The 54,920-nt window shown below is 62.8% G+C and carries 56 protein-coding genes and 1 pseudogene (1 of these 57 cut by a window edge); 26 read left to right on the forward strand and 31 right to left on the reverse strand.

What is annotated here, in order from left to right:
* Window positions 1-273 precede the first annotated feature (273 nt).
* Window positions 274-726, forward strand: coding sequence for a GNAT family N-acetyltransferase (locus LPJGGPFB_RS13940; RefSeq protein WP_173420443.1), 453 nt, complete (start codon window positions 274-276; stop codon window positions 724-726).
* A 313-nt stretch (window positions 727-1,039) separates the two neighbouring features.
* Complete coding sequence (locus LPJGGPFB_RS13945) at window positions 1,040-1,684, forward strand: outer membrane protein (protein ID WP_173420444.1); 645 nt, start codon at window positions 1,040-1,042, stop codon at window positions 1,682-1,684.
* Window positions 1,685-1,814: 130 nt separating this feature from the next.
* Here LPJGGPFB_RS13945 and gcvA (LPJGGPFB_RS13950) read toward each other — a convergent pair whose 3' ends face one another.
* Window positions 1,815-2,765, reverse strand: coding sequence for a transcriptional regulator GcvA (gene gcvA / locus LPJGGPFB_RS13950; RefSeq protein WP_173420445.1), 951 nt, complete (start codon window positions 2,763-2,765; stop codon window positions 1,815-1,817).
* A 128-nt stretch (window positions 2,766-2,893) separates the two neighbouring features.
* Here gcvA (LPJGGPFB_RS13950) and LPJGGPFB_RS13955 point away from each other — a divergent pair, with 128 nt between their 5' ends.
* Window positions 2,894-3,706 (forward strand): aminotransferase class IV family protein, encoded by an 813-nt coding sequence (locus LPJGGPFB_RS13955; protein ID WP_210264392.1) that lies wholly within the window; start codon window positions 2,894-2,896, stop codon window positions 3,704-3,706.
* 421 nt (window positions 3,707-4,127) lie between these two features.
* On the opposite strand, the gene LPJGGPFB_RS13960 is transcribed toward LPJGGPFB_RS13955, so the two are convergent.
* Together LPJGGPFB_RS13960 and LPJGGPFB_RS13965 are read right to left on the reverse strand one after the other, a co-directional pair.
* On the reverse strand, window positions 4,128-4,898 hold the full coding sequence (locus LPJGGPFB_RS13960; protein WP_173420447.1) for a siderophore-interacting protein: 771 nt from the start codon (window positions 4,896-4,898) through the stop codon (window positions 4,128-4,130).
* A gap of 277 nt (window positions 4,899-5,175) precedes the next feature.
* Window positions 5,176-6,405 carry an aminotransferase-like domain-containing protein gene (locus tag LPJGGPFB_RS13965; RefSeq protein ID WP_173420448.1) on the reverse strand — a complete coding sequence of 410 codons (1,230 nt, stop codon included), beginning with the start codon at window positions 6,403-6,405 and terminating at the stop codon, window positions 5,176-5,178.
* A 346-nt stretch (window positions 6,406-6,751) separates the two neighbouring features.
* Between LPJGGPFB_RS13965 and LPJGGPFB_RS13970 the strand changes: the two are divergent.
* Window positions 6,752-8,380, forward strand: a pseudogene (locus LPJGGPFB_RS13970) (arylsulfatase).
* A 60-nt stretch (window positions 8,381-8,440) separates the two neighbouring features.
* Here the strand turns inward: LPJGGPFB_RS13970 and LPJGGPFB_RS13975 are convergent.
* Complete coding sequence (locus LPJGGPFB_RS13975; protein WP_173420449.1) at window positions 8,441-9,073, reverse strand: glutathione S-transferase family protein; 633 nt, start codon at window positions 9,071-9,073, stop codon at window positions 8,441-8,443.
* A 460-nt stretch (window positions 9,074-9,533) separates the two neighbouring features.
* On the opposite strand from LPJGGPFB_RS13975, the gene LPJGGPFB_RS13980 reads away from it, so the two are divergent.
* Window positions 9,534-10,145 carry a class I SAM-dependent DNA methyltransferase gene (locus tag LPJGGPFB_RS13980; protein ID WP_345791027.1) on the forward strand — a complete coding sequence of 204 codons (612 nt, stop codon included), beginning with the start codon at window positions 9,534-9,536 and terminating at the stop codon, window positions 10,143-10,145.
* A gap of 807 nt (window positions 10,146-10,952) precedes the next feature.
* Here the strand turns inward: LPJGGPFB_RS13980 and LPJGGPFB_RS13985 are convergent.
* The 5 genes from LPJGGPFB_RS13985 to LPJGGPFB_RS14005 all read right to left on the reverse strand — a co-directional run bounded on the left by LPJGGPFB_RS13985 (window position 10,953) and on the right by LPJGGPFB_RS14005 (window position 14,416).
* Complete coding sequence (locus tag LPJGGPFB_RS13985) at window positions 10,953-11,351, reverse strand: hypothetical protein (RefSeq protein ID WP_173420450.1); 399 nt, start codon at window positions 11,349-11,351, stop codon at window positions 10,953-10,955.
* A 109-nt stretch (window positions 11,352-11,460) separates the two neighbouring features.
* Window positions 11,461-11,772 carry a hypothetical protein gene (locus LPJGGPFB_RS13990; protein WP_173420451.1) on the reverse strand — a complete coding sequence of 104 codons (312 nt, stop codon included), beginning with the start codon at window positions 11,770-11,772 and terminating at the stop codon, window positions 11,461-11,463.
* Between the two features lie 186 nt (window positions 11,773-11,958).
* Window positions 11,959-12,618 (reverse strand): L,D-transpeptidase, encoded by a 660-nt coding sequence (locus LPJGGPFB_RS13995; protein WP_427858242.1) that lies wholly within the window; start codon window positions 12,616-12,618, stop codon window positions 11,959-11,961.
* A 32-nt stretch (window positions 12,619-12,650) separates the two neighbouring features.
* Complete coding sequence (locus LPJGGPFB_RS14000; RefSeq protein ID WP_210264488.1) at window positions 12,651-13,580, reverse strand: ABC transporter substrate-binding protein; 930 nt, start codon at window positions 13,578-13,580, stop codon at window positions 12,651-12,653.
* Between the two features lie 311 nt (window positions 13,581-13,891).
* Entirely contained in the window at window positions 13,892-14,416 is a 525-nt protein-coding gene (locus LPJGGPFB_RS14005) for a metal-dependent hydrolase (protein ID WP_173420454.1), read from the reverse strand.
* Window positions 14,417-14,658: 242 nt separating this feature from the next.
* Between LPJGGPFB_RS14005 and LPJGGPFB_RS14010 the strand changes: the two genes are divergently transcribed.
* The 6 genes from LPJGGPFB_RS14010 (at window position 14,659) to LPJGGPFB_RS14035 (ending at window position 16,679) form a co-directional block, all read left to right on the forward strand.
* On the forward strand, window positions 14,659-14,862 hold the full coding sequence (locus tag LPJGGPFB_RS14010) for a cold-shock protein (protein ID WP_210264394.1): 204 nt from the start codon (window positions 14,659-14,661) through the stop codon (window positions 14,860-14,862).
* Window positions 14,863-14,932: 70 nt separating this feature from the next.
* Window positions 14,933-15,220, forward strand: a complete 288-nt coding sequence (locus LPJGGPFB_RS14015) for a hypothetical protein (RefSeq protein WP_077504932.1) — start codon at window positions 14,933-14,935, stop codon at window positions 15,218-15,220.
* Window positions 15,221-15,233: 13 nt separating this feature from the next.
* Entirely contained in the window at window positions 15,234-15,449 is a 216-nt protein-coding gene (locus tag LPJGGPFB_RS14020) for a hypothetical protein (RefSeq protein ID WP_173420456.1), read from the forward strand.
* A 92-nt stretch (window positions 15,450-15,541) separates the two neighbouring features.
* On the forward strand, window positions 15,542-15,766 hold the full coding sequence (locus tag LPJGGPFB_RS14025) for a hypothetical protein (RefSeq protein WP_173420457.1): 225 nt from the start codon (window positions 15,542-15,544) through the stop codon (window positions 15,764-15,766).
* Between the two features lie 21 nt (window positions 15,767-15,787).
* Complete coding sequence (locus tag LPJGGPFB_RS14030; RefSeq protein ID WP_173420458.1) at window positions 15,788-16,021, forward strand: hypothetical protein; 234 nt, start codon at window positions 15,788-15,790, stop codon at window positions 16,019-16,021.
* Window positions 16,022-16,280: 259 nt separating this feature from the next.
* Window positions 16,281-16,679 carry a hypothetical protein gene (locus LPJGGPFB_RS14035; RefSeq protein ID WP_173420459.1) on the forward strand — a complete coding sequence of 133 codons (399 nt, stop codon included), beginning with the start codon at window positions 16,281-16,283 and terminating at the stop codon, window positions 16,677-16,679.
* 250 nt (window positions 16,680-16,929) lie between these two features.
* Here the strand turns inward: LPJGGPFB_RS14035 and LPJGGPFB_RS14040 are convergent, their stop codons facing one another.
* Window positions 16,930-17,139 (reverse strand): cold-shock protein, encoded by a 210-nt coding sequence (locus LPJGGPFB_RS14040; protein WP_025427573.1) that lies wholly within the window; start codon window positions 17,137-17,139, stop codon window positions 16,930-16,932.
* Between the two features lie 435 nt (window positions 17,140-17,574).
* Here LPJGGPFB_RS14040 and blaOXA point away from each other — a divergent pair, with 435 nt between their 5' ends.
* Window positions 17,575-18,381 carry a class D beta-lactamase gene (gene blaOXA, locus LPJGGPFB_RS14045; protein ID WP_173420460.1) on the forward strand — a complete coding sequence of 269 codons (807 nt, stop codon included), beginning with the start codon at window positions 17,575-17,577 and terminating at the stop codon, window positions 18,379-18,381.
* A 2-nt stretch (window positions 18,382-18,383) separates the two neighbouring features.
* Here blaOXA and LPJGGPFB_RS14050 read toward each other — a convergent pair whose 3' ends face one another.
* Both LPJGGPFB_RS14050 and LPJGGPFB_RS14055 read right to left on the reverse strand, forming a co-directional pair.
* The gene (locus LPJGGPFB_RS14050; RefSeq protein WP_209790815.1) at window positions 18,384-18,680 is read right to left on the reverse strand and encodes a hypothetical protein; all 297 of its coding nucleotides are present in this window, start codon (window positions 18,678-18,680) and stop codon (window positions 18,384-18,386) included.
* 409 nt (window positions 18,681-19,089) lie between these two features.
* Window positions 19,090-19,446 carry a winged helix-turn-helix transcriptional regulator gene (locus LPJGGPFB_RS14055; protein ID WP_173420461.1) on the reverse strand — a complete coding sequence of 119 codons (357 nt, stop codon included), beginning with the start codon at window positions 19,444-19,446 and terminating at the stop codon, window positions 19,090-19,092.
* 204 nt (window positions 19,447-19,650) lie between these two features.
* Between LPJGGPFB_RS14055 and LPJGGPFB_RS14060 the strand changes: the two genes are divergently transcribed.
* Window positions 19,651-20,532: an NAD(P)-dependent oxidoreductase gene (locus LPJGGPFB_RS14060; protein WP_173420462.1), complete on the forward strand. Its 882-nt coding sequence runs from the start codon at window positions 19,651-19,653 to the stop codon at window positions 20,530-20,532.
* Between the two features lie 162 nt (window positions 20,533-20,694).
* Here LPJGGPFB_RS14060 and LPJGGPFB_RS14065 read toward each other — a convergent pair whose 3' ends face one another.
* From LPJGGPFB_RS14065 to LPJGGPFB_RS14075, 3 genes are all read right to left on the reverse strand, one after another.
* Entirely contained in the window at window positions 20,695-21,021 is a 327-nt protein-coding gene (locus LPJGGPFB_RS14065) for a hypothetical protein (protein WP_173420463.1), read from the reverse strand.
* Window positions 21,022-21,286: 265 nt separating this feature from the next.
* Window positions 21,287-22,324 (reverse strand): MBL fold metallo-hydrolase, encoded by a 1,038-nt coding sequence (locus LPJGGPFB_RS14070; RefSeq protein ID WP_173420464.1) that lies wholly within the window; start codon window positions 22,322-22,324, stop codon window positions 21,287-21,289.
* Between the two features lie 251 nt (window positions 22,325-22,575).
* Window positions 22,576-23,235 carry a peroxiredoxin gene (locus LPJGGPFB_RS14075; RefSeq protein ID WP_173420465.1) on the reverse strand — a complete coding sequence of 220 codons (660 nt, stop codon included), beginning with the start codon at window positions 23,233-23,235 and terminating at the stop codon, window positions 22,576-22,578.
* Between the two features lie 425 nt (window positions 23,236-23,660).
* Here LPJGGPFB_RS14075 and LPJGGPFB_RS14080 point away from each other — a divergent pair, with 425 nt between their 5' ends.
* Window positions 23,661-25,463: an adenylate/guanylate cyclase domain-containing protein gene (locus LPJGGPFB_RS14080; RefSeq protein ID WP_173420466.1), complete on the forward strand. Its 1,803-nt coding sequence runs from the start codon at window positions 23,661-23,663 to the stop codon at window positions 25,461-25,463.
* A 730-nt stretch (window positions 25,464-26,193) separates the two neighbouring features.
* Window positions 26,194-30,408 (forward strand): putative Ig domain-containing protein, encoded by a 4,215-nt coding sequence (locus tag LPJGGPFB_RS14085; protein ID WP_173420467.1) that lies wholly within the window; start codon window positions 26,194-26,196, stop codon window positions 30,406-30,408.
* A 526-nt stretch (window positions 30,409-30,934) separates the two neighbouring features.
* On the opposite strand, the gene gcvA (LPJGGPFB_RS14090) is transcribed toward LPJGGPFB_RS14085, so the two are convergent.
* Window positions 30,935-31,825, reverse strand: coding sequence for a transcriptional regulator GcvA (gene gcvA, locus LPJGGPFB_RS14090; RefSeq protein WP_173420468.1), 891 nt, complete (start codon window positions 31,823-31,825; stop codon window positions 30,935-30,937).
* A 121-nt stretch (window positions 31,826-31,946) separates the two neighbouring features.
* Between gcvA (LPJGGPFB_RS14090) and LPJGGPFB_RS14095 the strand changes: the two genes are divergently transcribed.
* Complete coding sequence (locus LPJGGPFB_RS14095; protein WP_173420469.1) at window positions 31,947-32,651, forward strand: SDR family oxidoreductase; 705 nt, start codon at window positions 31,947-31,949, stop codon at window positions 32,649-32,651.
* Between the two features lie 68 nt (window positions 32,652-32,719).
* Here LPJGGPFB_RS14095 and LPJGGPFB_RS14100 read toward each other — a convergent pair whose 3' ends face one another.
* The 4 genes from LPJGGPFB_RS14100 to LPJGGPFB_RS14115 form a co-directional block, all read right to left on the reverse strand.
* Window positions 32,720-33,652: an MYG1 family protein gene (locus LPJGGPFB_RS14100; protein WP_173420470.1), complete on the reverse strand. Its 933-nt coding sequence runs from the start codon at window positions 33,650-33,652 to the stop codon at window positions 32,720-32,722.
* Window positions 33,653-33,864: 212 nt separating this feature from the next.
* Window positions 33,865-34,221, reverse strand: a complete 357-nt coding sequence (locus LPJGGPFB_RS14105; protein WP_173420471.1) for a hypothetical protein — start codon at window positions 34,219-34,221, stop codon at window positions 33,865-33,867.
* 126 nt (window positions 34,222-34,347) lie between these two features.
* Window positions 34,348-35,316: a bifunctional helix-turn-helix transcriptional regulator/GNAT family N-acetyltransferase gene (locus tag LPJGGPFB_RS14110; protein ID WP_173420472.1), complete on the reverse strand. Its 969-nt coding sequence runs from the start codon at window positions 35,314-35,316 to the stop codon at window positions 34,348-34,350.
* Between the two features lie 126 nt (window positions 35,317-35,442).
* Window positions 35,443-36,075 carry a LysE family translocator gene (locus LPJGGPFB_RS14115; protein WP_173420473.1) on the reverse strand — a complete coding sequence of 211 codons (633 nt, stop codon included), beginning with the start codon at window positions 36,073-36,075 and terminating at the stop codon, window positions 35,443-35,445.
* Between the two features lie 401 nt (window positions 36,076-36,476).
* On the opposite strand from LPJGGPFB_RS14115, the gene LPJGGPFB_RS14120 reads away from it, so the two are divergent.
* On the forward strand, window positions 36,477-36,860 hold the full coding sequence (locus LPJGGPFB_RS14120) for a hypothetical protein (RefSeq protein ID WP_173420474.1): 384 nt from the start codon (window positions 36,477-36,479) through the stop codon (window positions 36,858-36,860).
* Between the two features lie 66 nt (window positions 36,861-36,926).
* Here the strand turns inward: LPJGGPFB_RS14120 and LPJGGPFB_RS14125 are convergent, their stop codons facing one another.
* The 3 genes from LPJGGPFB_RS14125 to LPJGGPFB_RS14135 form a co-directional block, all read right to left on the reverse strand.
* Window positions 36,927-38,090, reverse strand: coding sequence for a Gfo/Idh/MocA family protein (locus tag LPJGGPFB_RS14125; protein ID WP_173420475.1), 1,164 nt, complete (start codon window positions 38,088-38,090; stop codon window positions 36,927-36,929).
* Between the two features lie 95 nt (window positions 38,091-38,185).
* Window positions 38,186-39,106 (reverse strand): TIM barrel protein, encoded by a 921-nt coding sequence (locus LPJGGPFB_RS14130; RefSeq protein WP_173420476.1) that lies wholly within the window; start codon window positions 39,104-39,106, stop codon window positions 38,186-38,188.
* Window positions 39,107-39,147: 41 nt separating this feature from the next.
* Window positions 39,148-40,056, reverse strand: a complete 909-nt coding sequence (locus tag LPJGGPFB_RS14135; RefSeq protein WP_173420477.1) for a sugar phosphate isomerase/epimerase family protein — start codon at window positions 40,054-40,056, stop codon at window positions 39,148-39,150.
* Between the two features lie 201 nt (window positions 40,057-40,257).
* Here LPJGGPFB_RS14135 and LPJGGPFB_RS14140 point away from each other — a divergent pair, with 201 nt between their 5' ends.
* On the forward strand, window positions 40,258-41,262 hold the full coding sequence (locus tag LPJGGPFB_RS14140; RefSeq protein ID WP_173420478.1) for a substrate-binding domain-containing protein: 1,005 nt from the start codon (window positions 40,258-40,260) through the stop codon (window positions 41,260-41,262).
* A gap of 335 nt (window positions 41,263-41,597) precedes the next feature.
* Window positions 41,598-41,843 (forward strand): helix-turn-helix domain-containing protein, encoded by a 246-nt coding sequence (locus LPJGGPFB_RS14145; protein WP_077505834.1) that lies wholly within the window; start codon window positions 41,598-41,600, stop codon window positions 41,841-41,843.
* A 296-nt stretch (window positions 41,844-42,139) separates the two neighbouring features.
* Here the strand turns inward: LPJGGPFB_RS14145 and LPJGGPFB_RS14150 are convergent, their stop codons facing one another.
* The 4 genes from LPJGGPFB_RS14150 to LPJGGPFB_RS14165 all read right to left on the reverse strand — a co-directional run bounded on the left by LPJGGPFB_RS14150 (window position 42,140) and on the right by LPJGGPFB_RS14165 (window position 45,790).
* Window positions 42,140-42,577 carry an NUDIX domain-containing protein gene (locus tag LPJGGPFB_RS14150; protein ID WP_173420479.1) on the reverse strand — a complete coding sequence of 146 codons (438 nt, stop codon included), beginning with the start codon at window positions 42,575-42,577 and terminating at the stop codon, window positions 42,140-42,142.
* Window positions 42,578-42,766: 189 nt separating this feature from the next.
* Window positions 42,767-43,786 (reverse strand): ketol-acid reductoisomerase, encoded by a 1,020-nt coding sequence (gene ilvC / locus LPJGGPFB_RS14155; protein ID WP_077505830.1) that lies wholly within the window; start codon window positions 43,784-43,786, stop codon window positions 42,767-42,769.
* 196 nt (window positions 43,787-43,982) lie between these two features.
* Window positions 43,983-44,630 carry a TetR/AcrR family transcriptional regulator C-terminal domain-containing protein gene (locus tag LPJGGPFB_RS14160; protein ID WP_173420480.1) on the reverse strand — a complete coding sequence of 216 codons (648 nt, stop codon included), beginning with the start codon at window positions 44,628-44,630 and terminating at the stop codon, window positions 43,983-43,985.
* Between the two features lie 272 nt (window positions 44,631-44,902).
* The gene (locus tag LPJGGPFB_RS14165; protein ID WP_173420481.1) at window positions 44,903-45,790 is read right to left on the reverse strand and encodes a LysR family transcriptional regulator; all 888 of its coding nucleotides are present in this window, start codon (window positions 45,788-45,790) and stop codon (window positions 44,903-44,905) included.
* 160 nt (window positions 45,791-45,950) lie between these two features.
* Between LPJGGPFB_RS14165 and LPJGGPFB_RS14170 the strand changes: the two genes are divergently transcribed.
* Window positions 45,951-46,847 carry a DMT family transporter gene (locus LPJGGPFB_RS14170; RefSeq protein WP_173420482.1) on the forward strand — a complete coding sequence of 299 codons (897 nt, stop codon included), beginning with the start codon at window positions 45,951-45,953 and terminating at the stop codon, window positions 46,845-46,847.
* Window positions 46,848-47,129: 282 nt separating this feature from the next.
* Here the strand turns inward: LPJGGPFB_RS14170 and LPJGGPFB_RS14175 are convergent, their stop codons facing one another.
* Window positions 47,130-47,744 carry a TetR/AcrR family transcriptional regulator gene (locus LPJGGPFB_RS14175; RefSeq protein WP_173420483.1) on the reverse strand — a complete coding sequence of 205 codons (615 nt, stop codon included), beginning with the start codon at window positions 47,742-47,744 and terminating at the stop codon, window positions 47,130-47,132.
* 96 nt (window positions 47,745-47,840) lie between these two features.
* Here LPJGGPFB_RS14175 and LPJGGPFB_RS14180 point away from each other — a divergent pair, with 96 nt between their 5' ends.
* The 4 genes from LPJGGPFB_RS14180 (at window position 47,841) to LPJGGPFB_RS14195 (ending at window position 52,564) form a co-directional block, all read left to right on the forward strand.
* Window positions 47,841-48,593, forward strand: a complete 753-nt coding sequence (locus LPJGGPFB_RS14180; protein ID WP_173420484.1) for a CPBP family intramembrane glutamic endopeptidase — start codon at window positions 47,841-47,843, stop codon at window positions 48,591-48,593.
* Between the two features lie 160 nt (window positions 48,594-48,753).
* Entirely contained in the window at window positions 48,754-50,109 is a 1,356-nt protein-coding gene (locus LPJGGPFB_RS14185) for an efflux RND transporter periplasmic adaptor subunit (protein WP_173420485.1), read from the forward strand.
* A 21-nt stretch (window positions 50,110-50,130) separates the two neighbouring features.
* Window positions 50,131-52,074 carry a MacB family efflux pump subunit gene (locus LPJGGPFB_RS14190; protein WP_173420486.1) on the forward strand — a complete coding sequence of 648 codons (1,944 nt, stop codon included), beginning with the start codon at window positions 50,131-50,133 and terminating at the stop codon, window positions 52,072-52,074.
* 82 nt (window positions 52,075-52,156) lie between these two features.
* Window positions 52,157-52,564: a hypothetical protein gene (locus LPJGGPFB_RS14195; RefSeq protein WP_173420487.1), complete on the forward strand. Its 408-nt coding sequence runs from the start codon at window positions 52,157-52,159 to the stop codon at window positions 52,562-52,564.
* A gap of 15 nt (window positions 52,565-52,579) precedes the next feature.
* Here LPJGGPFB_RS14195 and LPJGGPFB_RS33065 read toward each other — a convergent pair whose 3' ends face one another.
* Both LPJGGPFB_RS33065 and LPJGGPFB_RS33070 read right to left on the reverse strand, forming a co-directional pair.
* Window positions 52,580-52,792 (reverse strand): hypothetical protein, encoded by a 213-nt coding sequence (locus tag LPJGGPFB_RS33065; protein WP_234902813.1) that lies wholly within the window; start codon window positions 52,790-52,792, stop codon window positions 52,580-52,582.
* A gap of 137 nt (window positions 52,793-52,929) precedes the next feature.
* Window positions 52,930-53,238, reverse strand: coding sequence for a hypothetical protein (locus tag LPJGGPFB_RS33070; RefSeq protein ID WP_234902814.1), 309 nt, complete (start codon window positions 53,236-53,238; stop codon window positions 52,930-52,932).
* 311 nt (window positions 53,239-53,549) lie between these two features.
* On the opposite strand from LPJGGPFB_RS33070, the gene LPJGGPFB_RS14205 reads away from it, so the two are divergent.
* Complete coding sequence (locus LPJGGPFB_RS14205; protein WP_234902815.1) at window positions 53,550-54,251, forward strand: Type 1 glutamine amidotransferase-like domain-containing protein; 702 nt, start codon at window positions 53,550-53,552, stop codon at window positions 54,249-54,251.
* A gap of 57 nt (window positions 54,252-54,308) precedes the next feature.
* Here LPJGGPFB_RS14205 and LPJGGPFB_RS14210 read toward each other — a convergent pair whose 3' ends face one another.
* Window positions 54,309-54,557 (reverse strand): YjiS-like domain-containing protein, encoded by a 249-nt coding sequence (locus tag LPJGGPFB_RS14210; RefSeq protein WP_173420489.1) that lies wholly within the window; start codon window positions 54,555-54,557, stop codon window positions 54,309-54,311.
* Between the two features lie 74 nt (window positions 54,558-54,631).
* Between LPJGGPFB_RS14210 and LPJGGPFB_RS14215 the strand changes: the two genes are divergently transcribed.
* Window positions 54,632-54,920 carry the beginning of a LysR family transcriptional regulator gene (locus tag LPJGGPFB_RS14215; RefSeq protein WP_173420490.1) on the forward strand. Its footprint extends 611 nt past the window's final position, so 289 of the gene's 900 nt are visible here — the first part of the coding sequence; it begins with the start codon at window positions 54,632-54,634; its stop codon lies off the right edge, out of view.

A 54,920-nucleotide genomic window follows, 5' to 3' on the forward strand; every position in this document is an offset into this window, starting at 1 on the left:
TTACGCCCGGAAAACTACCATGCATGAGGCCGTGGGTAGGAGTTACGTAACAGTTACGTGGCACCCGATCGACCGACAGAAGCACCAACGCCGCGCATCGCCGCGCCCCCATGACCGAGGTGCCGACAAGACCGCAAGCCAATTCGTACGCGGTCGAAATTCGCTCTCTCCCACCTGCCCCGCAATGTTGCGGCAATCCGGATGCGCAATCTCTCAACCGTCAATTTCCAGCCGCCCTGACGCATGACCGGGGATGCAAACTTGAGGATGTGAATGCCGATATCCCTGCTGCCGGCCGAGGCCGTGGAAGCCGATGCCATCCGCAATCTGAGGGTCGATGAGAGCCAGACGGATTTCATCGCCAGCAACGACGAATCGCTGGAAGAACTGGCCGAACGCCCGGAATGCGTCGGCTTTGCCGTCATGGCCGAGGGAGAGCCCGTCGGTTTTGCCATGTACGCGCTCGACCCTGACGACGGCAACCACTGGATCTACCGGTTGATGATCGACATCAGCCATCAGGGCAAGGGGTTTGGCGGCAAGGCGCTCGCCGCGTTGGTCGAGACGATGGCGACCATCCCCGGATGCGACGCGATCTATCTCGGGGTCTACCCGGACAACACCCGCGCCGACGCGCTCTACCAGCGCTTCGGCTTTCGCGAAACGGGCCAGAGCATCGGCGGCGAAACCGTGCTCAGGCTCGATCTTGCCGGCATGAAAACCTAATCCAGCGGGCAGTCGCGCCACCTCGACTAGCCCGGGAAATCCGCGATTCCACGGGGGCGCCGGCCACAACCACCAGTAAACTCAGGCGAGCAATGTGAGATTTTGCCGCACGCCGGAAATCGACAAATATGAAGCAATTATAATAGATTAAAACACATGTAGATACAAAGCCTTATCGGCGTGGACCGTTAACGGAGAAAATTCACATAACTTCAAGTTGCATGCTGTGGCATATTTGTGACAGCAACTCTGATCACTGCTTGCTAGAAGCCGGCACCCCATTAAGTGGTGCCAAATTCTACGGAGCATTGAAATGTCGCATAAGCTTATCCTTTCCGCCGCCATCCTGGCCGCGCTCGCAGCACCGGCCGTAGCAGCCGACGCCGTTGCGGACATCGCTCCCGCTCCGGAAGCGCAGGCAGCCGAGGCGTTCACCTGGACCGGCGGCTACCTCGGCGTTCAGGGCGGCGGCGGCTGGCTGGACGGCAAGTTCAGCGTTCCCGGCGCAAGCGTCAGCGAAGATTTCAACGGCGGCCTGATCTCTGGCTTCGTCGGCTACAACTACCAGTTCGGCGATTGGGTCATCGGCGCTGAAGGCGATCTGACCTACAACTGGAACGACAACAAGTACGACATCTTCGGCACCGACGTGAAGGTCGGCACCGACCTCGCAGGCTCGGTTCGCGCCCGCGCCGGTTACGCCTTCGACAACGCGCTCATCTACACGACCGCCGGCTGGACCGCGACGAGCGGCTACGTCGAAGTCCCGGGTATCGGTGACGTCGACCGTACCTTCAGCGGCTACACCGTTGGCGCCGGCGTTGACTACGCCTTCACCAACAACATCTTCGCCCGCGCCGAATACCGCTTCAACGACTTCGGCAGCAAGACGATCGAAGACGTCAAGGTCGACCTCGACCAGCACCAGGTTACCTTCGGTATCGGCGTGAAGTTCTAATCCTGCCCCACCAAAAGCCTTTTTTGGCCTTTGGTTCGCGCCGCGCCTCTCTCCGAGACGCGGCGCTTTTCATTTGCAGCTCGCACAACGAGCAGAACCTTTCGCCGAAATGCCCTGCCTCGACAACAGGTCAGCCCGAGGCCACGGACGTCGTCGCCACAGGCTGTTCTCCCGGCATCAGCTCGGCCATCATCCAATCGCAAAAGGCCAGAACACGGGGGTCCTGGGCAGAGCTTTCGGGATAGACGAGGTGATAGGCATAGTCCCCGGCGACGCTGACGCCGACGTCGAACAATTGCACCAGCCGCCCCTCGGACAGCTCGTTGCGGATCATCGCGAGATCGACGAGACCAACCGTGCCACCGGCGATGACAGCCTCGACCACATGGCTGGTGTCGGTGAAGGCAACGCATCGGCTGTCGTCGAAATCGTCGATGCCGGCAGCCGCCATCCACATCCGCCAGTTGGGCCAGAGCATGCCTTCGGTGGTGCACTCGACATGACACAGCGTCTGGCCGAAGAGATCGCGCGGCGTCTTCGGTTTTGCGCCGGCCGCAATCAGGTTCGGGCTGCAGACCGGTGCGATCACCGCTTCGAACAGGCGCTCGGACCGTGTCCGTCGATATCGTCCGGAGCCGAAGCGTATGGCGATGTCGACATCGTCGGCGTCGAAATCCCTGATCTCGTCGGTGATGTCGAAGGTAAGCTCGATGGTCGGGTTGGCGGCGCGGAACTGCGATAGCCGCGGCAACAGCCAGTTGGTGGCAAAACGCGGGCTGAGCGACACGCGCAGCTGCCGGGCGCCCCGCTCCATCCGGCGCGCCCGGCCGACGGCCCGCTGCAGCGTCTCCAGCGCCTGGACGGCCGCCTCGAACACCACGGCACCCGCCGGTGTCAGCTGGATGCTGCGGCTGGTGCGGGTGAAGAGCACGAGACCGAGCTGGTCCTCGATTTCCTTGATCTGGTAGCTGACCGCCGCCGGCGTCAGCCCCACCTCGTCGGCGGCGCGGGTGAAATTCAAATGTCGACCGGCGGCCTCGAAGGTTCTGAGTGCGCGGGTTCCTGGCAGCATTCGGCTCATGGATCTTCAAACCAGCCTTGATGATCCCTCGAGAACTACTTGTTTTTCATCGGCCAATCAATGTCCGATGATCATCGTGAGAGATGCGGCAGCAGCCCCATCGCAAACCGGCCCCCTGGAGCAATATCATGCCTGCCGACCCAACCTCTTCCACCGCACAACGCAACGGTCACGCGGCAAGCACCGCCGATCTTTCGCCGCTCGCCTTTGCCGGCTACGCCCACTTCACCGCCATGCAGGTTCGCGGCGGACAGGTGCGCGGCCTCGATCTGCATCTCGCTCGCCTGCGCAACGCATCGCTTGAAATGTTCGGCAAGGCCCTGCCCGACGAACAGCTGCGCTCCCATCTGCGCGCAGCACTCGCCGCGTCGCCGGCCGACCACTCACTGATGGCGACCGTCTATTCGCCGGCGGGCGAATTCACCGTTGCCGGGCCGGATGTCGGTCTCGACGTGCTCGTTAGCACCGGCCCGGCCTCGTCAGGTCCGAAAGGTCCGCTGGCGCTCCGGACTGTCGGCCACGAGCGCACGCTGCCGACCGTCAAGCATGTCGGCGAGGTCGCCAAGACCTACTATCTGCGCCAGGCCGTGGCGGAGGGGTTTGACGACGCCGCCTTCGTCGACCGAAAGGGCCGCCTCACCGAAGCCTCGATCTGGAACCTCGCCTTCTGGGACGGTGACGCTATCGTCTGGCCTGAGGCCGAGATGCTGACAGGCACCACCATGAGCATCCTGCGGCGGCAACTGGCCCGGCTTGGCATCGCCCAGCGCACGCAGGAGATCAGGCCGGCCAACCTCGCGGGCCTTGCCGGTGTGGTGATGAATTCGTGGACACCAGGCATCGCCGTCAGCCAGATCGACCAGACACCTCTGCTTGACCCCTCGGCTTTCCTGGGGCTGCTGCATCGGGCCTACGAGGCCGAGCCCCTCGTCTCGCCATGACAGCACGGCTCCAGGCTGGCGAGCGCTAGAGCATTTCCAGGAAAAGTGCGAAGCGGCTTTCCGTCAGGAAATGCGTAAAAACAAGGTGCTGGAGCGTTTCTGCGACTCTGTCTAAGCCGGAAACGCTCTAGGTGCCACCGCCGGCGTCAGCGCCGCCTCATCGGCCGCACCGGCGGAATTTCGCCATCGACCGTTTACCTCGTAGGCGCGTGATACGCGGGCACGGGACAGTATCCGGCGCCTGGAACTTCAAGCGCTGTTTAACGATCTACAGGGACCACCTGTCCTTCAATGATCGATCCTGACGATCGCCGGTCGAACGGACGAATTTCCGCCCCGCAACCCGGGATCTGCAGGCCTGGCCGCCGGCAATGGCGGTGGCGCGCCCTGCGGAGCGCCGGCCACCATGCCGCAACACTGGCTATTCGAACTTCTCGGTGCTGTCCGCCTTACCCTTCACCCAATATCCCGATGCCTTGATCCAGGAGAGCGGGTAACCGCGCTCCTCGGTCAGATGCGCGCGGATCGCCCGCGTCACCGAGGCTTCGGCCGCGACCCAGACGAAGGTGTTGGGCTCGATGACGACGGAGCGCAGGACGGCGAGGAGCGCTGAAGCGTCGGTTGCCTGATGCAGCGGGCGATAGGCCCAATGGCATCTGAGCTCGGCCTTCGTCTCGAAAGCCTGTTGTTCGGCAGGATCGGCGATCGCGGCAATGCTGGTGATGCGAGCGCCTGCGCCAATCTCCTCGATCCGTCGACCGATCGCCGGCAGTGCCGTTTCATCGCCGATCAGGAGCCAGCGCTCGACATTGGAAACGACGGCCGAACCGCGGGGCCCGCCAATGTTCAAGGCGTCGCCCGGGCGTGCATTCATCGCCCACTGCGTGATCGGCCCGGCCTCGTGCAAGGCGAAATCGATCACCAGAGTGCGGGCGGCCGTATCATAACGACGTGGCGTATAGTCCCGCCGTTCCTCGGTGCCATCGGCTGAAGGCACGATGATCTTGACGTGATCATCGGCCCCAAGGCTGACGAAATCGGCAAGGTCCTCGCCCGAAAGCGTGATGCGCAGCATGCCGGGCGTGATGCGCTCGGCCTCGGTGACCACAAGCGAACGTCGCTTGAGATCGTGGCGCACGCGCTCGATCTTCGGCGCTGTTGCATTGTGGGAAGGAGTCTGGGTCGTGTCCATCGGTATCCTTTTGAGGCTCGTCGATGTCGATCCGCAGGACACAGTCGCGCAGACCGAAGCCGCTTGAGCCGTTCGATCATACGCGTTGAGTGACGTTAACGCTTACGTGACCGGACAGCGCCCGGCCATTTCGACCGTTGTAGCGGAGATGGCGCGCCGGTGCAACGCGCCGCGAGAGCGCATCGTGGCTGCGACGACCGAGCCGCAACATTGCGAAACGAAAAAGGCGCGCCCGCTTGAGCGGACGCGCCTTTGACGAAAAGCAGGATGGTCGCGATCAGGCCGCCAGCGCCAACGCTTCCCCGCGGACGAGATCGCCGAGACGGCGAATGCCCTCTTCGATCATCTTGTCGTTGGCGCAGGAGAACGAGAGGCGCAGCGTGTTCTCACCGGAACTATCGGCAAAGAAGGCACGGCCGGGCACGAAGGCGACCTTGGCGGTCTCCAGCGATTTGGCCAGAAGTGCCGTGCCGTCCATGCCCTTCGGCAGCGTCACCCAGACGAACATGCCGCCTTCGGGCTTGGTCCAGGTCACGCCATCGGGCATGTACTTCTCAAGGGCCGCCAGCATGGCGCTGCGGCGATGCTTGTAGACCCGGTGGATCTTGGCGACCTGGGCATCGAAGCCACGCTCGGCAACCGTGCAGATCGCCATCTGGTTGATGGTCGAGGAATGCAGATCGGCCGCCTGCTTGAGGAGCACGAGCTTTTTGATCACCGTTTCCGAGGCGCAGACCCAGCCTACGCGCAGGCCCGGAGCCAGCGTCTTGGAGAACGAGCCGCAATAGACGGTGCGGGTGTTGTTGATGTCACCCTTACGGGCGATTTCCAGCGCCAGGATCGGCGGGATCGCCTCGCCGTCGTAGCGCAGCGACTGGTAGGCCGCGTCTTCGATGACGGCGATATCAAGCTCTTCGGCAAGATCGAGCACGCGCTCGCGCCCTGCCAGGTCCACCGTCTCGCCGGTCGGGTTCGAGAAATCGGCCGAGAGATAGGCGAACTTGACGCGGCCGCCGGCGGCTTTCGCGGCTTCCGCATAGGTCGCAGGCGTGCGGTTTCCGCCCGGGTTCAGCTGGTCGTAGTGCGGTTCATAGGCGTTGAACGCCTGCAGCGCGCCGAGATAGGTCGGCCAGGTCACCAGCGCCGTGTCGTTGGGCGACAGGAACAGCTTGCCGATATAGTCGAGGCCCTGCTGCGAGCCGGAGGTGATGAAGATGTTGTCGACACCGGCCGGAATGCCGATCTTTTCCATCTGCTTGGCAAGCCATTCGCGCAGCGGCTTGTAGCCTTCGCTGACGGAGTACTGCAAGGCAGCGCTTACGGCCGGGCCGGAGAAGATCTCCGCATAGGCGTCCTTGAACTCCACGTCGGGAAACAGCTCGGGATCGGGAATACCGCCGGCAAACGAGATGATGTCGGGGCGGTCGAGCAGTTTCAACAGTTCGCGGATCTCCGAGGCGCGCATCCGGCTGGAGCGCGTCGCGAATATGTGGTCCCAGTCGAGCATTGGGTCGTTTCCTCAAGGATTTTTGCAGCGGGCAGCGCCATAGGGCTCGCGTTCCGCATTCATTGTCTTTGTCCTTCGACAGGATCACGACGGCTAATTTATGTCAATGTTGTTGACCTAAATCACGCGATTTTCTAGCTGCGCCGCCCCTCACCCAGCGTCATGCAATCAACGTTGCGTCAACCCCGTGCGACCTCCGGTATCCCGGCGCTTACGCGTCGTCGGGCGACGTCCGCGTAACCGTTACAAACTTGTCCATCGCCAAAACAGGGCGCAGGCTCCCCCGTCAATCGTCTGCATATGACCGGACGCATTCTCGATCACTCAACGATAGGAGGATTACGCCATGAGTACGCATCAGGGAGACGACGACCAATCCGCGAACGGGCATCCGTCGGGGGTCAGCCGGCGAGACCTTCTGCTTGCCGGCAGCGCGCTTGCGGCAGCAGCGCTGACCACGTCGGGTGGAGCGACGCCGGCAAGCGCGCAGCAATCCACGTCGGCCGCGGCCAGTGGCGCCAAGCCGAACATCCTCATGATCATGGGCGACGATATCGGCTGGTTCAACCCGAGCATCTACCACCGCGGCATGATGGGCTATCGCACGCCCAACATCGACCGCATCGGCAACGAGGGCGCGATGTTCACCGACTGATACGGGGAGCAGAGCTGCACCGCCGGCCGCGCCGCCTTCATCACCGGCCAGTCGCCGATCCGCACCGGCCTCACCAAGGTCGGCCTGCCCGGCGCCGATGTCGGCCTGCAACCGGAGGACCCGACGGTCGCCGAACTGCTGAAAGCGCAAGGCTACGCCACCGGCCAGTTCGGCAAGAACCATCTCGGCGACAAGGACGAGTTCCTGCCCACCAATCACGGCTTCGACGAGTTCTTCGGCAATCTCTACCATCTCAACGCGGAGGAAGAGCCCGAGAACCCGGATTATCCCAAGAGCCCGGAATTTCGCAAACGCTTCGGCCCGCGCGGCGTCATCCACTCCTATGCCGACGGCCGGATCGAAGACACGGGAGCGCTGACCAGGAAGCGCATGGAAACGATCGACGAGGAATTCCTGGCCGCTGCGCTCGATTTCATCGATCGCCAGCACAATGCCCAGAAGCCCTGGTTCTGCTACTTCAATTCCACCCGCATGCACGTCAACACCCACCTCAAGCCGGAATCGGAGGGGAAGACCGGCAAGGGCGTCTATTCCGATGGCATGGTCGAGCATGACGGCATGGTCGGCCAACTGCTGAAGAAGCTCGACGATCTCGGTCTCGTCGAAAACACCATCGTCGTCTACACCACCGACAACGGTGCCGAGGTGATGACCTGGCCGGATGGCGGCAACACCCCGTTCCGCGGCGAGAAAGCCACCAACTGGGAAGGCGGCTACCGCGTGCCAACCTGCATCCGCTGGCCTGGCGTCATCAAGCCGAACACCATCTACAACGACATCGCCTCGCACTACGACTTCATCCCGACCTTCTGCGCGGCTGCCGGCGAGCCGGATATCGTCGAGAAATGCAAGGCCGGCTATCAGGCCGGCGCCAAGACCTTCAAGGTGCATCTCGATGGCTACAACCTCGTCCCCTATTTCAAGGGCGAGGTGAACGACGCTCCACGTCGCGAGTTCCTCTACTGGAACGACGACGGCGAGCTGGTCTCCGTCCGCTTCCAGGATTGGAAGGTGGTGTTCAAGGCACAGGAAAGCACCGGCATCGGCGTCTGGCGCGACGCCTTCACCACCCTGCGCGCGCCCAAGCTCTTCAACCTGCGCGCCGACCCCTTCGAGCGTGGCGATGAATCGATCGAGTACGAGAAGTGGTTCTTCGACAGGGCCTTCGTGGTCGTGCCATCGCAGGCGATCGTTGCGAAATGGCTGACAAGCTTCCAGGACTTCCCGATCCGCCAGAAGCCTGCGAGCTTCAACCTCGACGACGTCATGGCCAAACTGTCCGGGTCCGGCAGCAAATAGGTGTTGAACACAAGGTCCGGGCCTCAGGCCTGGGCCTTATGCCCTTCCGAGCACCACTGATCAGTCGGTGGCCTCGAGGCTTGCAAGAGCGTCGGCGATCCGCGGCGGCGCCTTGGGCCGCGCATACATTCGCTCAAGATAGGCCTTGAGATTGGGGCAGCTGTCGATCAGCCCGACCTCGTTGCCCCAGTCGATGACATAGACGGTGACGCAATCGGCGATGCTGATCCGATCGCCGACGACAAAAGTACGTCCATCCATGTGGCGCTCGAGCACCTGTGCCATCGCCGCAAACTCCTCCCGGGCAAGCGCGATGTCCTCGGGCAGCCGCTTGTCTTCGGGATACAAAAAGCTGTGCTTGGAGATCCGCCATAGCGGCTGCTCCAGTTCGGTGACGGCAAACAGCGACCAGCGATAGGCCTGCGCCCGCTCAGTCAGGTCGGCGGGCATCAGCCCCTTGGCGGCGTATTTCTCCGCCAGATACATCACGATCGCCGCGGATTCCGTCAGCACCATATCTCCATCGACGAGGACCGGAACCTTTCCGGCGGGGTTGAGGCGCAGGAAATCCGGGTGGCGGTTCTCGCCACCCAGCAAGTTGACGGGTATGAACTCGAAGTCCGCATCAAGTTCCTGAAGCGCCCAAAGTGCGCGAAGCGAGCGTGTCGGGCCCAATCCATAGAGTTTCATCATCTTGGCCTTCCTTCGTTTCGGTGGGTTTGCAGCGTCGCCAGGCGATCGAACGGCGGCCCTGAATGGCTGATGTGATCCTTGCGAACATGTCCGGCATCGAACTTTACATCCGTCCTGGGTGTTTCGATATCTTTCGCCAAGCCATGAGGGCGGATTCGGATTCCCAGAGTTCCTGAAGAACGTGCGGAAAAGGCTGGCCCGCCAGTTCGTCGCAAAAATCTGCGGACCGCTTGCGCGTTCCGCCGTCTATTCGCGCTGCACGGCGAGACGCGTTGCCGATCGCGGCACCGCAGAAATGCGCCGTTCGGCTGAAGCCGGAACGGGCGCAACATTGGCGCAATCGCACGGCCGCATATCAGCCGCTCGGGTGGAGCATTTCCAGGAAACGTGCGAAGCGGTTTTCCCTAGGCAAATGCGCAAACACGCTTGAATGATGCAGCCACGCCAGAGGGAATACCAGGTGACGACAGCCAGCAACGACACCATAACCTTTTACCGCGACAATGCCGAGAGCTACGCAGCGCGCGACCGCAAGCCTCCGGCCGATCGCCTCGGTGCCTTCATCGCCCGGCTGGCGCCCGGCGGCGCCGTGCTCGACCTCGGTTGCGGCGGCGGTCACGACAGCCAGCATCTGATCGAGGCCGGCCTTGACGTCACGCCCTGCGACGGCTCCGCGGAACTGGCGCACGCCGCGGAACAAAGGATCGGGCGCAAGGTCGAGGTCGTCACCTTCCAGGAGATCGTGTGGGACCAGAGGTTCGACGGCATCTGGGCCGAAGCCTCGCTGCTGCATGTGCCGCGAACCGAACTGCCCGACGTGCTGGTGCGCGTTCTCAGGGCCCTGCGCCCGGGCGGCCTGATCCAGGCGAGCTTCAAGGCGGGCGAACGGGAAGGCCACGACCGCTTCGGCCGTTACTTCAACTATCCCTCGGCCGCCTGGCTGCAGACCTGCTTCGAATGGGCGGGATGGTCTGACATCACGATCGAAGAGGCAGATGGCGGCGGCTACGACAACGAGCCGACCCGCTGGCTGCATGTCAGCGCGACCCGGAGCCATGCACCCGCACGGTAGCGGCCAGTTGCAAGCAGCGGCGCGGCTCGCGTTCCGCCCGCTCTTCAGGCAGCGAAAACCGGACTGGCGCCTAATCGCCGTTCCGAAGACGGTATAGGCAAAGCTTCGCTCCCCGGCCGCCAGATCTGCGTACCGTGTCAGGCTTCGCGGCTGAAATAACTCAGGATCAGAAGCGTGCAAATCGCGGCAACGATCAACGCGTCGAAAAGTGCAAAGTGCTCAAAGAATGAGAGCATGGCATTTCCTCCTCTCAACTAAACCTATGAGAGCACATAATTCTCCAAGTTGAAAGTTCAATTCACAGATATACTAAATTCTGACAAAAACACGCCCACAATACTATTGCATCGCAGCATCAATATTTCCGCACCGCACAACATGAATTGCACTCGCGTCTGCCGGCCGTACCTGCGAGACCGCTCTTCGAGCCGGCGCTCTGCAGGTGGCGTCAACTCCCCCGCACCATTGCCGCGCCACACAGTCGGTTTTGTCTCCTTCTTGAGGCATTCGGCCATCGGCAAAGGGAAATACGCCGTTTCCGGACCAAGCCTTGATCGGCGATTGGCGCCGCTACCGGAAGATGCAGATATTAGACTTTTCGTATAAACAAATGCCCATCGGGTGGGCCCGATTTCCGGGGGAGTTCAGTCTCGGTGACTGACTAGGCCCGGCCGCATCCAACGATAGCGCCCCTTCCTGCCAGCAAAACCTGTGAGAGCATGTTTTGGCGCCCATAATCAGGCATCGGAGAAAGGCTATACTCCGCCGAACGTCAAAAATGTCGCGTTCAAACTGCAGATTGCCGGACTATTCATGCCACTGATCGCCCTGTCTCTGGAACCCGCCCGCGAATGCGTAGCCGCTCCGTATTCGGGCGCTCAACGTGGAAGCGTCAATCCACGCGTGGATTTCGCCTGTCATGGGGCCAAGGAAGACTATTTCCGAAAGGGCGGCGACCTTGTGCAACGCGGACATTTCGGGCCAACCCATGGCGATATCGTGATGACCGATCCAGGCGGCGGGGTTGCTGTAGTCGATGACCCCACGTGCCGTACCCTCCGACGCGTTCACGAAAAACCTGTAGGAAAGGACGCCGGGATCGCCTTCGGCTTTCACCCTCCTCGCCAGCGCGTCGATCGCTCGCGCAAAGTGATCGGGCGGAGCTTTCAACTCATACAAGTTCAGGATGGTGAGGCGTTCCTTCATCGTGAGTGCCTCTCGAGTCCGAGATCAAAATACCCGCTTCACAGGGAATGCGGCATCGGCCCCGCGGCAATGCCTGCCCGTTGGCGAAGGTCTTTCAGTGACGTGCTAGTCAGGCGGCCGGCTGGACCGATTTGACGCTGCCGTTGCTGTCGACGATGCAGTTGAACTTGCGTCCGCCGGCGTCGAGATCGACGCTGTAGGAGGCTGCATCCAGCTGGCGCGAGCTAGTCGGCAGAACCTTGCTGCTGTCGACCTGGGCGGTGCCCGCGGCCGCATTGGCGCAGATCAACTGCAGATCGGCCGGTGCCGTCTGCAGGCTCGTGCGCGCCATCTCCTCAGGCTTTGGTGGTGACGACGACTGGCAGCCACCGAGAAAGGCAAGGCCGATGCCCGCCGCCAAAATCCAGCTTTTTGAACGCATTATCCCCTCGCTCACCAAGAATTATCCCCTTGTGGATCCAGTCGCTCCCGGACTGGCCGTCCCCTGCCCCGATCGGTCGGCGATGCCTCCTCAACCATGCGCACCTGATACGCCCCGCAGAATGCACCGGACGGGATATGCCTCCCGGACGCGCGCCCTGCCCGTTCGCCTGTCCGGATCCCTTCTTCAAACACCCTTGTAGAGTGCGGCCCCCTGCATCAGCACGATCACCTTTGCACCCACCTCGACCCGCGAATGCAGGTCGGTGACGTCGTCATTGTTCAGGCGGATGCAGCCGGACGACACGTCGAGCCCGATCGTCCACGGCTCCACCGTTCCGTGGATGCGGTAGATCGTGTCCTGGTCGCCCTCGTAGAGGTAGAGCGCGCGGGCGCCGAGCGGGTTGTCCGGGCCGCCGGGCATGCCTGCTGCCCATTTCGCCGCGTTCGCATCGCGGGCCACCATTTCGGGCGGCGGCGTCCAGGTCGGCCACTCGGCCGTGCGCCCGACGCGCACGATGCCGGCCCAGCCGAACCCCTCGCGCCCGACGCCGATGCCGTAGCGGATCGCCTGCCCGCCGGGCTGGACCAGGTAGAGAAAGTGCTGGTTGCCGTCGATGATGATCGTGCCCGGCTTTTCCGCCGTGCGGAACGGCACCACCTGCCGGCGAAAGGCCTCGGGCAGCTGGTTGTTGCGGGCATAATATTGCCGGGCTTTCTTCTTGTCGTAATTGACCCATTTCTTGGTTCTGGCGTCGTAGATCTGGGTCTGCGCCAGCGCTGCCGGCGGCCCGAAGCACAGGCCCGCGGCCAGCATCACCAGCCCAAGCTTGCGCGTCCGGGTCATGAAGGAGGAGCCTCTTCGATCCGCTGTCGTCTTCATGGTTTCGCCCACCCGTCGATGCGTGCCGCGTTGTCATCAACCCATTTCTTGGCAAAGTCGGCCGGCGCCTGACGCTCGACCTCCAGCGCGTAGCTCATCTTCGTCACTTCTTCCGGCGAGAAATCCACCTGATCCAGGAACTTGGCGATCTCGGGATGTTTCTTGCCGAAGCCCGTGGCGTAGGCGATCTGGAAATGCGCCGCGTCCCAGGAGGTCGCCGCCGTCGACTTGCTGATCCACAAGGGGTCGTCGGCACCGACGATCTTCCACTTGGCCGGATCGTGCGGTGGTTCCTCGATCCGGGCGATCTTGTGCAGTTCAAAGACGTGGTGCGGCGCATAGCAGTAAAACACCATCGGCCGCGCGGTCGCAATCGCCGCATCGACACCCGCCATTGCCACCTCTTCCTCCGCCTCGAACAGCGTCAGGTTGGCGCTGTAGCCGTAGCTGTTGGCCCGGGTCCGCTCGATGCCGGTGGAAAGCCAGGTCGGTGCGCCGATCCACAGCTCACCCTTGCCGTCGCCGTCCGTGTCGAGGATCTTGGTCTTCTCGGGGTCGCTGAGATCGGCGATCGTCTTTATCGTCGCGGCCGCCTCCGGCGTGGCGCAGAGACCCTGCCAGGCCGGCACGCTGCGCGCGCCGAGCGTCGCGACACCCTTTTCGGTCACATATTTCTTGACGATGTCGCCGAAATTCGGCTGCCAGACTTCGGGCTGGATATCGACGTCACCGGTCTCGAAGCCGACGAAGGCGTTGAGCGTGCCCAGTTCCTTCACCTCCGCATCGAGGCCGAATTTCTTGGCGATACTGACCTTGAGAATGTTGGCCGTCGCCTGGCCGGACGGCCAGTTGGGCATGGCGATCACCAGATCCGCCGCCGCAGCGGGAGCAGCGGACCCCAGCAGCAGCGCCAGGCAGGCCGACATGCAGAACTCGATACGTCTCTTCACAGTCCCCTCCGAGCAGCTTGACCGATCGACTTGAATGACTTGCGAATGCGCATGAAATGCTGTGCGGGTCGCGGGCAATGCCCGCACCCTATGGAATGCAACTGTTCCCGTGGCCGGGCCGCTTTCCGGCCCCGGCAGCGTTTTCCGCCGCCCTGTCTTCTTTGGCCGGCAGGATGCCTACAGGATCGACGTCCGTCAACGCCCGGCTACACCGGACGTTGAAAGGACCGTGATTTTTTCGATCAGCCGGCAGTTGTCCCCAGAACCGGCAAGCTCAGGCCCACCGGCTATTGGGTCGCCGGCACTGCCACCGTCCGTCCGCGCCAGCGCCGCCAGTCGAGCGTAGCGGCGACGGTGGCCAGAAGCACGATCAGCAGCTCGGCCACGAAAGTCCAATGGAAGAGGAAGTTGAGATACCAGGGTTTGTAGAGCGCCGGAACGTGCACGAGGTTCACGCGCAGATCCGAAAACGGATAGAGCCAGCGGATATCGGCGGCGATGGAATCCATCAGCAGATGCAACAGCACGTTCGCCAGGCCCACGCCGACGAGGATAAGTTGATTGCGTCTGCCACTCATCGTCAGCGTCAGCGCCAGAACCGCTGCGACAACCAGCCAGAAAAGCGGCGTGTGCGTCCAGTAGTCATGGTGCGGCGTCTGCCGGCCGTCGATCAGGTAGAAATAGGCGAGATCGAAATCAGGCAAAACCGAGCAGATGATCCCTGTCGCAAGGATCGAGCCGGATTGCGCCGGCCGCCCGTGCGCGATGAAACGGCTGAGCAGATAGCCAGCCGGCAAATGAGCAATGAACACCAACGGTCTCCCGAAGAGTAGGGGAATCGCATAACGCGAACAGGAGCGAGATTGCAACTCATTCGGCCAAATTCGTGACGACCTTGCGTTAGGCGCAATTAAGGCTCACAGTGTTTCATCGACATTGGCCAGCTTGGCTTTTCGCGGCGTCAGAGGCTTTCGACCCGCCATTTTCCCCATTTTCGACCGTTGAAGTGTGCGCGCCGCGCATGCTCGGCATTCCTCGAACGCCGTGTGCTGACATGATCATAGGTACGATCATGCGTTTCGACTTCAACCGCGGATACGGCTTTGTCCAGCCGGAAAACGGTGGTCGCGCAATCTACGTCGACGCGCGGGCGCTTTATAAATCTGGCATCAAATCGATCTTTCCGGGCCAGACTTTCCGCTTCGAAATATGGAAAGACGAAAAGGGGCGCATCGCCGCCCGCAACCTACGGCTATGACGCAGTCGACAACGAACCCGACCGCCATGACCGCAACGCCGAACACGTTCCGGCGTCGGAAGGAGACGTCATGTTCAGCCGAACCAAGCACCGCACCGTCCACTTCAGCGAACCCTTCCAGTTGCCCGAAGTCGAAGGAATGCTCGCGGCCGGAGACTATGAGGTGGATGATGACGAGGAGCTGATCGAAGGCATTTCGTGGCTCGCCTACCATCGCGTCGCCACGTTTATCAAGGTGCCGGCGACGACGGACAATCAGCAGTGCATGCGCATGGTCGCGATCGCGCCGGACGAGCTCGACCGCATCATCGCTGTCGACCGCGCCAAACATGCCTTCGCCCCGCCATCCAAGCCCTGAAGGACAAGAACCAATGCCCGCACATCGCTTCACCGTTGGCTTGTCGGTCCGCCTCAGGGATCGCAGCCATATCCCGCCGAATGCGGCGGAAACCTACCGCATCACCGCCATCATGCCCGTTCGCGACAGCCAGCCCCAGTATCGCATCCGCAACGACGAGCTTGGCCAGGACCGCGTCAGCAAAGAGGAAAACCTCGAACCGATCGAGTGGGGCATGCCCCGGCACTAAAGCATGTCGCGCAAAAGTGTGCCGCGGTTTGCGATAACGACATGCGTAAAAACAGGAACTTGAAGCGCAGCAAGCGAACCCTCGAGATCGCGATGCGCTCCAGCAAAGGAACCGCCATGACCTACTACGGAAAACTGAAGCAACTGCTCCAATGGAGGGGCACGCCGGCAATTGCCGCCAACAGCAAACCGATCACCCGAAAGACATCCGCCCGAAAGCCGAAATCCCTGTCGGACGGCGAGCAGAAAGGTGTCAACGAAAGCGCCGTCAAATTGCGGCGCGGCCGCGAGACCCTGGAGCGACATCGCCTCTTATGAAAGGCAACAGCAGGATTTGACATGAGCAAGAACCACGAACAGCAAACCCACACGCTCCTGGGCTGGCAGGCTCAGGGCGGTCCGCCGCGCCTGAGCGGCGATCTCTATCAGTTCGGCCGACGCGTCGAAGCGGATGGATCCTGGACGATCTATCACGTCTTCACGGGCACGCCGGCGCATATCGGCTCCTGGACCATGACCGGCCTCAACCGCCGCAACGCGGAAAAGGCACTGGCGATCCTGAACACGCATTGAGCCGCAATACGCCTGGACGAAGCCGGGTGCCCTCTGCCCCGCAGCGCCGTGCGTGTCGTCAGACGCACGAAGGTCGCGCTGTAACCACGTCGAATCGCTTCAGCTTTTGGCCATCAACCGGGTACGTCCTCAGGAAACGGGCATTCGCGTCGACGCCCGTCGAAATCCAGTCTGCCACTTCGGACGCGCCCGGCCTCCCCCTTGGGCTGCGCGGTCCAGCGCCAATATTTTCGTGCCGTCCCGCAACCGGAGAAGATCCATGCGTCGCGTTCTATGGGCCCTCGCCCTGGTGCTGTCGGCAACGTCACCAGCCCTTGCCGCCTGCAACGACGATCTGCTGACAATCTCGATGTGGTCGATAAAACCGCTCGACAGCCATATGAACGAGCTGTCCTTTACCGTTCGCTCCAGCGCTGGAAAAGGCATTCGCATGGTCGATGCGCAACTGGGCTTCACCGACGCGCTGGGCGCGACGATCGGCCCGCTGGAGCTTGACAGGGACATCGCCATTCCCGCCGGCGGCACCTTTACCGGCAAGCGCGTCTGGGGACCCTTCACGATCGAGCGGCTGCTGAAGATCAATGCCGACGACATCACCGCCTACACCTGTGTGCGCGCAGTCATTTATGACGACGGCTCGAAAGAAACATTCGACTAAAGCATGTCGCGCAAAAGTGTGCCGCGGTTTTGCGATAACGACATGCGCAAGAACAAGAACTTAAAGCGCGCCAAGCGAATCTGAAAGATCGCAACGTGCTTTAGGCACTCCCAGGGAGAACCGCCAAGCTGTTCTCCGACAGGAAAAGCGCGCAAAGAAAAAGGCCGGGAAATCCCGACCTTCTCAATATCGTCTCAATGGCCAATGCCAGTACATCCGTGGTCAAAGACCAGAGACGAAATATCGGTGATTACGCAGCAGACAGGTTGTCGGCAGCGCTCTTGCCCGAACGTGCATCGCGAACGATGTCGAAACGGACCTTCTGGCCTTCGACGAGCGAGCTCATGCCGGCGCGTTCAACAGCAGAAGCGTGCACGAAAACGTCGGTTGCGCCGTCGTCCGGAGCGATGAAGCCAAAACCCTTGGTGGTGTTGAAGAACTTTACGGTTCCAGTATTCATAAGAATTTCCTTTCAATCAAAAAGTTCGCCGCCCGGATTTGCGCCGGACACGGCAGTAAGATCGATTTTGATAGGAAAGGTCAGCTTGAACGCCGGTCGGCGAGAAAACAAAGCTCAGCAAGCAAGATCGATGGCGGTTCCTTTACAGGCACATTGTGTTCTTAGCAAGGAGCGATATCGACTATGGAAATACGTTCGCCGCTTGTGCAGCATTTCGACGTCACAATTTGCATGCAGGTCCACTCCCGATGGCCGCGCCTGCCTCGGCTCCCCGCGGGATCACGCCAGCGCGGTCCGCGTTGCAGCAGGCGCCTCTGGCCTCACTGTAATCAAGGCCAAATTTTTCTCATGCCTCGCCCCAAAAATCGCCCTTTGTCGCTGCGAAGGATCCGCTGCTATCTGCCGGCCGAAACTGCAACGCAAAGGAAAACATCCATGAACCTTCGCCTCATTACCGCCGGCATGCTGTTGGCGGGATCCACGATCACAACGGCCGAGGCTCGCACGATCTGCACCCTGATGGTCGATGCGGGGGGCGAAGGCACCGTGCTGCAAGAGGGCGATTGCGACAGCCGCGTTACCCCGGCATCGACGTTCAAGGTAGCGCTCAGCCTGATGGGCTACGACAGCGGCTATCTCAAGGACGAGCACGAGCCGACGCTCGCCTTCCGCGAGGGCTATGTGGATTGGGGCGGCGACAACTGGAAACAGCCGACCGATGCGCTCCGCTGGATGAAATATTCCGTCGTGTGGTTTTCCCAGCAGATGACGAAGTCGCTCGGCGAGAAGGCTTTGCACGACTACGCCACGAAATTCGGCTACGGCAACGCCGACTTTTCCGGCGATCCCGGCAAGAACAACGGGCTTGAGCGCGCCTGGATCGCCTCGTCGCTGAAGATCTCGCCGCGCGAACAGGTCGCCTTCCTGGAAAAGCTCGTCAACCGCCGGCTTCCTGTGAGCGCCCATGCCACGGACATGACGCTGAAGGTGGTGGAAGAGCGCCAGATCCCCGGCGGCTGGACCGTGCATGGCAAGACCGGCGCCGCCTTCCCGCGCCGGGCCGACGGCAGCTTCGACTACGCGCGCGGCTGGGGCTGGTTCGTCGGCTGGGCACAGAAGGACGACAGAACCCTGGTCTTTGCCCGCCTGATACAGGACGAGAAGACGGAGCCCGGCACCCCTGGCGTGCGTGCCCGCGATGCCTTCCTCGGTGAACTTCCGGCGCTGCTTGCCGCCAGATAGGCCTACTTGATGGTGCAGATACCGTTGGCGCCGCCCTTGCCGGTATAGGAAACGGCAGGCGAGCCATCCGGGTTGATGCTGAGCGAAATCGTCACGCCGGCACCCTTGGCCTCGAAGTAGTTGTCGTTGAACTTCTTCAGCTTGCCTTCCTTGCCATTGATGTAGATCGGCCCGCCCTCGTCTGCGTGAACCTCGATATTGCCAGGGCAGGTGGCATTGACCAGCGGAATGCCGGCAAAGGCGGGCGCGGCCAGAGCGAATGCAGCAATGGTGGCGCCGGCACGCAGACTTATCTTCATGACACTCTCCTCAAGGACCGTAATCGACAGAGCCGGGCCAGAGTCCGGGGACTTGGGGCCAAGCGGCCGGATCGTGACAGGATCGGGATGGGTGTCAAGCAAGCGGCGACCGGCCGGACGGCGGTGGGACGCTTTGGCCCAAACGAGAAAAGACCCGCCGCGGTCAGCACGCGGCGGGTCTTTGCAGATGCGGATCACCAACGGGGAGGCTCGCTGGGATCACGTGAACCGCCTGACTGGGAGGCTATCAGATGGTTCGCATTGCTCTTGGCAAAGGTCATTGCCTTGCATGTCATGGATACTAGCCCACGCCCGAGGCGACAGGTGTTCCCAAGGTAACAGCCCATGAAACACGTCGAAGGCGGCAGGTGGCAGCCCCCCTTTTTCGCTCGACCGCGGGGCCCGAGCCTCAAGCCACCACGGGATCGGCAGCGGCGGTCGATGGGCGGACGGCATCCCGTCGGGCCGCCTCCCCCCACCGGCACAAAGCGGCGGCCGCCACGTTCAGCGCCGCGCCACGCTCCGTCAGCGAGTAGACGACCTTGGCGGGCTGCTCGGCATAGACAGTGCGGTCGACAAGCCCGTCCGCCTCCAGTTCGCGCAGCTGCTGGGCCAGCATCTTTTCGCTGATCGCCGGTATCGACTGGCGAAGGCGGCCGAACCGCCGCGCCGCGCGCCCGAGCTCGCAGAGAATATCGACCTTCCACTTGCCTTCGATCGCCTTGAGTGCGGCGGCAAAGCCGCAATTTTCCATTGTCGGGTTCACGATATTCTCCTTGACCGCCCAGCAAACACGTCTCCGCGGCCAAGGGACTTACCCTTCGGGGATAAGCACTTACCCCTGGGGGTAAGCACTTACCCCGGCGTAACCACTTACCACCCGGTGCGTATTGTGCGCCCCATCCGCCACCATACCTCTGGCCCGCGACGGCAAAAAAGCGCGTCGCGCCAATGGATATGGAGATTTGCAATGAAGCCTTCAATCAGTGTCTTGGGAACCGGGCGCATGGGATCGGCGCTGGCGCTCGCCCTGCTCGACGCCGGGTATCGCACCACGGTCTGGAACAGGACAACGGCGAAAGCCGAGCCGCTCGGCGCACGCGGCGCCACTGTCGTGCCATCCGTCCGGCAAGCGATCGACGCGGCCGAGATCGTCATCGTCAATGTCAGCGATTACGGTGCGACGTCAGCCTTGCTGCGTGCAGGCGACGTCGCGCCCGGTTTGCGCGGCAAGCTGATCGTCGAGCTGACGTCCGGGACGCCTGAGGGCGCGCGCGAGGCCAGCCGGTGGTCAGAAGCCCAAGGTGCCCGCTACATCGACGGCGCAATCCTCGCGACGCCCGACTTCATCGGCACCGACGCGGGCACGATCCTGCTCTCGGGCGCGCCTGAACCCTTCGCCGAGAACGCGGATGTCTTTCGCGCACTCGGCGGCAACGTCCAGCACATCGGCACCGAGCCGGGGCTCGCCAATGCGCTCGACAGCGCCGTGCTGGCGCTGATGTGGGGCGCGCTGTTCGGCGGGCTGCACGCCATCGCCGTCAGCAGGGCCGAAGGCATCGACCTTGGCGAGCTTGGCCGGCAATGGACAGCGACCGCCCCCGTCGTTCAAGGGCTGGTCGCCGACCTGATCAAGCGTACCCATGCCGGGCGGTTTGAAAGCGACGCCGAAACACTTTCGTCGATCTCGCCGCACTACGGCGCCTTCCGTCATCTCAAGGATCTGATGGTGGCGCGGGCAATCGACCGGAGCGTCGTCGATGGTTATGAGCGTGTCTTCCAGCGGGCCATTGCGGCCGGCCATCTGCATGACGACTTTGCAGCCCTCTCCCAGTTCACGGGAGAGACGTAACGCCGGTTTCGACGGAGCCTACGGACCTTTTCGGTCTGCAAGGGCTCCGTCGGCCGTGAGCTAAAGCATTTCCAGGAAAAGTGCGGAGCGGTTTTCCGTCAGGAAATGCTCAAAAACAGAGACATAGAGCGTTTCTGTGTTTCCGTCTAAATCGGAAACGCTCTAGCCCGCGGTCGCAACCGCCTCCGAGACGATGCCCTTCGACACCACGCAGCGCCACGGCACGTTCTTCGGCCCGACGCCGACCATCACCACCGTGCTCGCCCCTGATGGTTGCGAGCTCAACGCGGTGACCGTGCTTTTTGCTTGCCGGCCAACCATGGCAAGGCACGCCATCTCGTCGGTCTTGTCGCCGGCCCCAGTTGCTTCCGTGCTCGCTTGGGCTGCCACCGGTTCCGGCGCTGCCTGTTCGAGCGCCTCCGTCTTGGAGCAGGCGGCCAGTGCCCCTGCGACCAGCGCCACGGAAATAATCGTCAAAACCCTGTGCATCGTGCCATTGTCCTCCTGTTTGGCGCGAAACCGAAACCCGGAGCAACGCCGCGTCGGCACTGCCCCGACGGTCAGTGGCGGCACGCGACAACGCAAAGCGGCCGGCGCATCGCCCCCTCAGGTCGATCCGCCGGTCTTGCCGCCAAGCTTGTCTCTTGCCCCACCCCTTCCGGCTCCTGCACGATGTCTTAAATCGGTTCCCATTCAAGGAAAAGATGATGCAGCAAGCTTGAGACGTTATACCAAGTCGTTTGCGCGTTACGCCTTAGCGCGCCAGCGGCCCATGCGCCTTTTTCCAGGCATCGATGCCGCCTTCGATATGGCAGGCACTGATCAGTCCGGCAGCTTGCGCCGCCTCGACCGCCATCGCCGAGCGTTCGCCGAAGGCGCAGTAGAAGACGATGCGCTTGCCGGTCGCAAGCGCCAGTTCTTGCAGCATGCCGCCGGCGCCGATGTTTTCCCGCAGCTCCGGATAGGGCGCATGCAGCGCGCCGGGAATGGCGCCATGTTTTTCGCGCTCCGCCTTTTCGCGCAGGTCGACGATCGCCACGTCCGCACGGCCGCTCAGCGCCATGGCTTCGACGGCCGAAACCGCCCAGCCCTTGGCAGCGATCTCGTCCTGGTGCAGACCGACATGGATGTTGGCCGGCACCGCCACATCCATCATCTTCGGGTTCGGCAGGTTGAGATTGTTCATCAGGTCAACATATTCGTCGACCGATCCGACCTTCAGGCGCGGATTGAAGCGCTTTTCCTCGCCGATGGTCGAGACCGTGTCGCCCTTGTAGTCGTGGGCCGGATAGACCAGCGTGTCGTCGGGCAGCTTCAACAGCTTGTTGAAGATCGAATCATATTGCTGGCGCGGATCGCCGTTCTGGAAATCCGTGCGGCCGGTGCCGCGGATCAAAAGCGTGTCGCCGGTAAACACCCGCCCACCGGTCAGAAACGAATAGCTGTCGTCCGTATGGCCGGGCGTGTAGAGCACGTCGAGGCTCAGGCCCTCGATCGAAACGCGGTCGCCCTCGGCCACCCGCATGGAAACCACGTCGGCGGCGGTCTGTTCGCCCATGACGGTGATGCAATGGGTACGGTCGCGCAGCGCCCCGAGCCCGGTGATGTGATCGGCATGCAGGTGGGTGTCCACCGCCTTGACCAGCTTCAGGTCGAGCTCGCGCACCAGCTGCAGGTAGCGGTCGACCTTTTCCAGAACCGGGTCGATGATCAGCGCCTCCCCACCCTGTCGGCTGGCAATCAGGTAGGTGTAGGTGCCGGATGTGCTGTCGAAGAGTTGACGAAAGATCATCGGCTTGCCCCTTGCACGAACCTGCGGCATCCCGCGGGGAAAATTTCACCCGCTGGATGCCGCAAGCCTTGAAGAACGTCTGCACAATGCGCCTGAAACCGGCTCCGATTTGAGGCACGGCACCCGAGAGCGCGCAGCGCTTTCGGGGCAACGGCATGCGAAAACCGGGAACCTGAACCACGGCGCATGAACGCGTTCTCGTGCAACCTGCTTCAGGCGGTATGCGGTGGCGCGGTGAGTCGCACCAACACTTATTTCGGCTGCGGCACGATCCGGATATAGGGTTTCGGCGCGCGCCAGCCTTCCGGATACTTCTGCTTGGCTTCCTCGTCGCTGACCGAGCCGGCGATGATCACGTCCTCGCCGTTCTTCCAGTTCACCGGTGTTGCCACCTTGTGCTTGGCCGTGAGCTGCAGCGAATCGATCACCCGCAGCACCTCGTCGAAGTTGCGGCCGGTGGTCATCGGATAGATCAGGATCAGCTTGACCTTCTTGTCCGGCCCGACGACGAAGACGTTGCGCACGGTCTGGTTATCGGCGGCGGTGCGCTGCGTCGGGTCGCCCGATACCGGCGCCGGCAGCATGCCGTAGAGCTTGGAAACGTTGTAGTCGACGTCGGCGATCATCGGGAAGTTCGGCTCTGCTCCTTGCGTTTCCGCGATGTCGCTGACCCAGCCGGCATGGCGGTCGAGCGGATCGACGGAAAGTCCGATGATCTTGACCCCACGCCGGTCGAATTCGGGCTTGATCTTGGCCATGTAGCCGAGCTCGGTGGTGCAGACCGGCGTGAAATCCTTCGGGTGCGAGAACAAGACGGCCCAGGAATCGCCGATCCAGTCATGGAACTGGATCTTGCCTTCCGTGGTTTCCGCCTGGAAATCCGGTGCGATGTCGTTGATTGCAAGTGTCACGATAAACCCCATCATTTGAATAGGCTGACTTCCGCCATACACGGCACGAAGTGTGCCACTTTTGATGCGATAGGCAACTTCTAAAGAAGAGGTAGAGACGAGAGGCGGTCGCCCCGCCGCTGTGGTAATCTGGTGTCAGACCGACCTGCGCTGAAATTGACCGATTGCGTGGAACCCTGTGCGGCCATCGGGCGAAGAGCGGACCTCAGAGCGATGCCTTGGCTCCGGCTGGGAATTGCGAAGCTGCCGGTGGCCGACAACTGATCACCCGAAGGGCCGGGCGATTTTGGCCTCCCGATCGCGTCGACAGTCCCTGAGCGAACGAGCGCGGGTGCCTTTGCGGTTCTGTCCTTGCCGAAAACCGAAACCGCTCCGGCGCAAGAGGTCGATATCAGCGGGTCGGCATGCGGTCGGAGCTGCTGTCCATGAGCGATACGCGAAAAATTGCGGCCATCCTCGTCGCCGACGTTGTCGGCTACAGCCGGCTGGCCGGTGCCGACGAAGAGCGTATCCTGGCGCGGCTGCGCACGCTGCGCAGCGACCTGATCGATCCCACCATCGCCGTCTATAACGGCCGCATCGTCAAGCGCACCGGCGATGGCAGCCTGATCGAGTTTCGCAGCGTCGTCGATGCGGTGCGCTGCGCCATCGAGGTCCAGAGCGCGATGCTCGAGCGCAATGCCGGCGTGCCGGAGGACCGGCGCATCGAGTTCCGCATCGGCATTCACCTTGGCGATGTCGTCGAGGAAAGCGATGGAGACCTGATGGGCGACGGCGTCAACATCGCCTCGCGGCTTGAGGGTATAGCCCGCCCCGGCGCCATCTGCCTTTCCGAGGATGCCTACCGCCAGGTGAAGGCGCGCCTCGACCTCGCAGCGACCGACCTCGGCGCCACGCAACTGAAGAACATCGTCGAGCCGATCCGCATCTACGCGCTGGAGATCGGCGTTGCCCATGCGGCCGATGGCCGGGCGCAGGCCCCGTCACCGCCCCCCTCACAGGCAAGCACGCCGCCGCAGCCGCCGAGCCCTTACCACCTGCCCGAAAAACCCTCCATCGCCGTTCTCGCCTTCGACAACATGAGCGGCGACGGCGAGCAGACGTATTTTTCAGACGGCATCAGCGAGGACATCATCACCGACCTCTCCCGGCTGTCGGAACTGCACGTCATCGCCCGCAACTCGTCGTTCGTCTACAAGAACGCGGCCGTTTCCGTGCCGGAGATCGCCAAGGCGCTCGGCGTGCGCTATGTGCTCGAAGGCAGTGTCCGCAAGGCCGGAAACCGCGTGCGCGTCACCGCGCAGCTGGTCGATGCCAATGACGGCGGCCATGTCTGGGCCAATCGCTTCGACCGCGATCTCACCGACATCTTTGCCGTTCAGGACGAACTGACGCGGGAGATCGTGACTGCGCTGAAAGTTCAACTGACGGGCGGCGACAAGGGCCCACTCGCCGGCGGCCGCCCGGTCGACGTCAAGGCATACGAGCTGCTCTTGCGCGGCCGCGAGCAGGCCTCAGCGCACACGCGTCTCGCCAATGCCGCCGGGCGCAACCTCGCCGAGGCCGCTGTCGCCATCGAACCGGATTATGCCGCCGCCCATGCGCTCATCGCCTTCACCCACGTGCTGGACTATATCAACGACTGGAGCGCTGAGCCCGAGCAGTCGCTGCGCACCGGCCGTGCGCTTGCCGAAAGGGCCGTCGCCATGGCACCGGACCAGCCGGAAGGCCACTGCGCGCTCAGCATCGCCTGCATGTGGATGAGAGAGCTGGACCGGGCGCAGGACGAGGCGCATCTGGGGTTGGCGCTGGCGCCCAATTCGGTGCAGCTCCACATGGCGCTCGCCCATGCACTGATCTTTTCCGGCGACCCGAAGGCCGCACTCGCCGAACTCGACATTTCCATGCGCCTCGATCCGCTCTACCCCGAACTGCTGCTGCAATTCCTCGCCGACGCCCACTTTTCGCTCGGCGCTTACGAAACGGCGATCCTCGCCATCGAGGCGCGGCTGATGCGAAACCCGCAGTCCGAAACCGCCTATGCCCTGCTCGCCTCCTGCCACGGCCACCTCGGCCACCACGAACGAAGCCGCCAGGCATGGACGCGGGCGCTGGACCTCAACCCCAACTTCTCCATCCCCCGCCGCCGCCGCATCCTGCCCTTCCGCAACCCGGAGGATTTCGAACGGCGGGTGGAGGGCTTACGCAAGGCGGGGTTGGTGGAGTGAGGTTCGGGGAGGCGTGGTGTCTGCCAGGCCCATCGCGTCCCTCTTCCACTCAGATGCGCGCAATTGTATAGCAAATGCCACCAGTCGGTCGTCCTGCTCGGCGTCCGCTTTACGCCAATAGGAGACGTGTGCTCTGTGCGGAAAGGTGACTGATTTGGGGCCGGAAGCGGACTGTCCGGTTCCGAAGAGCAAGGCTGATAAAGCAGACATCCACAGCGCGTTCGAAACATGAAGTACCGTTTCGAATCTCCTCCGGCGCGCCACGCCCGATGATGATGGACTCTACGTCTACGCTATAGCCGTCTAACGCCACATTTTTCGCATCGCCGCCCTCCCCTTTTTTAAGCGAAGTTTATCACCAGCTACGCCGTAGGATTGTATTGCCTCGTGTTTCATGCCAGTGACCGGCGAAGACGCAGAACGGGCGGGCCGCGATGTGGAGTTTTCCTCCTCGCGGTATTCTGTGTGTGGGGGGCGCATGACAATGCATAAGAATTATCTTTATAAGTCAGATGTTTCGCGCAGGCATTGCGCCAAGCCGGCATTTTTCCCGACGTTTCTGGCCTTGATCTGGCTGATCGTCCTATGGCCGGCAACGGCGGCTCAGGCGGCTTGCACCTCCCCACAGACGGCAACCATAACCTCGGGCGGTACGGCAACCTTTGCTTGCGCGGATTTCGGCTTTGATTCGCCCATCGCACCGCCATCCCATGGCAGCCTAGCTTTCGGAATGCCGTCAAACACCCCGCTCATCTACACCAACAATGGTGACGGCGCGCCATTCGACACGTTCATCGTCAAGGATGATAACGCAGTACCGGTTACATTCAACGTCACGATCAATCCGTCGGCCTCCCCGCTGACGGTCACACCTTCAAACGTTGCCACGCCGGCGATCGGCACGTCCTACAATCAGACGCTCAGCACGAGCGGCGGAACCGGCCCCTATACCTACTCGCTCGTGGCAGGCAGCAACCTGCCGCCCGGCCTCACCCTTTCCTCCGCCGGTGTCATCTCCGGCACGCCGACCGGCTCGGGTCCCTACAATTTTACCGTCCGCGTGGTCGATTCGACGACACCGACGCCCCATACGCGCGATAAGGCCTACAGCGTCCTCATCGCCGCGCCTGTCATCAACGTGACGCCTGACAGCCCGCCGGACGGCGGCGTTGGCACGGCCTACAGCGTGCAGTTTTCGGCAACCGGCGGCACCCCGGGTTACACCTATACCCGCGACAGCGGCAGCCTGCCCGCGGGCTTAAGTCTCTCAGGCAGCGGTCTCCTGTCCGGCACACCATCGGCGGTCGGCAGTTCGACTTTCAAATTGAAGGTCCAGGACAGCACCACCATCTCGACCGGCGGCGTGCACTTCCTCCTGCAGGACGTTACCGTCACCATCAATGCCGTCCCCCCGGTGGTGCTGACGCCGACGACCGGCACGGCCCTGACCGCCGGTGCGGTGGGCTCTTCCTACTCGAACGCGTCCATTTCGGCGACGGGCGGCGCCGGAACGATCACCTATGCCGTCACCTCCGGTTCGCTGCCGGCGGGGCTCGCGCTCAACACATCGACCGGTGCGATAACGGGCACGCCAACAGCCGGGGCGCTTGGAACGACGAACTTCACGGTGACGGCAACGGCCGCAGCGGCCGGGTCGGCCGCCGCCAGCTATTCGATCACGATCACCGCGCCACCTTTGGTCCTGGCCCCGCTCGGCGGTCCATTGACATCAGGCACGGCGGGTGTCGCCTATTCGACAAGCATTTCGGCGACGGGCGGCGTGGGAACCGTCACCTATGCTCTGACGGCAGGTGCGCTTCCGCCAGGGCTCACGATGAATACGTCGACCGGAGCAATTAGCGGCACGCCGACCGCTATCGGCACGTTCAATTTCAGCATTACGGCGACTGCCGCGACAAGCGGCTCGGTTGCAGAGGCCTATCAGATCGCGATCGTCGGGCCGCCACTGAATCTCTCGCCGGCGTCAGGCACTGCATTGACCGGCGGCGTGGTCGGTTCGGCCTATACGGACACGTCGATCTCTGCGAGTTCCCCCTTGGGTGGCGTTACCTTCTCAGCAAGCGGACTTCCGGACGGCCTGACGATAAACGCTTTAACGGGCGAAATCACAGGCACGCCAACGGCCGCCGCCCTTGGCACCACAAGCGTCGACGTCGAGGTAATGTCGATGTTCGGCAACGTGGAGCAAGCCACCTATCCGATAACAATTGTGGCGCCATCAGTGGTGCTGACGCCGACGACCGGCACGGCCCTGACCGCCGGTGTGGTGGGCTCTTCCTACTCGAACACGTCCATTTCGGCGACCGGCGGTGTCGGAACGATCACCTATGCCGTCACCTCCGGTTCACTGCCGGCGGGGCTCGCGCTCAACACATCGACCGGTGCGATAACGGGCACGCCAACAGCCGGGGCACTTGGAACGACGAACTTCACGGTGACGGCAACGGCCGCAACGACCGGGTCGGCCGCCGCCAGCTATTCGATCACGATCACCGCGCCGTCGGTGGTGCTGACACCCGCAACCGGTTCGGCGCTTTCGACCGGTACGGTCGGTGTGGCCTATTCGGACACTTCGATTTCGGCGAGTGGCGGCGTGGGGACGATCGGCTACGCCGTGACGAGCGGTGCGCTTCCCGCAGGGCTGAGCCTCAACGCATCGACCGCTGCGATCACGGGCACACCGACCGCCGGAGGCTTTGGCACGGCGACTTTCACCGTGACGGCCACGGCAGCGACATCGGGTTCCGCGGCGGCGAGCTACACGATTGCCGTGGGGGCTACTGCCGTGGTGCTGACGCCGGCCAGCGGTTCAGCGCTTTCAGCCGGTACGGTCGGTGCCGTCTATTCGGACACTTCGATTTCGGCGAGTGGCGGCGTGGGGACGATCGGCTACGCCGTGACGAGCGGTGCGCTTCCCGCAGGGCTGAGCCTCAACGCATCGACCGCTGCGATCACGGGCACACCGACCGCCGGAGGCTTTGGCACGGCGACTTTCACCGTGACGGCCACGGCAGCGACATCGGGTTCCGCGGCGGCGAGCTACACGATTGCCGTGGGGGCTACTGCCGTGGTGCTGACGCCGGCCAGCGGTTCAGCGCTTTCAGCCGGTACGGTCGGTGCCGTCTATTCGGACACCTCGATTTCGGCGAGTGGCGGCGTGGGGACCATTGGCTATGCGGTGACGGCCGGGGCACTTCCCGGCGGTCTGAACCTCAATGCTTCGACAGGTGCGATCAGTGGCACGCCAACGACGAGCGGTGATTTTTCCGTCACCATTACGGCGACGGATACTGTCGGCACGAGCGGTTCGGCCGGCTATTCGCTGAAGATCAAGCCGCCCGAGGTGACATTCGTCTTCACCCCGCCAGGCGGAGCGTTGGATGAAGCGATGGCAGGCGAAGACTACAGCCAATCGATCACCGCAAAGGGCGGAACGGGGGCGCTGATCTACAGTATCGTTTCGGGCAGCTTGCCGAAAGGCCTGGTGCTGAACATCTCGACCGGCGAACTCACCGGCCCGCTTTCCGTCGACGCTGCCGGCACGCATAGCTTTGCCATTCAGGTGCGCGATGGCACTGGTGCTACCGGCAAGGCGACGTTCACCTTGCCGGTGAAGCGGCGGACAGCCACGGTTGTCAACCTCATCGTGGATGTCCCGGCCGGTGGGACGCCTGCGAATGTGTACCTCAACCGCGGTGCGACGGGCGGTCCGTTCACGGGGGCTGAGCTTGCCTTTGTCGAGCCGGCGAATGCCGGCACGGCGACGATCATTCGCGGCGAGGTGGCAGCGGTTGGCGCTGCCACCGCTCCTGCCGGTTGGTATCTGCAATTCAAGCCCGATCCCGCCTATTCCGGCCAGGTGCAGGTCGGCTACAGGCTGATCAGCGCGCTCGGTACGTCCAATACCGGGGTCGTCACCTACCGGCTGGCGCTTGATGCGGACAGGGTCGCCGAGGACATCGATGCATTGGTACGTGGCTTCGTCGAGACGCGGCAGAACATGATCTCCTCGGCCATCAAGGTTCCGGGGCTTCTGGAGCGCCGCCAGATGGAGGCGGCGACCGATCCCGTCACCGCGCGCATGATGCCGTCGCAGGACGGCATGGAGGGGAGCGTTTCCACCGGCCTGCGGCAGATAGAGGCGGCGCGCGACAATGCCGACGGCGTTAGTGCGGCCGCGTCCTCGCCGTTCAACATCTGGATCGACGGCACCTTCCTGGTGCACAACCGGGATAACAATGATGGTCGCTGGGGCAGCTTTGCGATGATCAATGCCGGCGCCGACTATCTCCTGACGGAAAAGGCGCTTGTGGGTCTGTCCTTCCACTATGACCGGATGAGCGACCCGAGCGATGAGGATGCAGAACTGACCGGCAACGGCTGGCTTGCGGGTCCCTATGCCTCGTTCGAGATAGCCCGCAACATCTTCTGGAACGCCAGCCTGCGTTACGGCGGCTCATCCAACGATATCGACACGGCGTTCTGGGACGGCACGTTCAACACGACACGCTGGCTGGCCGACACCGCACTCGAGGGGCAATGGGATATCGACGAAGCGACGACCTTCACGCCGAAACTGCGTATCCTGTATTTCTCCGAAAGCGTCGACGACTACATGGTTCGAAACGATGCCGGGGAAACGGTGGATATCGGGGGGTTCGACGAGGAGCAGTTCCGTGTCAGCCTGGGAGCGGAGATCGCACGATCGTTCACGCTGGAAAACGGCACGCAAATGACACCGAAGCTGGGCTTGACGGGCGGCTACTCGGGCCTCGATGGGTCGGGTGCCTTCGGCTCGCTGACGGCCGGGGTGTCGTGGCAGACCGCGGACCTGTGGATGCTGGACCTGAGCCTGTTGCTCAACATCGCCGACGGCGGCGAGACATCCACTGGTGGACGCGTGCGGACTGCAAAGCAGTTCTGAGGAGCGCAACTCCGTTTCGACAGGATGAGACGGAAGCGCCGTTGGCGTGTCAACGCGAAGTGAGAACTGCCGCCATGCGAATGTGGAACGATATTTTTCCGCGCTGCGCTCCAATGTGCTGGCGGTAGCAGGCTAGGAAGTTCGAACTGACAACATGTGCGAGCGGTCAGTGAGAAGCGGTTGTTCCGTATCGACCTTGAACAGACAGTCGAATAACTTCTCACGGCTCCCGAAAGCAGATTCAAACACTTCACTTGTCGGCTACCGCCAGCGAATCCGGAACCGCTGAGCCAGGAGCAACCGACGTCGCTCCCACGCCATCCGGGTTACGACGCGTAGCTGAGAATGGGCACGGGCGCGCCGTCGGACCATCTACGTCAGGAAGGCAGTGTGAAATCGCCAACACTGAGAGTCATGGCCGCGGCCGACGAAGACCTGGCGATCGAAACGGTCGTGCTTGCGTTTGTGGCGGATCCGATGGCGCGATGGGGCCGAACAGGTCGAGTGCGTCAGGAACGGTCGTCGTTCACTTCCGGTGCGCCTCGGCGATCATCCACGCAACCACCATGTCGATGGCACCGGAATTGCGATAGCGCGGCCACACCAGATAGAAATCCGACGGTCCGAAAAGCGATCCCTCCAGGGCTCGAATGAGGCGACCTTCCTCCAGGTCCCGTTGGACGAAATCCCGGTTCGCGAGAACGATGCCTTGTCCCGCGATCGCTGCCTCGATCGCATGGGACGTCTGGCTGAAGCTGATCCCCTTGAACGACGTCCGCTCCAGTTTTCCGAGATGTTTTTCGATGAACTCCGGCCAGAAATTGTGGGCATCGTGCAGGAGCGTATAGCCGGAAAACTCCGCTGACGTCTTTGGCGGCGGTCGCCCGGATAGCAGCATCGGACTGCCAACGGCGACAATCTCTTGGCCGAACAGCAACTCGGTTGCCAACCCCGGCCCGAATGGCGGTCGTCCGTAGCGCACAGCAAGATCGACACCATCAGCCTGGAAGCTGGACATGCGTTCCGTGGCGAGAATATGCAGGTCAAGCTCCGGATGTCGGGCCGTGAAGTCGGGCAGACGGGGGATCAACCATTTGGACGCGAATGTCGGGGTGGTACTGATCGTAAGACGAACTGGCTGCGGTTTCAGCGCACCCGTCGCTCTTGCGATAATCTCGAAGGCCCGTCGGATATCGGCGATATAGGCACGCCCCTCGCCCGTCAGCGCCAATGTCCGCGGCAGCCGCTCGAACAGCTTCACGCCGAGCTCGCCTTCAAGTCCGCGAACCTGCTGCGCGACCGCTCCCTGGGTGACGCCGAGCTCTTCGGCAGCAAGCCTGAAATTCAGATGCCGCGCGGCAGCCTCGAATGCTTTGAGAGCGTTCAGTGACGGAAGCTTTCCGGGAGCGTCGATCATTCAATAGTTTTTCTACTGCCAGATAAAAGTTGAACTGCTTCGTAAACCCGCGGCGGAAATGGTATGGCAATGCATAGGAATAGGCAATTCGTATGATATTTCCGCGTGAGAGGAGCAAAAGATGTCAGTAGAAAAAGTGGCTATCGTTACAGCTGGTGGCAGTGGCATGGGTGCCGAATGCGCCAGGCGACTGGCTGCCGATGGTTTCAAAGTGGCCGTACTTTCTTCGTCGGGCAAAGGTGAGGCGCTTGCGGCCGAGCTCGGTGGCCTCGGCATCACCGGCTCGAATCAATCCAACGACGATCTCAAGCGCCTGGTCGACGCGACCGTGGAGAAATGGGGTCGGATCGACGTCCTGGTCAACAGCGCTGGACACGGCCCGCGAGCCTCCATCCTCGATATCACCGACGAGCAGTGGCATACGGGAATGGACGTCTATCTGATGAATGTCATTCGCCCGGCGCGGCTCGTCACGCCGGTCATGCAGGCGCAGAAGTCCGGCGCGATCATCAATATCTCCACCGCCTGGGCGTTTGAGCCGTCGGCAATGTTTCCGACATCGGCCGTGTTCCGCTCCGGCCTGGCCGCCTTTACGAAGATTTTTGCCGACACCTACGCTGGCGACAACGTCCGCATGAACAACGTTCTGCCCGGCTGGATCGACAGTCTTCCGGCCACGGAAGACAGGCGCGAGGCCGTACCGATGAAGCGCTACGGCACAAGCGCCGAAATCGCTGCGACCGTTGCCTTTCTTGCTTCCGAGGGCGCAGGCTACATCACCGGGCAGAACCTCAAGGTCGATGGTGGCCTGACACGCTCCGTGTGACGTGAAAAAGCTGGGCTAACTCGCCTTTGCGCTTCTCGGCCTCATCCGGGGAAGCAATGTCGTCTTCGTCAAGCGGGCTCGACGGCCACAGCCTCAGCGACCGCCAGCTCCGCCATGGCCAATGCCGCCTCGCGGGTCCTGGCGGCGGCAATGAAGCGGCCGTTGTGGCAGAAGGTGGCGCCCTCAACGCCGCAGGCGGCTTCCAGCGCCTCGTTGGTGAGGCCTGCCCAAGCGGCCGGCAGGTCGGCGCGCAGCTCAAAACCCTCGTCGGCGCGGCGGATGCCGGTCAGGGTCCAGTCCTTGTCGCGCGGGTGGACGACGAACAGCAGGTGGTCGGCGCCGGCTTTTACGATGGCTGGGCGGAAGGGCATGCCCATCGGCAGCTCCAGCACGCGGCCCTCGCCGGTCGCAACGATCGCCTGGTGCACGACGGCTTCGGCGCGCAGTTTTGCAGCACTCCGTCCGACGCTCGCCTCGACGAAGCTGCGGGCGATCGCAAGCGCTGCGTGGAAGGCGCGCTCGTCGGCATCCGGATCGGTCTCGTCGAAAACGGGCTTCAGGGTTTCCAAGAGCGCCGGCAGCGTCAGGCCGGCAAGCGGCCCGGCGATGGAGGGGCTGAGCGCGCCGTTGTCGACCAGATCGACCGGCAGCACGAAGCTCCGGTCGAAGGAGGCGTGCACCGCCTCGACATGCGCTTCCGGGACCCCGGAGGCGACGAGGTAATCGCGGCCATAATGCTTCCAGATCAGGCCGAACGAGCTCAAAGGCTGGCCGTCCTCGCGCAGCGGCGCGCCGCGCTGGTGGTGATCGAAGATCTGCGCTTGCGCATCATAAGCGCCGCCGACATCGTAGATGATGCGGTCCGCGCCAGGCGTGATCCACTCCGGCGCCCGGCTGCGCACGATCTTCGCTTCCGGGAACAGCCGGGTCAGGATGACGCTCGACATCAGTTCATCGGCATGGAAGCCACCGGAATGGGTGACGAGGAAATCTGGGGTCATGCCGGGATGCGCCTTGTGGTTTTCTGAAAGGGTACGCCCGAGGGGCGTTTGCGGTTGGCACCAGATAGCCTTTGCCCGACGCCATCTCAACCCACCCATTGCGTATTCCGGTATGCCTTCAACGCCCGGCTTCGACCCGGCGGCCGGCGATTTCCCGTTTTGCTCCAACCGCTGACTTGGATGCGGAACGTCCAAAATCTCGAAAACCTGCCTCACAAGCCCGGTTCTTGTGACAACTCCTCCAACCAGGCGCGTGCCAGTTTGGGTTCTCCCATCGAATTTGCGGTGTTGGACGAACGCATCTTCAGCAAGCGCTGATTGAGAGGAAATGGTTCGGCATAACCAAGTTTGCGCCGGAGAGCGTCAACATGCGATCCAAGATCCAGCAGCTCTGACGCATCGTGGGAAGAGAGCCGCTTCCTGAGCCGTTTCCCGAGGGAGGCCAAGGCACCATCGTTTTGTCCGAATAGCCCTGACCGGCCATCGACGCAGCGCTCAAGCGCTTCAATCAGCAATGTGAGGTACTCAGCCTCCAATGCCTTCAGCAATGTCTCGCCAGATCGCTTCATCCCCATCACCTCTGAAAACCAAGACCGGCGAAGCCCTCGCAAAACGCCCATTCTCGGATAATTGAGTTCAAAAGAATGCCCTTCGAAAACACGCTCGGGAAGAAAACGCCTGCAACCCTATCTGTTTCACCTTCCAATTTCGATACGCGCCTCGCGATTCAGCCCTTGGCCGAGATCGAGCGACCAGGTCTGGCCCACCAGATCCTTGCCGAAGGAATGGTGCGGCGCTTCCTCGACAAGCGTGAAGCCGGCGCGCTCGTAAATGCGGCGGGCCGAAGTCAGAACGCTGTTGGTCCACAGCACCAGCGTGTCGTAGCCGACGGCGCGGGCGCGCTCGATACAGGCGGCAACCAGCGCTGCACCAACGCCACGTCCGCGCGTATCCGGCTCCACATAAAGCAGCCTGAGCTTGGCGACACCGGGCTTGTCGCTCGCCACCAGAAAGATCGAGCCGACGATGCGCCCGTCAATCTCAGCAATCCAGGCGGCCTCGCGGGCCGGGTCGTAGGATTTGACGAAGTCGCCCAGGATGCCCGCAGCCAGCGCCTCATACTCCTGGTTCCAGCCATATTCCTCGACATAGAGAACCGTCTGGCGGTGGATGATCCAGCCGAGATCGCCCGGCTTCAGATCGCGCAACTGCAGCGCCCCTCCTGCCTTTTCCCCCAGGACTTCACTGACGATGCCGGTGGCCGCGATCAGCCGCCTGCGCTCGGTCGGGGCAAGGGTATCGAGCAACGCGCCGATGGCCGTGCAGGTGTTCTGCTCCAACGCGGCGAAGGTGGTGCGGCCCACAGGCGTGAGCGCGATCGGCTGCCGGCGGCCGCCTTCCGGACGCTCCGCCTTCTCCACCAGCCCACGATCGGCAAACCGCTTCAGCGTGCGGCTCAGCTGGGCGCGGTCCACTTGAAGCGTCCGCATGAGGTCGGCCGCGGTCGGCTCGTCGCGATGAGCAAGCTCGTAGAGGATGCGGGCTTCGGTGAGCGTGAACGGGCTCTGGTCGAGATGGGCGTTCAGCAGGCCCAGACGGTTGGTATAGAGGCGGTTGAAGGCGCGCAGCGCCGCCACGTCGGGGTGGTCGTTGGGGAGTGTCATCGGGGTGATCCAGCCTTAAGTTGACTCAATCAACAATGATTTGTTGATTGAGTCAACATGCAATTATCCTGACACCGTGTGCTCAGGCATTGCAGGCATGAGCGCCGAACCGACGAGGAGGTCGCGTCAGTTCTTGGCACCGAGCGCCAGCCGGCAGGCAAGGCCGGCAAAGACGCCGGCGAGCAGATATTGCGGCAGCCTCCTGAACCGGGCGGGTGCCGAAAGCCGGCTGCGGATCTGGCCGCTGAGCAGGATCACCGTGCCGTTGACGAGAAAGCCGATGCCGTTCAGCACCGTTGCCAGCACCAGCGTCTGCACGATGATCGCGCCGTTTTCCGGCCGGATGAACTGCGGAAACAACGCCAGCACGAACAGCGCCATCTTCGGATTGAGCAGGTTGGTCAAAAGCCCCTCACCCAGGATCCGCCGAAGCGACAGGCGTTTCAGCGACGAGGACGGCGAAAAGTCGATCGCGTGAGAACGAAGGGTCTTGAAGGCGAGATAGAGAAGATAGGCGCAGCCGGCCCAGCGCACGATCTCATAGGCGATCGGCACGGTGGCGATCAGCTGCGACAGCCCCAGCGCCGCGGCAAGCGCGTGGCAGTAGGTGCCAAGCGCAATGCCGGCATAGGTGAGAAACCCCGCCCCCTGCCCCTGGCTGACGCTGCGCGAAGCGATCAGCAGCATATCGGGACCCGGCGTGGCGGTCAGCACCAGCGAGGCGGCGGCAAAAAGTGCAAGTGTGGAAAAATCCGGCATGACATCTTCCTTTGAGGTGGCCGGAATTCCCGTTTAGCCGGATTCGCGGGAATGGCAAGGCCGGAGCGAAAGACGGCACGAAATGCCATTTCCTCAAGGAAACGCCGGCCCGGAAGAACCACCGGATTGGCGGGCGACAGGATCGGCAAGACAGGCGCGGCACGAACAGGCGCGGCAAGCGTTTGCGCGCAGGCGTCTGCGTTGCGGGACATGTACCGGCATTGTCACAATCGGCGTTGCCGCGACCGCCTGCCCGCCCGCTTCGTTGCCGCGTGAACGAAGGACAAGCGCCAATCACCCATGCTGTTTTCTGCGTTAAGCAACGCGACAAATCCAGGTTGCACGCTACGTCGTCTGAACGTAGAGCACGTTGCCATAGTATAATCAGGGGTTGAAATTTTATGTCCATTTCAGTCAAAACATTGCTCGCCGCGGCGGTCGTCGGCTTCTTCCTCGTGCCGGGCCTCGCCAACGCCGAAGCCTTGGCCCAGCTCGAAAAGCAGGGCTACAAGGTCAGCAAGCTCACAAAGAACAAGGCTGGTTCGCAGGGCTGGATCGCGTCGAACGGCGACAAGCGGTTTTTCTGCCGCATGAATGTCAGCATAGCCGTTGTAAGCAAGAAGGAACTGGTGGGCATCACTGCGGGCGGGCGCCTGGTTAAGATGAACCGCGCCACCTACGAAGCGACGTTGGGTGGGCCCGATCCGTCTCTGCCGCTCTGGAGCGACCTTCAGGCCGGCCGCGTCAAGGCCCCTCACGTCAAGGGCTGCACGCCCCTTCGCTAATCTGCACAGGCAGGCCAGCACCTTGGTTTAGGCGCAGGCCTGCCCTCGCGATCGGTCGCCCGCACCTTAGCGATAGTCCACCCAGATGCCGCCGGCATCGGCCGAGCGCACGCAGTTTTCCACCCAGCGCACACCTTCGAGCCCGGCGTCGACGCCGGGGAAGACAAGATCTTCAAGGCCCTCGGGCGCAAGGCCTCGTGTGCCGCTGATCGCCAGCCCGAAGCGGCGATAGAGATTGGCCCAGGCCTCGAACAGGCCTTCCGGGTGGCCGCCGCCGATGCGGTCATCGATCCGGGCTTCCGGGTAGAGATAGTCCATGCCGCGCTCGAGGATGCGCACCGGCTCGCCCTGGATCTCATGGGAGAGCTGGTTCGGCCGTTCGTCCCACCATTCGATGCTGGCCTTCGAGCCGACGATGCGTACCTTCTGTCCGTGCATCGCGCCGGCATTGACGGCGCTCGACCAGATATTGGCGATGGCGCCGTTGTCATATTCCATCAGGGTCACGGCGTTGTCTTCGAGCGGCGCCCGGCTCCTGACGAAACTCTGGCGGACGCATATCAGCCGCTTGATCGTCAGGTGCGGCAGGATCACCTCGGAAAGGTAGAGCGGGTGCGTTCCGACATCGCCGAGCACATAGCTCGGCCCTGCGAATTTCGGGTCGACGCGCCAGCGGATCGACGGGTTCTGCTCCTCGACAGCGGCGCTGTGGAAACCATGGGCAAACTGCAGGTTGACGATGCGGATCTCTCCGAGATCGCCATTTCTCACCATGGCGCGGGCCTGCTCGATCATCTGGTGGCCGGCGTAACCGTAGGTGACGCCGACCATGCGGCCGCGCGCCTCCGACAACGCCTTCAACTCCTCGGCCTCGGCCACCGTAAAGCAGAGCGGTTTTTCGCAGATCACATGCAGGTCATGCTCCAGCGCCGCCTTGCTGATGGCAAAATGGGTGTTGTTGGGCGTGGCGATCGACACCGCCTCGATGCCATCGGGCATCGCGGCCTCGGCGGCAAACATCGTCGCATAATCCGGATAGCTGCGCGCCGGATCGAGGCCGAGATCGAAGCCGAAGGCGCGGCCGCGCGCCGCGTCGATATCGAAGGCGCCAGCGACCAGCTCGAAGGTGTTGTCCCTAAGCGCCGCGGAGCGGTGGATCGAGCCGATCTGGCTGCCGCGCCCGCCACCCACCATCGCCCAGCGGATCGGCCTGTTCTTCGCTTCCGTCATGGTCAAGTATCCTGTCTATGACGCATGGCGTGCCTGATGGCACCGACATGCATGAAATCAAAAGTTTGAACGGCTCTGTGCGTACTGATTACAAATCAGAAGCCGACTGAAGCGAGGTAGTCGCGGCTCTCCCGGACATCCGCCAGGCTGCCCGCGACGCTTCTCGGGTCGCGCTCCTGCTCGACCGTGATGAAGCCGTGGTAGCCGATGTCGGCAAGCGTCTGCCTGATGGCGGGGTAATCAATCACCCCTCGGCCGATCGGGCACATGACGCCTTCAGCGCAGGCCTCGAAGAAGCGGATCCTTTCCCCCATCACCCGGTCGAACACCGTCTGGTCGATATCCTTGAAATGGACATAGTCGAGCCGGTCGGCATAACGCCTCAGCGTCTCCACCGGGTCCATGCCGGCGTAGAAGGTGTGGCCGGTGTCGAGGCAGAAGCCGGCGATCTCCTGTGGCACGTCGCGGGCGATGCGCTCGATCTCGTCGGAAAATTCGATATAGCCGCCGGCATGGGGATGGATCACCGCCCGCACGCCATAGGCATCGGCGCGCTCGGCGATCGCCTTGATATTGGCGACCATGCCGGCCCAGGCCTCGTCCGAAAGTCGCGGCGCGCGGTCGAAATGCCCGGCCGCATAGTCCCGCTCGTCGTGCCCCCAGTCCATGACGGTCAGATAGGGCGTCGCAAACCGCTGGCCGGCCACCTGCGGCGGCTGAGGCAGCCTTGTGATGACGGCGCAGATCTCGTCCGTCTGACGCAGCAGGCTGTCGCGGTTGTCGGGCGAAACCAGATCGTCGAAGATCGTGCCGGCGACGATGAAGAGGTTACGCTCGGCAAGGGCTGCCGCAACCAGCCGGTCGTCGAGCGGCACATAACCGTAAGGTCCGAGTTCCAGCCCGCCATAGCCGGCAGCGGCCGCCTCGTCGAACACGCGGCGCCAGGCCGGCAGGTCGGGATTGTTGACGTCGTCCACGCCCCAGCAGCAGGGGGCGGTCGTGATCGTGATGCTCACGGCTTCATTCCTTGATCGAAAGGGTGTCGGCAGGCCGCGGCTCAGCCGCGCGGCCAGTATTTGTCGACGTATTTCTGGATCTCGGCACGCATGAAGCGGCCGGACTGGTCGGCCCTCTCCTCCCAACCGAAGACGCAAGCCGTGACGATGCCGTCGAAGCCGACCGCGGCGAGCGAGGAGAAGAACACGTCCCAGTCGATCTCGCCCTGGTACATGTCCATGTGCTGGTGGATCGTCACCTTGGCGCCCGGCGGATTGACGATGTAGCGCAGGCCCGAGGAGGCCTTGTGATTGTAGGTATCGGCGACATGGACGTGGTTGATCAAAGGCCCGGCGTCGCGGATCATCCTCGCCATGTCATCGCCGAAATAGAAGGTATGTGGCGCGCAATAGAGGAATTTGACGTTGTCGGAGCCGATGGTCTTCAGCATGTCGATCGCCGGGTGCAGCGTCTCGCACCAGTCTTCGGGATGCGGCTCCATGTTGAGCGTCACGCCCTCCTTTTCAAACACCGGCACCAGTTCCTCGATCGACCGCCACCATGCGGCCTCGCTGTGCTCGTGGCTGTGCATGCCGCCGCAGCAGCTGGAGCGGTGGCCGCGATCGGGCGATGGCCCGCGCCCGAACTCCGAATTCATCGTGTCGCAATCCATCTCGACGGCAATGCGGATTGCTTCCTTCCAGTAGCGCACCGCCGCCTGGCGCTCGTCCTCGTGCGGGCTTGCCCAGCGATACATCGGCAGGAGCGATGCGAGCTTGACGCCATGGTCGGCCAGCGCCTTCTTGAACTCGGCGATGCGCGCCTTGTGCGCCCGCGGCCGCACCCACCAGGGCAGAAAATCGTCGCGCGGCGACAGCTCGATATGGTCGTAGCCGAGGTCGGCCGCCTTGCGGCAAAGCTGATCCAGCGGCAGGTGGCGATGCATATGCGGGTCGAGTGCGATTTTCATGGTGCTCCTCCGTCATCCCTTGGCCATGAGCGCAGCGGGATGCTCCTTCGCGGGATCGTTTCGAACTTCGGTGTGTCCTCCCGAACTGCCAATACGATAGCCCTGCCCCACGGCCCGGTTCCAATGCTTCGATGATCAAATTTGATCATTGACCGCACGGGCCGCGAATGCTGATCTCAATTTGCGGATCCGGAGGTGACGGTGGCGAAGAAGACGTTGAAGGATGTGGCCAGCGAAGCCGGCGTCGGCACGGCGACGGTCGAGCGCGTGCTCAACGGCCGCGGCGGCGTGCGGCCGGAAACGGTGGAGAAGGTCCTCGTTGCCGCCAGAAGGCTCGGCTATGGCCGCGCCCTGCCGGAGGCACATCACGGCGTTGTTCGTATCGAGGTCATTCTCGTTCGCCCGGAAACCAGCTTCTATTCGCGCATGAACGAGGCCTTCGAGCGCATCGCGGCATCACTCGACCACGATATCGCCGTCCACCGCACCTTTGCCCGCGAAAACGACCCGGTCGATTTTGCCCGCATCATTGCCAATCCGAAGCTGCGGCGCTCGGCGCTGATCGTCGTGGCGCCGGATCACCCCGACGTGGTGGAGAGCGTCAGGAAGGCCGCAAGCCGCGGCATTCCCGTCGTCCAGATCATGACCCGTCCCGCCCCGGAACTGCCCTATGTCGGCATCGACAACTATGCCGCCGGCCGCACCGCCGCCCATTACATGTCGCAGATGCTGTCGGCACGCGCCGGCACCCTCGTCGCGCTTTGCCACAGCGGTGCCTACGAGAACCACAAGGAGCGCATTCGCGGCTTTTCCACCTATCTCGCCGAACGGGGCAGCCCCGCGCACCGTTTCGCCGAAGTGATGTTCGACCGCGACGACGAACATGATGCGATGGAGCTTCTGGGCAAGGCGCTTGCCCGCGACCCGGATATCGTCGGCGTCTACAGCGCCGGCGGCGACAACAAGGGCGTCGCCCGGATATTGAACGGCAGGGCCAGGGACGCAATCTTCTGGGTCGGTCATGAACTGACCGACCAGACGCGGCGCTACCTGCGACAAGGGCTGATGGCAATCGTGCTCGACCAGGCGCCGGAGATCCAGGCCCGGCGCTCGATCGACCTCACCTTGAAAAGTCTCGGCCTCATGGAGGTCGAGGTCAGCTCCGAACCCGTTCGCTTCCTGACCGTGACCTCGGAAAATCTTTGATCAAAGGCCCGCCTGCGGCCAGTATTCGCATCGAAAACAGTGCCATTTCCCATCCACAGCACGCGCTCGGCGCACTTTTTTCGGAGGGGCGGCTGCCTCGCCCAAGGCCCTGTATCGTAAGGTTTCCAAACGATTTTTTCAGGAGCGACCGCGGTCCCGCCGGCCGGTGATACCGCTCTATCCACTCAAAAATGCCTTGGCCAGGTTGCCTTGACGGTCGCCCTGGCTATATTAGCGATGCCTGAACGCCACTCATTATTCGAGTCGCACGATATTTTCGGGCCCCCTTCACCCGACAAAACTCCTTGTCGGTGGACGAACGAAGGAGACACTTCATGTCCTTTAAGAAAAATCTGAATAAGGCTACCGACGCCACCGTATCCCGCGTCAGCATCGGAGCCGCCGTAAAGCGTTCGCGTGAATCCCACGGCTACACTGTCGATGAAATGTCGGTCACCACAGGCCTGACGGAAACCGAAATTTCCAAGGTCGAACTCGGCGCAGATACCGATCCCGTCAAGCTGCAGCGCATCGCCGCTGCCTTGCAAGTACCGCCTACCACCTTCACCGCCATGCGATAGCGGCGGTGCCGGGCATCATGCCCAAGCCGGGCGCATTGCCCACCCCGATTGCGGACTGGACGTTCCATTCTCTTGCAGCAAGGCGGAAATGCCGCTGCTTCAAGCCGAGAATCTGAACTGAAATCTGGCCGTCACGGCCATTGGCTCAAAAGGGAAAGCCGGGGTTTTGCCCCGGCTTCCTTCGTTTTCAAAGGGCGCGACACCCCGCGCGCCGCTATAGATATACCCTGATCTTCGCCGCCCTACACAGGACCGCCTCGACGGTGACGTCGACCAGCGCATTCTTCAGCGCTCGCTTAGGAAAACAAAGCCGAAGCGGGGTACGGCAATGCAAGCGGCGGCATCTCGTCGCGCGCAAAAAATCGCAGCGACCGCGTCTCTTCGTCCGTCCACGCTCTTCCGTATTCGACGACCCGGCATGCGAACAACGTGACGACATACTCGACCCGATCGCCATTCGGGTAGGTATAGCGAAAGTCCCGCCCGCCGAAGACGCCGAGAATGGCGGCAGGGGTGACCGCAAGGCCGGTTTCCTCCATCACCTCCCGAATGATGGCCTCCTGCGGCGTCTCCCCCGGCTCGATCGCGCCGGCCGGCAGACTCCATCCCTCGCCCGACGCTTTCTCCTGCAGAAGCAAATTGCCCGCATCGTCGTGGACGACGGCCGCGACGGAGGGCAGCAGGAGCAGGCGGTTTCCGATCAGGCCGCGCAATTCCGTCAGATACGATCTCATCCAGGCTCTCCCTCGGCGCGCAAGCCTCAGTTGAATACCGGAAAGAGTGGCACCCATGAGGCGCTGCCGGCTGCCGGCGGATGTTTCCGCGATGAGCCGACAAAACGCCTCTCGCCGCATAACGCCCTACCGAAACAGAAAAGCCGAGGTTTCCACCCCGGCTTTCCTCATTCAACTGTCGGATAAGGCTTAGTTCTTCGCCTTGTCGACCAGCTTGTTCTTGCCGATCCACGGCATCATACCGCGGAGCTTGGCGCCAACTTCTTCGATCTGGTGGTTGTCGTTGACGCGGCGGATGCCCTTGAAGCGGGCTGCACCCGACTTGTATTCCTGCATCCATTCCGAGGTGAACTTGCCGGTCTGGATGTCGGTCAGGACGCGCTTCATTTCAGCCTTGGTTTCAGCCGTGATGATGCGCGGGCCGGTGACGTATTCGCCCCACTCTGCCGTGTTGGAGATCGAGTAGTTCATGTTGGCGATGCCGCCTTCATAGATCAGGTCGACGATCAGCTTCACTTCGTGCAGGCACTCGAAATAGGCCATTTCAGGCGCGTAGCCGCCTTCGACCAGGGTTTCGAAGCCAGCGCGGATGAGCTCGACGAGACCGCCGCACAGAACGGCCTGTTCGCCGAAGAGGTCGGTTTCGCACTCTTCCTTGAAGTTGGTTTCGATGATGCCCGAACGGCCGCCGCCGACGCCGCAGGCGTAGGAGAGCGCGAGGTCAAGGGCGTTGCCCGAAGCGTCCTGGTGAACGGCAACGAGGCAGGGAACGCCGCCGCCCTTCTGGTATTCGCCGCGAACCGTGTGGCCCGGGCCCTTCGGCGCGATCATGACGACGTCGAGCGTCGCCTTCGGCTCGATCAGGCCGAAGTGAACGTTGAGGCCGTGGGCAAACGCGATGGCAGCGCCGTCGCGGATGTTGCCGGCGATATCGGCCTTGTAGATTTCGGCCTGCAGTTCGTCAGGCGTTGCCATCATGATCAGGTCGGCCCACTTGGCGGCTTCTGCGACCGAGAGAACGGAAAGGCCATCGGCCTCGACCTTGGCAGCGGTTGCCGAGCCCGGCTTCAGAGCGACGCGGATTTCCTTGGCGCCGGAATCCTTCAGGTTCAGCGCGTGGGCGCGGCCCTGGCTGCCGTAGCCGACGATAGCGACCTTCTTGGACTTGATGAGGTTGATGTCGGCATCACGATCGTAATAGACGCGCATTTTGGTGGTCCTTCCCGTTAGTTGTCTGTTGTTTCCGCTGCGTAACATCTGAACCGATCGATCCAGACATCACCCAGCAATTCCGTGTTCTGCAGAAACTGCGGCGCTTGCCAGCGCACAGTCTTGCAATTCCAGTACTGCAGCGACCTTTGCGTCTCTTCGACACCCGGCGCTGCTGGCAGAGATCTCCCCGCCGTTAGACCTTCTTGCCGTAAAGCGTGAGGAAGGCGCTGACCGCCTGCTCCGCCTTGCGGCTGAAACCTTTTTTCATCTCGCCGGCCTCCTCGCCCAGCAGCATCTTCAGGTGCCAGTCGGAAACGACCAGCCCGTAAAGCGCGCCATAGGCCTCGTCGGCATCGTCGAATGCCAGGAGCCCCGCCTTGCGGCCGGCCTCAAGCAGAGCGGCGGCCCGCCGCCCGATCTGCCGGCGGCCGCGCTCCTGCAGCATGTGGCCGAGCTTGGAGCCTTCGCGGCTTGCCTGGCCGATCGCCAGCCGGTTCAAGGCCAGCGACACGTCGCCGGAGAGAACCTCAAGCAGATCCTTAGCAAACACCACCAGGTGCCGGCTGAGACTCTCCGCGTCGAGCGCACTTGCGGCAACGTCCTGCGTGCGAACCTTGCTCGCCTGGAAGCCGATCATCGCCGACAAGAGCCCGTCGCGATCGCCGAACCACTTGTAGAGGCTTTCCTTCGAACAGTTGGCCGCCCGGGCGACGCCTGCTGTCGTCAGCGCCTTCTCGCCGCCGTCGACCAGCAGACGCAACGCCTCTTCAAGAACAACGCCCTGACGCTCGGTCAGGCCGTTCCCGGCATTCGCCTCTCTTGTCGCAGCAACGCTTTGCACCTGGCTCCACCCATTTCAGTACCGTACGGTACGGTTCGCATTCTTCTAGTGAAGCGCGCGGAAGGCGTCAAGACGATTTTGTCGGCGGCGTGAAATTTCGGTGGCGGCGGCGGAAGCTGGTCCTGGGCCGCGGCTGCAAGCCGGACGGGGTCAATGCACCCGTCGGCATCGGAAAGCATCCCGCCCATCCATTATGCGCGTCTCCGCCGTTCCCTCCTCCAACGACGCTCCTTCCGGAACGAAAGGCATGCGATAGCTGCGGCGTACCGCCATCAGCCGGCGATGGCCAAACCTCCGTATCGGCCGGTTTCCTTCTCGATCTCGCCGACCAGGCTGTCCAGCGCCGGGTTTCTCGATTTCCTTGCACGGCGGACGACATAGGCGAGCGATGGCGGCCGAGGCAGCCGGTCAGTGACGACGTGCATCTCGCCACGGATATGCCGGTCACTCACCAACGCCACGCCCATGGCTGCATTGACGGCCGAGACGATCCCGGCGGCACTCGAGCACTCGAAGACGGTTTCGAGAACCGCATCGTCCTGGCCGATGTCGAGTGCCCACTGGCGGTAGAAGCACTCATCGTCGAACGACAGAAACGGGATCGGGCCGTCCTGCGGGAGCGCCAGATCCGGATGCTTCACCCAATGAAGCTCCTCACGGTACAGCACGACGTCGGCGGGACGCACCTCATGGCTGAAGACCTGGACGATGGCGGCATCGAGCTCGCCCCGTTCGAGCATGGCGCGCAGGACGAGGCTCATGCGCACCTTGGTGCGAACCGAGACATTGGGATGCAGGCGCCGAAACCGCCCCAGGATGCGGGCAAGGTCGGTACACGCCGTATCTTCGGTAAGACCGAGGGCAAGCCTGCCCGCCAGCGGGGTCTTCGAGAGGCTGAGCAGAGCCTCGTCGTGCAACCCGAGGATACGGCTGGCATAGTCGAGCAGGTCTTCCCCCGCAGCAGTGAACATCGGAGCCTCCGGCTTCCGGCTCAGCAGCTCGCAGTCAAGGCTGACTTCCAGCCTCCTGATCTTGTGGCTTACGGCAGACTGCGAGAGGCCCAGCGCAGTGGCCGCGCGGGTAATGCCACCATGGTGGCGGATTGCGCAGAGCGCCCGCAATGCGTCGATCTCGAGGCGGCGACTGTTGAGTTCGGTCATGGCCATCTCCGTTCCAATCTCTTCCGAAATGGACTTATCACGAACGACGCCCGTCATGACACAGATTTGCGCGATGTCATGCATCCATCGAAATTTGTCATGTGCGCGCTTGGCACTATCCGCCTATTGGTTGCTCATATTCCCACAGCCAGAGACCCCGATGACCGACATTGCGCTTCCTTCCGCCAACGCGAGCCGCCATCCGCTGCTCTGGCCTTTGCTCGCCACCCTCCTGATCATCGGGTGGAGTTCAGGCTTTGTCGGCATCCGCTATGCAAACCAGGAGGCTGGCGTCATGCTCCTCCTCTTCTGGCGCACGCTGCTGTCGGGACTGATCCTTCTGCCTTTCGCGTTGGCCATCGGGCCGCGCCTGTCCATGCGCGCGATCAGGGATCAGGCCCTGTTCGGCATCATGGCCGTGTTCCTCTATCTCGGAGGCTTCGCGCTGGCCATCGAACAGAAAGTGCCGACAGGCCTGGTCGCGCTCATCGCCGACCTCTTGCCGCTGGCGATCGCTGCCCTTTCGCAGCCCGTCCTCGGCGAGCGCCTGACCCGGCGGCAATGGCTGGGCACCGCGATTGCCGTCGTCGGCGTCTTGATCGTGTCCTTCGATAGCCTCAGCTTCGGCACGGCCCCGGTCTGGGCCTACGGGCTGACGGTTGGTTCGATGCTGATCTTCGCCGTCGCCTCGGTCCTGCACAGGCGACGCAAGACGCAAGCCATGCCTGTCCACCAGAGCCTGTGCATCCATACACTGACGGGTTCGGTTCTCTTCGGCCTGTGCGCATTGACGCAGGGCAGCCTAGCGCCACCGATGACCCGTGATTTCGCAATCGGGATGATCTGGCTGGTGCTGATCGCAACGTTCCTGGCCTATGCCGTCTACTACACCAGCCTGCGGCTGTTCCCGGTGGCCAAGGTGAGTGCCGCGATCTACCTCAGTCCACCCGTGACGATGCTGTGGGCCTGGATGCTGTTTTCAGAACCGCTGACGGGCGCGATGTTTGCGGGGCTCGCGGTGACGCTGGTTGGTGTGTGGATGACCTCGCGCGGTTGAGCACTGCTTGTTCCGGACACCGAATGTGCCGTGCGCGGCCACTGGTTGCATTTGCTGGCCACCACCACGCTCATGCAGCTAGAGGCTCAGCTTCCGTGCCCCATTTCACCTGCCGGCGTCTGCCCCACAGTAAACAGGGCGACCGACGATGCGACAGGCTTTTCGTCAGCTCTTTGCGAACCGGGCGGCGACAATGGCCAAATCCCCTCTCCCCGCATTCTTGGGAAGGGCTAGGGTGAGGGCAAATCTCGCGGGCGCTTGAGCAGAGCGAGTGCGCCCGCCTCAGGCGCCGGCGCGCCGCACATCTGGAATGACGCTGCCAAGGACGCCACGAACCAGAATGCGGGCTGCCTTCGCCCGCCCCTCATCGTTCGCCGAAGGCTGCAGGAGCGCGACCAAAGACAGGCCCTCCAGCGCGGCAAGCAGGGCTTGCGCGTGAACACGCGCTGCGCTACCGCTCATGTCGCCACTGCCAAGACGCGCAAGCGCCATCGAAAGCGCTAGCGTTGCCCGCTCCAAGCGGGCGGAAAAGATTGCCGCTATGCGCGGGCTGCGGTGGCTGGCCCCGACGATTTCCAGCCAGGCGGCCACTTCGCCGGCGTTCCAGTCCCGCATCGAGGCGATGTGATCGGCAACAAGCGCCTCTTCGAGCCCCTGGAGATCGCTTGCCATGGTCTGCGGAAATGCGTGGTCCGGCAGAAGCTCAGCCACCAGCCCTTCGACGATTGCCTCCTTGCCGTCGAAATGCACATAGACGCCGCCGATGCTCATGTCGGCCTCGCGGCAGATGTCGCGGATCGACGTCGCGGAAAAGCCCGAAGCGATGAAGCAGCGCATCGCCGCATCGAGAATGTGGCGCCGGCGCTCCTCGGCCCTGTCGCTGGATAGGCGTGGCAAGAGATCCTCCCGGTAAAAACGAACGTTTGTTCTCATGCAATTGACAGGCCTGTCAACCGATCATAAAGAACGAACGTTCGTTTTATGGAGATTGATTTGAGAACCTCTGCCTCTTCCCTGCCCCCGATCTATGCGCTCCAGTCCTGGGCGATCTTCATGGGGCTTTCGCTCACCGCCGGCACCACCATTTATCTGCTCATTCCCTTTCTTCTCGAGCGCGGCTGGAGCGGCCCCTACGCTGTGATGGTGCCGCTCGGCGCAAACTTCCTCCTGATGTTCGCGATCACCTTCGCCGGTCTGCGCCGGGAGGGCGCAACGAAGGCCTGGCGCGAGCGCCTCCGGCTGCCCCGGCCCTCGGGGGCCGATATCGCGAGCGGCGTCTTCATCGGCCTGTCGATGATCGTCTCCATCGTTTTCCTCGAAAGGTATGTGCAGGATTTCATCCTCGATAACGTGCCGATGCGCCCGCCGGAATGGTTCCTCGATGTGCTGAAGACCTCCGGCACCGTCTTCGGCGCGCCTGGGCTCGGGCGCTGGGATTTCCTGGCGCTGCATCTGATGCTGTTTGCGCTCAACATCTTCGGCGAGGAACTCTTGTTTCGCGGCTATTTGCTTCCGCGTCAGGAGGCCGCCGGCTACCGCCATGCCTGGATGTTGAATGGCCTGCAGTGGGCCGCCTTCCACTGGTTCTGGTTCCACGTTCTGCCGGGGCTCCTGCTGACGAGCCTGCTGCTCTGCTGGGTCACGCAGCGCCGCAAGAGCACCTGGTGCGCCATCATCGGTCACGGCATGCCGAACGGTCTGGCCGTCATCGGCACCTTCCTGACGGTCTCGGGGCTGAAAGGGTAACACCAGGGAGCCCTTGGCTGCGGGAACATTGCGCCTCCCCGCAGCCAAAACATTACAATAATATAATGATCTCAATGCTTCACGGCCCGGCCGTTTGTGCCTATTTGCTGCTAGGATGATTTGCGCCTGTGATGATGGCGCGCAAAAGCCGGGAATGGGCATGAACAAGACAGGCAAGACGGCACGCACCGAGAGCACGCAGCGCGACGACGCGACGCCCAACGTCACCTTCATTCCTGGCGTAGCCCCCATCAGGCGCAAGCGCCGCTCGCGCACCTGGCTCTGGGTTCCCGTCGTGCTTGCCGTCGTCGGTGCCGGCTATTACGGCTGGACGCGCTATGCGACGAACCCGACCACCACTGCCATGGTCACAGAGGTCGTCGCGCGCGGCGATATCGAAAACAGCGTGACCGCCGTCGGCACCCTTGACGCGATCAAGTCGGTTGATGCCGGCGCCCAGGTCTCCGGCCAGCTGAAGGCCCTGCACGTCGATATCGGCGACAAGGTCGAACAGAACCAGCTCGTTGCCGAAATCGACCCCGCGACCATCGAAAACCGGATCGAGATCGACCAGGCCGAGCTTGCCAATCTGCAAGCGCAGCTGATCTCGAAGAAGGCTCAGCTCGTCTTGAAGCAGGCCAATATCGACCGCCAGCGCAACCTGGTGGTTGCTAAAAGCATCGCCCAGTCGACGCTCGACCAGGCGATCGCCGATCTTGCCGCGGCCGAAGCCGACGTCAACGCCATCGAAGCGCAGATCCGCAAGCAGCAGGCGACGCTTGCCGGCGACAAGGTCGATCTCGGCTACACCAAGATCTTTGCCCCCATGGGCGGCACCATCGTCGCCAACCCGGCCAAGGAAGGCCAGACGCTCAACGCCAACCAGACGACGCCGACCATCGTCACCATCGCCGATCTCTCCACCATGACCGTCAAGGCGCAGGTGTCGGAGGCCGATGTCGGCAAGCTCAAGGTCGGCATGGATGCCTATTTCACCCTGCTCGGCCAGCCGGGCAAGCGTTTCGAGGGCAAGCTGCGCCAGATCCAGCCGATGCCGGACACGGCAAACAACGTCGTGCTCTATTACGCCCTCTTCGACGTGCCCAATCCTGAAGGCGAGCTGATGATGTCGATGAGCGCCCAGGTGTTCTTCGTCCAGTCCGCGGCCAAGGACGTGCTGGTGGTGCCGAGTGCGGCATTGCGGATGAGCGGTGAAAAAGGCACGGGCCAAGCTGGCGGAAAACGTGGCGGCAACGCAGGCGCTGCCGGCGGCAAGGCCGGCGCTTCCGGCGGTAGCGCCGGCGCTGCCGGCGGTAGCGCCGAGGTGACTGTCGTCACCGCCTCCGGCGCGCTTGAAACCCGCGCCGTCGAGGTCGGCATCCGCAACCGCGTCAATGCCGAGATCAAAAGCGGCTTGAACGAAGGCGATACCGTCGTCGTCGCTACCGGCTCCGACACCCCGGCAGCAGGCAGCCGCGGCGGCCAGCGCGGCATGCGCATGCCGCCGATGTTCTAAAGGCCAATTCAAGAGTTCGCCATGACCCCGCTCCTCTCGCTCCGGCACGTCAGCAAGACCTATTTCAACGGCGATCTCGCCGTCGAAGTGCTGCACGGCGTCTCGCTCGACATCGAGGCCGGCGAGTTCGTCGCGATCATCGGCCAGTCCGGTTCGGGCAAGTCGACGCTGATGAACATCCTCGGCTGCCTCGACCAGCCGACGGAGGGCGATTATCTCATCGACGGCGAGCGGGTGTCGGGCTTCGACACCGACGAGCTGGCGGCGCTTAGGCGCCGCACCTTCGGCTTCGTCTTCCAGAGCTACAATCTCATTCCGACCGCGAGTGCCCAGGAAAACGTCGAGGTGCCCGCCGTCTATGCCGGCATGTCGGCGCGCGACCGCCACGACCGCGCCGAAGCGCTTCTGCACCAGCTGAAGCTCGGCGAACGGCTCGACCATCGCCCCAACCAGCTTTCCGGCGGCCAGCAGCAGCGCGTGTCGATCGCCCGGGCGCTGATGAACGGCGGCCGCGTGGTGCTGGCCGACGAGCCGACCGGCGCGCTCGACAGCCAGAGCGGCTCCGACGTCATGGCGCTGCTGCGCGACATGAACGACAAGGGCCACACGGTCATCGTCATCACGCACTCGCGCGAGGTCGCCGAACAGGCAGATCGCCTCATCGAGATCCATGACGGCCGCATCGTCGCCGACCGCACCAAGAAGGGCCGCGCCAACCCCGAGGCCGCGCGGGCGCTGAGCCAGACGGCGAGCGAAGGCTCGGCGGCGATCGCCGATGTCACCGAGGCCGTCAAGATGGCGTTTCGGGCGCTGCGTGCCAATCTCTTCCGCACCGTCCTGACGTTGCTCGGTATCGTTATCGGCGTCGGCTCGGTGGTCGCCATGCTGGCGATCGGCACCGGGGCGCAGGATTCCGTGCTCAACCGCATTTCCTCCATGGGCTCCGACCTGCTTGTGGTCAGGCCGAGCATGGCGAATTTCCGCGGCAGCGCCGGCGGCAGCAACGTCACCCTTGTGCCGGCCGATGCCGACGCCATTCTCGAAGTGCCGAACGTCGCCTTCGCCGTGCCCGAGCTGACCAGCAACGTCACGGTCCGGCGTGGCAATGTCGACTACCAAACCAGCGCCAACGGCACGGTGCCGCAGTTCACCACCGCCAAATCCTGGAAGATGCAGCAGGGCGAATTCCTGACCCAGGACGACATGGACACCTATGCGCCGGTGGCGGTCCTTGGCCAGACGGTGGTCAAGACGCTGTTCCCCGATGGCGACAACCCGCTCGGGCAATATGTGCTGGTCAACAAGATCCCCTTCCAGGTCATCGGCGTGATGGCAGAAATGGGTGCCACCTCCTTCGGCAACGACCAGGACGACGTCGTGCTCGTGCCGCTGACGACGGGCAGCATGCGCCTCTTCGGCCAGCGCAACGTGCGCACCATCACCGTACAGGTGAAAGACGCCGCCGCGATCGACATCACGCAGCAGACCATCCAGGCGCTCCTGAACCAGCGCCACAAGCGCGAAGACACCCAGATCACCAACATGTCGTCGGTGCGCGAGGCCTTCACCGAGACCTCCAACACGATGAAGCTGTTTCTCGGCTCGGTCGCCGCCATCTCGCTCTTGGTCGGCGGCATCGGCGTGATGAACATCATGCTCGTCTCGGTCAGCGAGCGCACCCGCGAGATTGGCGTGCGCATGGCAACCGGCGCGCGCCAGCGCGACATCCTCCTGCAGTTCATCATCGAGGCGCTGGTGGTCTCGGCGATCGGCGGCACGCTCGGCGTCCTGCTCGGCCTCGGCGTCGGCGCGCTCGCCGGCCAGTTCGGCATGCCCGTCGCCTTCACGCTCGGACCCGTGGCGCTTGCGTTTGCCTGCGCCTTCCTGACGGGCCTCGTCTTCGGCTTCCTCCCCGCCCGCAACGCCTCGCGCCTGCAGCCGGCTGTGGCGCTGAGTGCCGATTGAGGCACTTGCGCGCACCAGCCAATGGACAAGACGCACTGCACCACCGACAATGGCATTTTGCAGCCTGTGGGTGTGATTCGCGATGTGGAAGATCTTTGCAGTTCTCTATAGCCTGGCCTTTGCTTTCGGCCTGGTCTTCGTCGGCTATCTGGTCGCGATCGACGCTTTGGTCGGCCTGACGTCCCTCGGCTGGATCGTGATTTCCGCGAGCATGGTCATGGCGCTCGGCACGACAATTGGCCTCGTTGCCCACGCCTTCAATCTGAACGTCCCTCCACTCGCACTCTGGCGGCCGTTCAGCTGGCTTGCCGGGGTTTGGGCGCTCTTTGCGTCCTACACCAGCTTCACGAAGTTCCTGTCAGTGGCCGCGGGTTCGTCCGGCAACGATCTCATCACCAATGTTCTCTGGCTGTCCCTTGCTCTTGCCATCCATGGCTTCAGCTGGCTCGGCGTCTGGCGCTATGGCCGCCGTGTGTCGGCGGCCGCCTAGTATGGTCGTGCACCGCTACCCCGCGTAGGCGAAGTAGACTTTGCCGCGAGCGGGATCGACGATCGTGACGCTGCCGCCCCCTCCGTAGGAATAAAACGATCCACCGGACTGGATCGCCTTGTTGGCCTCGTCTGTCCGCCCTTTTTCAATCGGGATCGAAAAGCCGTATTTTTCCAGGTATTCCTCCAGGTTCGGCGGATGGCGCGCAGGAAGCTCCACTTCGATCATCCCCGGTTCGTCGTCGTAGGGATGCCATTCGTCGATCCTGTCGTCGACGGGTGTTGCGCGCCAAGTTCGTTCTGCGCCAGAAAGCGTCTCGCCGAGCCGGCTTCCCTGTTCTCGTGCCCAGGATGCGCTCTTGTCCGTCAGCCGATAGACAACGAAACCGGTTTCATTGTCGCGGGCATGAAACCCACACCGAACAATTCCTCCAGGCGATATTCGATCTCCGCGACTTCGAGTGGCTCAGGGACGCGCCCGAGCAAATGGTTTCGCTCCCCAACCTTGTTGGCAACAAACGGCAATGCGATCGCCGCCAGTCCAACAGCGACAATGAGACCGCGCCGAATGATCTGGTCAGGCCGCGTCCGCCGCCAGAGGTAGCGCAACCCGCGAAAGACAAGGACAATGACGGTTATGGCGAGCAAAAAGGGAATGGCGAGCGCCACCAACATGATAACTGTAAAAATCATAGGCACTCACAGGACATCGAGGTCGTCATCGGAATTGCGCAACACCGCGGCAGCTTGAACACGCTGCGATTGTTCAAGACCGTCAATGGCTTTCTTGTGGTGTCCGCTACATGACGCCGGACTGCATGGCAACTTTACCGGCACAAGCGCACGAACCTACAATCCTGCTCACACCATCTCGCTCATCGCGGACCGAACTTGACCACGGCTCCCCTCTTGATCGACAAAGCTCACTGCACAGCGCGACGGTGAATTGGCGCAAATCGGACGGCACAGCGACGCAAGAGGCCAAGTTGCTCAACCTCATCCTCTACAGCGATCAGATTTTCCCCGACTGCTCTGCAATCGATCGCAGACTTGTCGAATTGCTGAAGGCGCAAGGAACCGGAAATCGGCTTGCCTATGTGGCATCCGGCCCGGAGCCGGATCGCTACTTCTTCATGAACGCTCAGTCGTATTATGACCGGTCCGACCTTGATCTGCCGCTGTTCTTCGATCTCGACGAACCGCACGCCGAGGAGGAGATCGCCGCACTCTTCGCCTGTGACGCCATTCATCTTGCGGGTGGACATACCTGCGAATTTCTCGAGCGGCTGAAGCGAGGCGGCATGCTCGAGCGGCTCCGCAATTGGGCCCTCGCCGGCGGCATCCTGGTCGGCGTCAGCGCCGGCGCCATTCTCATGGCCCCGACGATCGCAACGGACGCCCTGTTTGTCGGACGAAAACCGGAGGACATCACCGATGGCGACGCGCTTGATCTCGTGCAGTTCGAGTTCTTCCCGCATCTGAGCGACGAAGCCGCCTACCTGCCCGCACTCCTGCGCTACAGCATGCATACGGCACGGCCGATCGTCGCCTGTGACGACGGCGACGGCATCGTCGTGACGGGCGGGCGCGTGGAATGCGTGGGAAATCCGCTGTGGATCTACGGCGGCGCCGTGCTTGCCGCCGGCGAGATCGAGCTCCACGGCTTGTCGGTAGCGCACGGTCTCTGAGGGCGCAGCGTTTGCGTCGCCGACCGGTCGACGAGGCGATCTCCGATGCTTTGCCGCCTACATCGCCCCCGCCCGTGCCGCCTCCGCATGCCGTACCGTAACCGCAACCGGCCGCGAGGAGGCCGGCGCGCGCTCTGAGCACCTTCCGTGCCGCGCCTCGGCAGGCGTGATGCCAAGGTCATCAAGACGTTCCGCGTCCAGTTCACGCAACTGCTGCAACTGCCAGTACCGCGAGCGCGGCGAAGCGGCGAGGTAGAGCCCAAGTTCCCGGATCATGTCGAACACCCGTGTTCTGTTGCCAATCATGACCGCAGTCTGCGCCTCGACATTCCATAAATGAAGATTAGCATTCATATCCAACGCATAAGAGAAACTTTGATATGAGCGCCCTCAACCTCGACTATCTCAAAACCTTCGCGTTGGTCGCCGAGCTCGGCAGTTTTTCTGCCGCCGCAGAGCGCCTGGGGCTGACGCAACCGGCGATCAGCCTGCAGGTACGGGCGCTGGAAAGACAACTCGGCGTGCGCCTGGTCGAGCGCGTCGGCCGCACGGCGAGACCAAGTGCGGCGGGCGAGGAATTGCTGGCGCATGCCGGCCGCATCGAGGCGGCGACGAGCCAGGCCGTCGAAGCGGTGGCGCGCCATGCCAAGGGCGTTCTCGGCCGCGTGC

It is taken from the genome of Ensifer adhaerens (assembly GCF_013283195.1).
GTDB classification, from domain to species: Bacteria; Pseudomonadota; Alphaproteobacteria; order Rhizobiales; family Rhizobiaceae; genus Ensifer; species Ensifer adhaerens_G.

Bases quoted from the DNA above. Each gene is read 5' to 3' on its own strand.
- LPJGGPFB_RS13960 (WP_173420447.1), bottom strand. From the start codon at position 4,898: ATGGACACGACCCAGACTCCTTCCCACAATGCAACAGCGCCGAAGATC.
- LPJGGPFB_RS14085 (WP_173420467.1), top strand. From the start codon at position 26,194: ATGCCGTCAAACACCCCGCTCATCTACACCAACAATGGTGACGGCGCG.
- LPJGGPFB_RS14025 (WP_173420457.1), top strand. From the start codon at position 15,542: ATGCGCTCCAGCAAAGGAACCGCCATGACCTACTACGGAAAACTGAAG.
- ilvC (WP_077505830.1), bottom strand. From the start codon at position 43,786: ATGCGCGTCTATTACGATCGTGATGCCGACATCAACCTCATCAAGTCC.
- LPJGGPFB_RS13945 (WP_173420444.1), top strand. From the start codon at position 1,040: ATGTCGCATAAGCTTATCCTTTCCGCCGCCATCCTGGCCGCGCTCGCA.
- LPJGGPFB_RS14080 (WP_173420466.1), top strand. From the start codon at position 23,661: ATGAGCGATACGCGAAAAATTGCGGCCATCCTCGTCGCCGACGTTGTC.
- LPJGGPFB_RS13990 (WP_173420451.1), bottom strand. From the start codon at position 11,772: ATGCGTTCAAAAAGCTGGATTTTGGCGGCGGGCATCGGCCTTGCCTTT.
- LPJGGPFB_RS14185 (WP_173420485.1), top strand. From the start codon at position 48,754: ATGAACAAGACAGGCAAGACGGCACGCACCGAGAGCACGCAGCGCGAC.
- LPJGGPFB_RS13995 (WP_427858242.1), bottom strand. From the start codon at position 12,618: ATGACCCGGACGCGCAAGCTTGGGCTGGTGATGCTGGCCGCGGGCCTG.
- LPJGGPFB_RS14165 (WP_173420481.1), bottom strand. From the start codon at position 45,790: ATGACCGAACTCAACAGTCGCCGCCTCGAGATCGACGCATTGCGGGCG.
- gcvA (WP_173420468.1), bottom strand. From the start codon at position 31,825: ATGATCGACGCTCCCGGAAAGCTTCCGTCACTGAACGCTCTCAAAGCA.
- LPJGGPFB_RS14110 (WP_173420472.1), bottom strand. From the start codon at position 35,316: ATGACACTCCCCAACGACCACCCCGACGTGGCGGCGCTGCGCGCCTTC.
- LPJGGPFB_RS33070 (WP_234902814.1), bottom strand. From the start codon at position 53,238: ATGTTGGTGGCGCTCGCCATTCCCTTTTTGCTCGCCATAACCGTCATT.
- LPJGGPFB_RS14195 (WP_173420487.1), top strand. From the start codon at position 52,157: ATGTGGAAGATCTTTGCAGTTCTCTATAGCCTGGCCTTTGCTTTCGGC.
- LPJGGPFB_RS14050 (WP_209790815.1), bottom strand. From the start codon at position 18,680: ATGAAGATAAGTCTGCGTGCCGGCGCCACCATTGCTGCATTCGCTCTG.
- LPJGGPFB_RS14000 (WP_210264488.1), bottom strand. From the start codon at position 13,580: ATGTCGGCCTGCCTGGCGCTGCTGCTGGGGTCCGCTGCTCCCGCTGCG.
- LPJGGPFB_RS14020 (WP_173420456.1), top strand. From the start codon at position 15,234: ATGCCCGCACATCGCTTCACCGTTGGCTTGTCGGTCCGCCTCAGGGAT.
- LPJGGPFB_RS14095 (WP_173420469.1), top strand. From the start codon at position 31,947: ATGTCAGTAGAAAAAGTGGCTATCGTTACAGCTGGTGGCAGTGGCATG.
- LPJGGPFB_RS14100 (WP_173420470.1), bottom strand. From the start codon at position 33,652: ATGACCCCAGATTTCCTCGTCACCCATTCCGGTGGCTTCCATGCCGAT.
- LPJGGPFB_RS14015 (WP_077504932.1), top strand. From the start codon at position 14,933: ATGTTCAGCCGAACCAAGCACCGCACCGTCCACTTCAGCGAACCCTTC.
- LPJGGPFB_RS14105 (WP_173420471.1), bottom strand. From the start codon at position 34,221: ATGAAGCGATCTGGCGAGACATTGCTGAAGGCATTGGAGGCTGAGTAC.
- LPJGGPFB_RS14125 (WP_173420475.1), bottom strand. From the start codon at position 38,090: ATGACGGAAGCGAAGAACAGGCCGATCCGCTGGGCGATGGTGGGTGGC.
- LPJGGPFB_RS14210 (WP_173420489.1), bottom strand. From the start codon at position 54,557: ATGATTGGCAACAGAACACGGGTGTTCGACATGATCCGGGAACTTGGG.
- LPJGGPFB_RS14035 (WP_173420459.1), top strand. From the start codon at position 16,281: ATGCGTCGCGTTCTATGGGCCCTCGCCCTGGTGCTGTCGGCAACGTCA.
- LPJGGPFB_RS13975 (WP_173420449.1), bottom strand. From the start codon at position 9,073: ATGATGAAACTCTATGGATTGGGCCCGACACGCTCGCTTCGCGCACTT.
- LPJGGPFB_RS14060 (WP_173420462.1), top strand. From the start codon at position 19,651: ATGAAGCCTTCAATCAGTGTCTTGGGAACCGGGCGCATGGGATCGGCG.
- LPJGGPFB_RS14070 (WP_173420464.1), bottom strand. From the start codon at position 22,324: ATGATCTTTCGTCAACTCTTCGACAGCACATCCGGCACCTACACCTAC.
- LPJGGPFB_RS14030 (WP_173420458.1), top strand. From the start codon at position 15,788: ATGAGCAAGAACCACGAACAGCAAACCCACACGCTCCTGGGCTGGCAG.
- LPJGGPFB_RS14190 (WP_173420486.1), top strand. From the start codon at position 50,131: ATGACCCCGCTCCTCTCGCTCCGGCACGTCAGCAAGACCTATTTCAAC.
- LPJGGPFB_RS14145 (WP_077505834.1), top strand. From the start codon at position 41,598: ATGTCCTTTAAGAAAAATCTGAATAAGGCTACCGACGCCACCGTATCC.
- gcvA (WP_173420445.1), bottom strand. From the start codon at position 2,765: ATGAGCCGAATGCTGCCAGGAACCCGCGCACTCAGAACCTTCGAGGCC.
- LPJGGPFB_RS14040 (WP_025427573.1), bottom strand. From the start codon at position 17,139: ATGAATACTGGAACCGTAAAGTTCTTCAACACCACCAAGGGTTTTGGC.
- blaOXA (WP_173420460.1), top strand. From the start codon at position 17,575: ATGAACCTTCGCCTCATTACCGCCGGCATGCTGTTGGCGGGATCCACG.
- LPJGGPFB_RS14010 (WP_210264394.1), top strand. From the start codon at position 14,659: ATGATCATAGGTACGATCATGCGTTTCGACTTCAACCGCGGATACGGC.
- LPJGGPFB_RS14065 (WP_173420463.1), bottom strand. From the start codon at position 21,021: ATGCACAGGGTTTTGACGATTATTTCCGTGGCGCTGGTCGCAGGGGCA.
- LPJGGPFB_RS14150 (WP_173420479.1), bottom strand. From the start codon at position 42,577: ATGAGATCGTATCTGACGGAATTGCGCGGCCTGATCGGAAACCGCCTG.
- LPJGGPFB_RS13985 (WP_173420450.1), bottom strand. From the start codon at position 11,351: ATGAAGGAACGCCTCACCATCCTGAACTTGTATGAGTTGAAAGCTCCG.
- LPJGGPFB_RS14135 (WP_173420477.1), bottom strand. From the start codon at position 40,056: ATGAAAATCGCACTCGACCCGCATATGCATCGCCACCTGCCGCTGGAT.
- LPJGGPFB_RS13955 (WP_210264392.1), top strand. From the start codon at position 2,894: ATGCCTGCCGACCCAACCTCTTCCACCGCACAACGCAACGGTCACGCG.
- LPJGGPFB_RS13940 (WP_173420443.1), top strand. From the start codon at position 274: ATGCCGATATCCCTGCTGCCGGCCGAGGCCGTGGAAGCCGATGCCATC.
- LPJGGPFB_RS14120 (WP_173420474.1), top strand. From the start codon at position 36,477: ATGTCCATTTCAGTCAAAACATTGCTCGCCGCGGCGGTCGTCGGCTTC.
- LPJGGPFB_RS14115 (WP_173420473.1), bottom strand. From the start codon at position 36,075: ATGCCGGATTTTTCCACACTTGCACTTTTTGCCGCCGCCTCGCTGGTG.
- LPJGGPFB_RS14170 (WP_173420482.1), top strand. From the start codon at position 45,951: ATGACCGACATTGCGCTTCCTTCCGCCAACGCGAGCCGCCATCCGCTG.
- LPJGGPFB_RS33065 (WP_234902813.1), bottom strand. From the start codon at position 52,792: ATGATCGAAGTGGAGCTTCCTGCGCGCCATCCGCCGAACCTGGAGGAA.
- LPJGGPFB_RS13965 (WP_173420448.1), bottom strand. From the start codon at position 6,405: ATGCTCGACTGGGACCACATATTCGCGACGCGCTCCAGCCGGATGCGC.